Source organism: Kitasatospora sp. NPDC029367, assembly GCF_055569135.1.
Window position 1 is genome coordinate 68,391 of record NZ_JBVHYH010000016.1, and the last position, 54,947, is coordinate 123,337.

55 protein-coding genes (1 of these 55 only partly in view) are annotated in these 54,947 nt (G+C 74.3%); 32 read left to right on the forward strand and 23 right to left on the reverse strand.

Features of this window, described 5'->3' with window-relative positions:
• Positions 1-126 precede the first annotated feature (126 nt).
• The 4 genes from ACZ4W5_RS11715 to ACZ4W5_RS11730 form a co-directional block, all read right to left on the reverse strand.
• The gene (locus tag ACZ4W5_RS11715; RefSeq protein ID WP_360243132.1) at positions 127-891 is read right to left on the reverse strand and encodes an ABC transporter permease; all 765 of its coding nucleotides are present in this window, start codon (positions 889-891) and stop codon (positions 127-129) included.
• Positions 892-933: 42 nt separating this feature from the next.
• Positions 934-1,908, reverse strand: a complete 975-nt coding sequence (locus ACZ4W5_RS11720) for an ATP-binding cassette domain-containing protein (protein WP_465654027.1) — start codon at positions 1,906-1,908, stop codon at positions 934-936.
• Between the two features lie 150 nt (positions 1,909-2,058).
• The gene (locus tag ACZ4W5_RS11725; RefSeq protein WP_465654028.1) at positions 2,059-3,282 is read right to left on the reverse strand and encodes a glycosyltransferase; all 1,224 of its coding nucleotides are present in this window, start codon (positions 3,280-3,282) and stop codon (positions 2,059-2,061) included.
• A complete protein-coding gene (locus tag ACZ4W5_RS11730; protein WP_465654029.1) occupies positions 3,279-3,578 on the reverse strand; it encodes a hypothetical protein in 300 nt (99 codons plus the stop codon). Before ACZ4W5_RS11730 ends, ACZ4W5_RS11725 begins: the two co-directional genes overlap by 4 nt.
• Before the next feature lie 196 nt (positions 3,579-3,774).
• Here ACZ4W5_RS11730 and ACZ4W5_RS11735 point away from each other — a divergent pair, with 196 nt between their 5' ends.
• The 5 genes from ACZ4W5_RS11735 to ACZ4W5_RS11755 all read left to right on the forward strand — a co-directional run bounded on the left by ACZ4W5_RS11735 (position 3,775) and on the right by ACZ4W5_RS11755 (position 8,634).
• A complete protein-coding gene (locus ACZ4W5_RS11735) occupies positions 3,775-4,707 on the forward strand; it encodes a 3-oxoacyl-[acyl-carrier-protein] synthase III C-terminal domain-containing protein (protein ID WP_360243120.1) in 933 nt (310 codons plus the stop codon).
• A gap of 92 nt (positions 4,708-4,799) precedes the next feature.
• Positions 4,800-5,090 carry a phosphopantetheine-binding protein gene (locus ACZ4W5_RS11740; RefSeq protein WP_465654030.1) on the forward strand — a complete coding sequence of 97 codons (291 nt, stop codon included), beginning with the start codon at positions 4,800-4,802 and terminating at the stop codon, positions 5,088-5,090.
• A gap of 4 nt (positions 5,091-5,094) precedes the next feature.
• Positions 5,095-5,943, forward strand: a complete 849-nt coding sequence (locus tag ACZ4W5_RS11745) for a hypothetical protein (protein ID WP_465654031.1) — start codon at positions 5,095-5,097, stop codon at positions 5,941-5,943.
• A complete protein-coding gene (locus ACZ4W5_RS11750) occupies positions 5,940-6,617 on the forward strand; it encodes a 4'-phosphopantetheinyl transferase family protein (RefSeq protein WP_465654032.1) in 678 nt (225 codons plus the stop codon). The genes ACZ4W5_RS11745 and ACZ4W5_RS11750 overlap by 4 nt, the downstream gene beginning before the upstream one ends.
• Positions 6,618-6,717: 100 nt before the next feature.
• Positions 6,718-8,634 (forward strand): condensation domain-containing protein, encoded by a 1,917-nt coding sequence (locus ACZ4W5_RS11755; RefSeq protein ID WP_465654033.1) that lies wholly within the window; start codon positions 6,718-6,720, stop codon positions 8,632-8,634.
• A 30-nt stretch (positions 8,635-8,664) separates the two neighbouring features.
• On the opposite strand, the gene ACZ4W5_RS11760 is transcribed toward ACZ4W5_RS11755, so the two are convergent.
• Together ACZ4W5_RS11760 and ACZ4W5_RS11765 are read right to left on the reverse strand one after the other, a co-directional pair.
• A complete protein-coding gene (locus ACZ4W5_RS11760) occupies positions 8,665-9,342 on the reverse strand; it encodes a hypothetical protein (protein WP_360243105.1) in 678 nt (225 codons plus the stop codon).
• Positions 9,343-9,401: 59 nt separating this feature from the next.
• Positions 9,402-10,034: an RNA polymerase sigma factor gene (locus tag ACZ4W5_RS11765; protein ID WP_360243102.1), complete on the reverse strand. Its 633-nt coding sequence runs from the start codon at positions 10,032-10,034 to the stop codon at positions 9,402-9,404.
• A 236-nt stretch (positions 10,035-10,270) separates the two neighbouring features.
• On the opposite strand from ACZ4W5_RS11765, the gene ACZ4W5_RS11770 reads away from it, so the two are divergent.
• The 6 genes from ACZ4W5_RS11770 (at position 10,271) to ACZ4W5_RS11795 (ending at position 14,647) form a co-directional block, all read left to right on the forward strand.
• On the forward strand, positions 10,271-11,074 hold the full coding sequence (locus ACZ4W5_RS11770; RefSeq protein WP_465654034.1) for an SAM-dependent methyltransferase: 804 nt from the start codon (positions 10,271-10,273) through the stop codon (positions 11,072-11,074).
• A gap of 193 nt (positions 11,075-11,267) precedes the next feature.
• Positions 11,268-11,693, forward strand: coding sequence for a DUF2690 domain-containing protein (locus ACZ4W5_RS11775; protein ID WP_465654035.1), 426 nt, complete (start codon positions 11,268-11,270; stop codon positions 11,691-11,693).
• A gap of 128 nt (positions 11,694-11,821) precedes the next feature.
• Entirely contained in the window at positions 11,822-12,736 is a 915-nt protein-coding gene (locus ACZ4W5_RS11780; protein WP_360243093.1) for a hypothetical protein, read from the forward strand.
• 51 nt (positions 12,737-12,787) lie between these two features.
• Entirely contained in the window at positions 12,788-13,594 is an 807-nt protein-coding gene (locus ACZ4W5_RS11785; RefSeq protein ID WP_360243090.1) for an SDR family NAD(P)-dependent oxidoreductase, read from the forward strand.
• Positions 13,591-14,352: a polysaccharide deacetylase family protein gene (locus tag ACZ4W5_RS11790; protein ID WP_465654036.1), complete on the forward strand. Its 762-nt coding sequence runs from the start codon at positions 13,591-13,593 to the stop codon at positions 14,350-14,352. The genes ACZ4W5_RS11785 and ACZ4W5_RS11790 overlap by 4 nt, the downstream gene beginning before the upstream one ends.
• A gap of 64 nt (positions 14,353-14,416) precedes the next feature.
• A complete protein-coding gene (locus tag ACZ4W5_RS11795) occupies positions 14,417-14,647 on the forward strand; it encodes a hypothetical protein (RefSeq protein WP_465654037.1) in 231 nt (76 codons plus the stop codon).
• Positions 14,648-14,827: 180 nt separating this feature from the next.
• On the opposite strand, the gene ACZ4W5_RS11800 is transcribed toward ACZ4W5_RS11795, so the two are convergent.
• The 3 genes from ACZ4W5_RS11800 to ACZ4W5_RS11810 are packed head-to-tail and all read right to left on the reverse strand — an operon-like array spanning position 14,828 to position 18,028.
• Positions 14,828-15,907 carry a glycosyltransferase family protein gene (locus tag ACZ4W5_RS11800; RefSeq protein WP_360243082.1) on the reverse strand — a complete coding sequence of 360 codons (1,080 nt, stop codon included), beginning with the start codon at positions 15,905-15,907 and terminating at the stop codon, positions 14,828-14,830.
• A gap of 13 nt (positions 15,908-15,920) precedes the next feature.
• Positions 15,921-16,865 (reverse strand): NAD-dependent epimerase/dehydratase family protein, encoded by a 945-nt coding sequence (locus ACZ4W5_RS11805; protein WP_360243079.1) that lies wholly within the window; start codon positions 16,863-16,865, stop codon positions 15,921-15,923.
• Positions 16,866-16,903: 38 nt separating this feature from the next.
• Positions 16,904-18,028 carry a DegT/DnrJ/EryC1/StrS family aminotransferase gene (locus ACZ4W5_RS11810; RefSeq protein WP_465654038.1) on the reverse strand — a complete coding sequence of 375 codons (1,125 nt, stop codon included), beginning with the start codon at positions 18,026-18,028 and terminating at the stop codon, positions 16,904-16,906.
• Positions 18,029-18,420: 392 nt separating this feature from the next.
• On the opposite strand from ACZ4W5_RS11810, the gene ACZ4W5_RS11815 reads away from it, so the two are divergent.
• The 4 genes from ACZ4W5_RS11815 (at position 18,421) to ACZ4W5_RS11830 (ending at position 23,841) form a co-directional block, all read left to right on the forward strand.
• Positions 18,421-20,637: an MMPL family transporter gene (locus tag ACZ4W5_RS11815; protein ID WP_465654039.1), complete on the forward strand. Its 2,217-nt coding sequence runs from the start codon at positions 18,421-18,423 to the stop codon at positions 20,635-20,637.
• A gap of 303 nt (positions 20,638-20,940) precedes the next feature.
• Positions 20,941-22,404 (forward strand): sensor histidine kinase, encoded by a 1,464-nt coding sequence (locus tag ACZ4W5_RS11820; RefSeq protein ID WP_465654040.1) that lies wholly within the window; start codon positions 20,941-20,943, stop codon positions 22,402-22,404.
• Positions 22,401-23,075, forward strand: coding sequence for a response regulator transcription factor (locus tag ACZ4W5_RS11825; RefSeq protein WP_465654041.1), 675 nt, complete (start codon positions 22,401-22,403; stop codon positions 23,073-23,075). The genes ACZ4W5_RS11820 and ACZ4W5_RS11825 overlap by 4 nt, the downstream gene beginning before the upstream one ends.
• A 112-nt stretch (positions 23,076-23,187) precedes the next feature.
• Complete coding sequence (locus tag ACZ4W5_RS11830) at positions 23,188-23,841, forward strand: hypothetical protein (RefSeq protein ID WP_465654042.1); 654 nt, start codon at positions 23,188-23,190, stop codon at positions 23,839-23,841.
• Positions 23,842-23,957: 116 nt separating this feature from the next.
• Here ACZ4W5_RS11830 and ACZ4W5_RS11835 read toward each other — a convergent pair whose 3' ends face one another.
• The gene (locus ACZ4W5_RS11835; RefSeq protein ID WP_465654043.1) at positions 23,958-24,788 is read right to left on the reverse strand and encodes an SAM-dependent methyltransferase; all 831 of its coding nucleotides are present in this window, start codon (positions 24,786-24,788) and stop codon (positions 23,958-23,960) included.
• Between the two features lie 243 nt (positions 24,789-25,031).
• On the opposite strand from ACZ4W5_RS11835, the gene ACZ4W5_RS11840 reads away from it, so the two are divergent.
• The 6 genes from ACZ4W5_RS11840 to ACZ4W5_RS11865 all read left to right on the forward strand — a co-directional run bounded on the left by ACZ4W5_RS11840 (position 25,032) and on the right by ACZ4W5_RS11865 (position 30,586).
• Positions 25,032-25,379 carry a PRC-barrel domain-containing protein gene (locus ACZ4W5_RS11840; RefSeq protein ID WP_360245404.1) on the forward strand — a complete coding sequence of 116 codons (348 nt, stop codon included), beginning with the start codon at positions 25,032-25,034 and terminating at the stop codon, positions 25,377-25,379.
• 147 nt (positions 25,380-25,526) lie between these two features.
• Positions 25,527-25,793, forward strand: coding sequence for a metal-sensitive transcriptional regulator (locus ACZ4W5_RS11845; protein ID WP_360245407.1), 267 nt, complete (start codon positions 25,527-25,529; stop codon positions 25,791-25,793).
• Between the two features lie 326 nt (positions 25,794-26,119).
• Positions 26,120-27,553: an endonuclease/exonuclease/phosphatase family protein gene (locus tag ACZ4W5_RS11850; RefSeq protein ID WP_465654044.1), complete on the forward strand. Its 1,434-nt coding sequence runs from the start codon at positions 26,120-26,122 to the stop codon at positions 27,551-27,553.
• 14 nt (positions 27,554-27,567) lie between these two features.
• Positions 27,568-29,562, forward strand: coding sequence for a phosphocholine-specific phospholipase C (locus ACZ4W5_RS11855; protein WP_465654045.1), 1,995 nt, complete (start codon positions 27,568-27,570; stop codon positions 29,560-29,562).
• Between the two features lie 96 nt (positions 29,563-29,658).
• Positions 29,659-30,132 (forward strand): VOC family protein, encoded by a 474-nt coding sequence (locus ACZ4W5_RS11860; protein ID WP_465654046.1) that lies wholly within the window; start codon positions 29,659-29,661, stop codon positions 30,130-30,132.
• Positions 30,133-30,136: 4 nt separating this feature from the next.
• Positions 30,137-30,586 carry an SRPBCC family protein gene (locus tag ACZ4W5_RS11865; protein ID WP_465654047.1) on the forward strand — a complete coding sequence of 150 codons (450 nt, stop codon included), beginning with the start codon at positions 30,137-30,139 and terminating at the stop codon, positions 30,584-30,586.
• 70 nt (positions 30,587-30,656) lie between these two features.
• On the opposite strand, the gene ACZ4W5_RS11870 is transcribed toward ACZ4W5_RS11865, so the two are convergent.
• From ACZ4W5_RS11870 to ACZ4W5_RS11880, 3 genes are all read right to left on the reverse strand, one after another.
• Positions 30,657-31,904 (reverse strand): FUSC family protein, encoded by a 1,248-nt coding sequence (locus tag ACZ4W5_RS11870; RefSeq protein WP_360245418.1) that lies wholly within the window; start codon positions 31,902-31,904, stop codon positions 30,657-30,659.
• 59 nt (positions 31,905-31,963) lie between these two features.
• Positions 31,964-32,701 (reverse strand): polyprenol monophosphomannose synthase, encoded by a 738-nt coding sequence (locus tag ACZ4W5_RS11875; protein ID WP_402480161.1) that lies wholly within the window; start codon positions 32,699-32,701, stop codon positions 31,964-31,966.
• A 194-nt stretch (positions 32,702-32,895) separates the two neighbouring features.
• Positions 32,896-34,461, reverse strand: a complete 1,566-nt coding sequence (locus tag ACZ4W5_RS11880; RefSeq protein ID WP_465654048.1) for a N,N-dimethylformamidase beta subunit family domain-containing protein — start codon at positions 34,459-34,461, stop codon at positions 32,896-32,898.
• A gap of 393 nt (positions 34,462-34,854) precedes the next feature.
• On the opposite strand from ACZ4W5_RS11880, the gene ACZ4W5_RS11885 reads away from it, so the two are divergent.
• Positions 34,855-36,756: an APC family permease gene (locus tag ACZ4W5_RS11885; RefSeq protein ID WP_465654049.1), complete on the forward strand. Its 1,902-nt coding sequence runs from the start codon at positions 34,855-34,857 to the stop codon at positions 36,754-36,756.
• 19 nt (positions 36,757-36,775) lie between these two features.
• On the opposite strand, the gene ACZ4W5_RS11890 is transcribed toward ACZ4W5_RS11885, so the two are convergent.
• Both ACZ4W5_RS11890 and ACZ4W5_RS11895 read right to left on the reverse strand, forming a co-directional pair.
• Positions 36,776-37,069, reverse strand: coding sequence for a hypothetical protein (locus tag ACZ4W5_RS11890; protein WP_360245427.1), 294 nt, complete (start codon positions 37,067-37,069; stop codon positions 36,776-36,778).
• Positions 37,070-37,153: 84 nt separating this feature from the next.
• Entirely contained in the window at positions 37,154-37,423 is a 270-nt protein-coding gene (locus tag ACZ4W5_RS11895; RefSeq protein ID WP_465654050.1) for a GlsB/YeaQ/YmgE family stress response membrane protein, read from the reverse strand.
• Between the two features lie 279 nt (positions 37,424-37,702).
• Between ACZ4W5_RS11895 and ACZ4W5_RS11900 the strand changes: the two genes are divergently transcribed.
• On the forward strand, positions 37,703-38,068 hold the full coding sequence (locus ACZ4W5_RS11900) for a hypothetical protein (protein ID WP_402480150.1): 366 nt from the start codon (positions 37,703-37,705) through the stop codon (positions 38,066-38,068).
• Between the two features lie 51 nt (positions 38,069-38,119).
• On the opposite strand, the gene ACZ4W5_RS11905 is transcribed toward ACZ4W5_RS11900, so the two are convergent.
• Together ACZ4W5_RS11905 and ACZ4W5_RS11910 are read right to left on the reverse strand one after the other, a co-directional pair.
• Positions 38,120-38,938 carry a HEAT repeat domain-containing protein gene (locus ACZ4W5_RS11905; RefSeq protein ID WP_465654051.1) on the reverse strand — a complete coding sequence of 273 codons (819 nt, stop codon included), beginning with the start codon at positions 38,936-38,938 and terminating at the stop codon, positions 38,120-38,122.
• 11 nt (positions 38,939-38,949) lie between these two features.
• Entirely contained in the window at positions 38,950-39,711 is a 762-nt protein-coding gene (locus tag ACZ4W5_RS11910) for a TetR/AcrR family transcriptional regulator (RefSeq protein WP_465654052.1), read from the reverse strand.
• A 112-nt stretch (positions 39,712-39,823) separates the two neighbouring features.
• Between ACZ4W5_RS11910 and ACZ4W5_RS11915 the strand changes: the two genes are divergently transcribed.
• On the forward strand, positions 39,824-41,035 hold the full coding sequence (locus tag ACZ4W5_RS11915) for an FAD-dependent monooxygenase (RefSeq protein ID WP_465654053.1): 1,212 nt from the start codon (positions 39,824-39,826) through the stop codon (positions 41,033-41,035).
• On the opposite strand, the gene ACZ4W5_RS11920 is transcribed toward ACZ4W5_RS11915, so the two are convergent.
• On the reverse strand, positions 41,019-42,992 hold the full coding sequence (locus tag ACZ4W5_RS11920) for a hypothetical protein (protein WP_465654054.1): 1,974 nt from the start codon (positions 42,990-42,992) through the stop codon (positions 41,019-41,021). The two genes, ACZ4W5_RS11915 and ACZ4W5_RS11920, sit on opposite strands and share 17 nt — an antisense overlap.
• 374 nt (positions 42,993-43,366) lie before the next feature.
• Between ACZ4W5_RS11920 and ACZ4W5_RS11925 the strand changes: the two genes are divergently transcribed.
• Both ACZ4W5_RS11925 and ACZ4W5_RS11930 read left to right on the forward strand, forming a co-directional pair.
• Positions 43,367-43,996, forward strand: a complete 630-nt coding sequence (locus tag ACZ4W5_RS11925; protein ID WP_360245448.1) for a CBS domain-containing protein — start codon at positions 43,367-43,369, stop codon at positions 43,994-43,996.
• A gap of 138 nt (positions 43,997-44,134) precedes the next feature.
• Positions 44,135-44,785, forward strand: coding sequence for a LamG domain-containing protein (locus tag ACZ4W5_RS11930; protein ID WP_360245451.1), 651 nt, complete (start codon positions 44,135-44,137; stop codon positions 44,783-44,785).
• A gap of 152 nt (positions 44,786-44,937) precedes the next feature.
• Here the strand turns inward: ACZ4W5_RS11930 and ACZ4W5_RS11935 are convergent, their stop codons facing one another.
• Positions 44,938-45,309, reverse strand: a complete 372-nt coding sequence (locus tag ACZ4W5_RS11935) for a hypothetical protein (RefSeq protein WP_360245454.1) — start codon at positions 45,307-45,309, stop codon at positions 44,938-44,940.
• A gap of 209 nt (positions 45,310-45,518) precedes the next feature.
• Here ACZ4W5_RS11935 and ACZ4W5_RS11940 point away from each other — a divergent pair, with 209 nt between their 5' ends.
• Positions 45,519-45,893 (forward strand): SHOCT domain-containing protein, encoded by a 375-nt coding sequence (locus tag ACZ4W5_RS11940; protein ID WP_465654055.1) that lies wholly within the window; start codon positions 45,519-45,521, stop codon positions 45,891-45,893.
• A 185-nt stretch (positions 45,894-46,078) separates the two neighbouring features.
• Here the strand turns inward: ACZ4W5_RS11940 and ACZ4W5_RS11945 are convergent, their stop codons facing one another.
• Complete coding sequence (locus tag ACZ4W5_RS11945) at positions 46,079-46,489, reverse strand: organic hydroperoxide resistance protein (protein WP_360245460.1); 411 nt, start codon at positions 46,487-46,489, stop codon at positions 46,079-46,081.
• A gap of 184 nt (positions 46,490-46,673) precedes the next feature.
• On the opposite strand from ACZ4W5_RS11945, the gene ACZ4W5_RS11950 reads away from it, so the two are divergent.
• The 3 genes from ACZ4W5_RS11950 (at position 46,674) to ACZ4W5_RS11960 (ending at position 48,760) form a co-directional block, all read left to right on the forward strand.
• Entirely contained in the window at positions 46,674-47,147 is a 474-nt protein-coding gene (locus ACZ4W5_RS11950) for a MarR family winged helix-turn-helix transcriptional regulator (RefSeq protein ID WP_360245463.1), read from the forward strand.
• Positions 47,148-47,471: 324 nt separating this feature from the next.
• Positions 47,472-48,041 (forward strand): RNA polymerase sigma factor, encoded by a 570-nt coding sequence (locus ACZ4W5_RS11955; protein ID WP_402480131.1) that lies wholly within the window; start codon positions 47,472-47,474, stop codon positions 48,039-48,041.
• A complete protein-coding gene (locus ACZ4W5_RS11960; RefSeq protein ID WP_465654056.1) occupies positions 48,038-48,760 on the forward strand; it encodes a hypothetical protein in 723 nt (240 codons plus the stop codon). The genes ACZ4W5_RS11955 and ACZ4W5_RS11960 overlap by 4 nt, the downstream gene beginning before the upstream one ends.
• 230 nt (positions 48,761-48,990) lie before the next feature.
• Here the strand turns inward: ACZ4W5_RS11960 and argG are convergent, their stop codons facing one another.
• From argG to ACZ4W5_RS11975, 3 genes are all read right to left on the reverse strand, one after another.
• Positions 48,991-50,403, reverse strand: coding sequence for an argininosuccinate synthase (gene argG / locus ACZ4W5_RS11965; protein WP_402480125.1), 1,413 nt, complete (start codon positions 50,401-50,403; stop codon positions 48,991-48,993).
• Positions 50,404-50,723: 320 nt separating this feature from the next.
• The gene (locus ACZ4W5_RS11970) at positions 50,724-51,557 is read right to left on the reverse strand and encodes an SAM-dependent methyltransferase (RefSeq protein WP_360229006.1); all 834 of its coding nucleotides are present in this window, start codon (positions 51,555-51,557) and stop codon (positions 50,724-50,726) included.
• Between the two features lie 97 nt (positions 51,558-51,654).
• Positions 51,655-52,476 carry a rhomboid-like protein gene (locus ACZ4W5_RS11975; RefSeq protein ID WP_465654057.1) on the reverse strand — a complete coding sequence of 274 codons (822 nt, stop codon included), beginning with the start codon at positions 52,474-52,476 and terminating at the stop codon, positions 51,655-51,657.
• A gap of 245 nt (positions 52,477-52,721) precedes the next feature.
• Here ACZ4W5_RS11975 and ACZ4W5_RS11980 point away from each other — a divergent pair, with 245 nt between their 5' ends.
• Both ACZ4W5_RS11980 and ACZ4W5_RS11985 read left to right on the forward strand, forming a co-directional pair.
• Complete coding sequence (locus ACZ4W5_RS11980; protein WP_360229012.1) at positions 52,722-53,462, forward strand: rhomboid-like protein; 741 nt, start codon at positions 52,722-52,724, stop codon at positions 53,460-53,462.
• A 214-nt stretch (positions 53,463-53,676) separates the two neighbouring features.
• Positions 53,677-54,947, forward strand: the 5' portion of a protein-coding gene (locus ACZ4W5_RS11985; protein WP_465654058.1) for a glycosyl hydrolase. It continues 1,492 nt past the right edge of the window; only the first 1,271 of its 2,763 coding nucleotides appear in the window; the start codon lies at positions 53,677-53,679; the stop codon falls past the right edge of the window.

Genomic DNA, 54,947 nt, shown 5'->3' on the forward strand with positions numbered 1-54,947 from the left:
GTGGGGTGCGGGGGGGGGGGGGGGGTGCGGTGTGCGGGGGGGGGGGGGGGGGGGGGGGGGGAATTGGTTTGGGGGTGCGCACCCCGGCCCCCTTCCGTAACTCTTCCGTACCTCTTCCGTACCTCGTCACCGCACCCGGGTGGAGAACAGCCGGGCCGACCAGTACACCGCCAGGACGGTCATCAGCACGACCACCAGCAGCCCCTGCCAGACCGCGGCGTCCCCGGCGTGCCCGGAGAACAGCGCGCGCATGCCCTCCACCGCCCAGTAGAAGGGGTTCCACCGGGCGAGCTGCTGGAGCCAGTCCGGCGCCAGGGTGAGCGGCAGCAGCACCCCGGAGAGCAGCGCGATCGGCTGGGCGATGGTGTTCACCACCGGCGACATGGCGGCGTCGGTGGGCACCATCAGCGCGATCCCGAAGGAGATCGCGGAGGTCATCAGCGCCAGCAGGGCCAGCAGGACGTAGGCGAGCAGCAGGTTCAGCGGGCTGACCCGCAGGCCGAACGGCAGCGCGATCAGGGTGATCAGCACGGCCTGCACCAGCAGCGCCACCATCTCGCGCAGGGCCCGGCCGAGCAGCAGCGCCAGCCGGCTGACCGGGGTGACCCGGGCGCGCTCGATGATCCCGGCCCGCAGCTCGCCCAGCAGGCTGAACCCGGTGAACAGCCCGCCGAAGATGCACAGCACGGCCAGCAGGCCCGGCACGTAGACCTGGTAGGCGTCGGCGTAGCTGCCGGCGCCGTCCGGGGCGAGCACCTTCTTCAACAGCGGGGCGAACAGCAGCAGGTAGAACAGCGGCTGGATGATGCCGACGGCGATCCAGATCGGGGTGCGGATCATGAGCAGCAGCTGGCGCTGGAGGATCAGCCAGGTGTCGCGGGCGAGCTTCACGGTCTCCCCAGGGGGTCGGGCAGGCAGGGCGGTGGGGCTGGGTCAGGACTGCTGCAGCGAGCGGCCGGTGCGGGCCAGGAACACGTCGTCCAGGCTGGGCCGTTGGAGCTGCACGGTGCCGGGGGTGACGCCCGCCGCCTCCAGGGCGCGCAGCAGCCGCGGGATGGCCGCAGCGCCGTCCTCCAGGTAGAGCCGCAGTCCGTCGTCGCCGTTGGCCTCCAGCCGGTGCAGGTACGGCTGCGGGCGGAGCACCGCGGCGGCGCGCTCGGCGACGTCCTCGCCCGGAACGAGCCCGAGCAGCACGACGTCGCCGGAGATCTCCCGCTTGAGCGCCTCGGGTGTGCCCTCGGCCACCACCTGCCCGTGGTCGACGATGGCGACCCGGTCGCAGAGCGCGTCGGCCTCGTCCAGGTAGTGGGTGGTGACGACCACGGTCATGCCCTCGGTGCGCAGCCGGCGGATCTCCTCCCAGACGTACGCCCGGCTGGCCGGGTCCAGCCCGACCGTCGGCTCGTCCAGGAACAGCACCCGCGGCTGGTGGATGACCCCCAGGGCGATGTCCACCCGGCGCCGCTGGCCGCCGGAGTAGGTGGCGCACGGCCGGTCGCCGAAGTCGCCCAGGTCGAAGGCCTTGAGGGCGTCCTCGGCGGCCCGGGCGGCCTGGGCCTTGCCCGCGCCGTACAGCCGGGACTGGAGCACCAGTTCCTCGCGGGCGCTGACGGTGTCGGTGGTGCCGCCGCCCTGGGCGACGTAGCCGATCCGGCGGCGGACCCCGGCCGGGTCGGTGAACAGGTCGGCCCCGGCGATGTCGGCCTGTCCGCCGTCGGGGCGGATCAGGGTGGCCAGCATGCGCAGGGTGGTGGTCTTCCCGGCGCCGTTGGGGCCGAGGAAGCCGAAGATCTCGCCGGCGGCGACGGAGAGGTCGATGCCGCGCACGGCGTCGACGGTGGAGTCCTCGCCGCTCCGGCGGGAGGTCTTCTTGCGGTAGGACTTGCGCAGTCCCGCGGTCTCGATCAACCGGAACTCCCGTACGGGGATGGGCTGCCACGGCACCCGGGAAAGGGCGGGCACGGCGCCTGGGAAAGGCGGTGTTGCTGCGACACCCTAGGGGCGGACCGGGCCCGGAGACAATGGCCTAGACCAATGGACGTGTGATCACCTGTTCTGCTAAGGGGCGGTCGCAGTGGTGGTCACCGTTGTGGTCACCGGGGGCTGTTGTCCGGGGGGCCGTTGTCCAGGGCTCAGCGCCTCCAGCCGGTCCGCGGCGGCCGCCGCGCCGCCGCCCGCCAGCAGGTCCCGGCCGACCTGAACCGCCCGGTCCCGGTGCTCCGTCGAATCGAGTACGGCGGTGAGCGCCGCCGCCAACCGCTCGGGCGTGACCCGGGCGAACGGCACCCGGACGCCCGCCCCGGCCGCCGCCACCTGCGCGGCGACGAAGGGCTGGTCGTGCCTGATCGGCGCGGTCACCAGCGGCACCCCGTGCGCCAGCGCCTCGCCCACGGTGTTCATCCCGCCGTGGCAGAGCACCGCGTCCAGCTCGCCGCGCGCCAGCAGCTCCAGCACCGGCGCCCGGTCCACCGCCACGGTGTGCGGCGGGAGTTCGGCGGGCGGGGGCAGCAGCTCGCGCGGCGCCGCGAACACCGGCTGCACCTGCGGGCCGCACAGCTCCAGCGCCCGGACGGCCCGGGCGTGGAAGTCGGCGCCCAGCCCGCCCGCCAGCGTGCCCATGGTGACCAGCACCCGCCGCCGCCCCGGCAGCAGGCGCTGCCAGGGGAAGTCCGGGTCGTGCGGGCGCGGCGCGAGCACCGGCCCGACCAGCGCGTGGTGCGGCGGCGCGGCGCGCCCGGTCAGGGCGGGCCCGGTGGTGGCCAGCACCAGGGCGGGGGAGAAGCGCGGGTCCAGGTACTCCTCGGCGGGCAGCTTCGCCCGCTCCCAGAGGCCGCGCAGCAGCCCGGTCATCCAGGCCTCGACCTGCGGCAACGCCCGGTACGGGCGGCCCAGTTCCATCGCCCCGGGCGCGAAGGACGCCCACGGCAGGCCGTGCCGGTGCGCGACCAGCGCGCCCGCCGGGGTGTGCTGGTCGACCAGCAGCACGTCCGGCCGGTACTCCCGCACGATGGTGTCCAGCGGCTTCGCGGTGAACCGGGCGTACGGGACGATGAAGCCCTCCCAGAGCGAGCGCAGCGCCGCCAGGCCGTGCCCGCCCTGGGCCCGGAAGGCCCGGGTGCCGGTGCCGAGCACCCGCGCGTCCGGGCCGAGCAGCGGGCGCAGCACCGACTCCGTGCCGGTCCAGGCGACTTCGTGACCGCGTGCGGTCAGTTCGGCGGCGATGCCCGCAGCCGGGTTGACGTGCCCGGTGAGCGGCGGCATCACCAGCAGGAACCGGGTCATCGGCGGTCCTCCTCGGGGAGCAGGGCCTGGAGGTCGGCGACGGTCAGCGCCTCCAGGGCGGCCAGGTCCAGTCCGGCCCGCAGGACGGCCAGGTCGGCGGCGGGGCCGAAGCGTTCGGGCAGCCGGGCGGCCAGTTCGGCGAGTTCGCACTCGTCCAGCAGCAGGTCGCCGTCCAGGCGGGCGTCCGGGGTCAGCCGGTCCGCCCAGGCGGGCGGCGCGCCGGCCACCTCGGCCAGCAGGGCGGCCAACACCCGGTTCAACGGCTGGGCGGGGAGGACTGGTTCACGGTCTGACATGGGAGGTTCTCCCGTCCGGTCGACGGTGCGGAGTGGGGCGGAGTGGGGTTGCGCGGCGGTCCCCGGTGGTGCGGCCCGGCGGGCGGTGCCGGCGGCCGGGGGAGGGCGGTTCCGAGAGAGCCCGAGGGGGCGGGCGCGCAGGAGAAGGGCCCGAGATCACTTGTGCGACCAGGCGGGCGTCGGAATACTAGCCCGGGTGACCGCACTGGAGGCAGTGGCCGTTCACCTCCCCCCACACGCCGTGCCCATCGAGGCGGTGGGCGAGCGCATCGGCCTGACCCCACGTCAACTCCGTCTCTTCCGCCGCTTCCACGGCCTGGACCAGCTGCGACTGGATCCGGGCGGGACGCTGCCCGACCTGCTCGACGCAACCCTCGACGCCCTGCCGGAGCTGCGCGGACGCGAGCGGCACGTCCGCTTCGTGATCCACGCCCGCAGCATGCCGGTGGCCGTGCCCTACCCGCTCAACCCCCTGCACGAGGTGCTCGCCGGCCGTGGGCTGGCGCACGCGAGCGCCTTCACCGTGACCCACCACGCCTGTGCGGTGGGCCTGTTGGCCATCGACCTGGCGGGGCGGCTGCTGGCCGGCGATCCCGACCCGCAGGCCCTCGCCCTGGTGCTGGCGGGGGAGAAGACCTTCACCAGGGACGCCCAGGTGGTGCCGGAGACCGGCATCTTCGCCGAGGGCGCGGCCGCCTGCCTGGTCAGCGCGGACGGGCCGCAGCACCGGGTGCGCTCCTTCGCGGTGCGCCAGCGCCCGGAGTTCGACGGCCGGCTGGCCGAGGACGCGGAGCTGCTCGCGCGCTACCAGCGGGAGTACCCGAACGTCATGGTGGAGGCGATCGAGGCCGCCCTCCAGCAGGCCGGTCTGGACCTCTCCGAGCTGGCCGCGGTGCTTCCGCACAACGTCAACCAGGCGTCGTGGCGGATGATCGCGCGCCGGATCGGCTATCCGCTCGACCGGGTGGTGCTGGACAACGTGCTGTCGGTCGGGCACAGTTTCGCTGCGGACAGCCTCATCAATCTTCACACCGCCACCACGCGGGGGCTGATCCGCCGCGGCGACCACTACCTGATCGCCGCCGCCGGCATCGGGGCCACCTTCTCCGCGATGGTGATGCAGTACTGACGCTCCGTCAGTCCGCCGCCCGAACCACCGGGCGCGTTTCCCACGTTGTCAAACCAGAGCACACTTCCCACGCACGACGGGACGGGACACCCATGTCAGAACCACTGGTCCAGACCACTGACCCCGAGCTGCGCGAGCGCATCCTGCACGGCATCGGCGAACTACTGCCACGCGTCCTCAAGCGCGAACTGCCCGAGATCCCCGCGGACGCCTGCCTGTTCGACGACCTCGGCCTCACCTCGGCCGGCACCATCGAGCTCATCCTGGAGCTGGAGGAGTCGCTCGACATCCAGGTGGACGTGGAGCAGATCACCGAGGACGACCTGCGGTCGGTCACCAGACTGGCCGACTACGTCGCCGGGCACCTCATCGCCGAGGACTGACCGGGTGCCCGCCGGTCCCCCCGGTTCCCCGGCCAGTACTCCGACCGCGGCCGGACTGCGGATCACCCGGGCCCTCGCCCGGTGCTCCGACGGCCGCTCGGAGGCCTCGCTCGACCCCGACCTGCGGGTCTTCGTCTCCGACCTGGTCCGCCCGTACGGCCTGCCGTTGCGCGAGGACCTGCTGCGTGAGGGCGTCGGTCACTCCTACGAGGAACTGGCCGCCGACCTGCTGCGCGAGGCGGTGGGCGAGGACGAGCCGGTGGACCTGCTGATCCTCGCCTTCGACACCCCGGACGTGCGCCCCGGTGCACCCTCCTCGCTCGCGCTCAGCCGGTCCGTCCCCGGCGGGCCGCTGGCCTTCGCGGTCTGCGACCAGGGCAGCGCCGCGGCCTTCACCGCACTGCGGCTGGCCGCCGAGTACCACCGCACCGGAGCCTGCCGCCGCGCGGTGGTGGTGCTCGCCGAACAGACCGCGCTGCACTACGAGCCGGCCGAGCCGGTGGCGCTGCCCCGGCGGCACGCCGCGGTGGTGCTGGTCTGCGAGGAGGAGCCGGGCGCCGGGCTGGCCGTGCAGCAGCAACGCCATCCCGCCGTCCGGCCGGAGTCCGCCGTCCGGCCGGAGTCCGTCGTCCGGGCTGAGTCCGTCGTCCGGGCGCGGACGGCGGAGCTGGGCCCAGGGGCGGCGGTGCTGGACGCGACCGGCGGCGACGACGGACCAGCCGCGCAGCCATTCACTGGCCCGTGGGCGGAGCTCGCCGAGCGGCTGCCCGAGTGGCGGGCGCAGCGGCGGCCGCTGCTGGTCGCCGGGTTGGACCGCAGGCTCGGGGTGCTGAGCACCGTGGTCCAGCCGTGACCGGCCTCGAACTGCGGCTGATCGACGCCGATCAGCCGCCCGAGGTGGTCGCCCGGCTGTGGCGCACGCTGGACGCGGAGGAGCGGTCCCGCGCGGAGCGGGCGGACGCCGTGCGGCGGAACCGGTTCACCGTGGTGCGCGGCGCCGTCCGGGAGCTGGTCGCCGCGCGGCTCGGCATCCGCCCGGTCGAGGTGGTCTGGCGGCGGGGCCGGTACGGCAAGCCGGAGCCGGTGGGAGCGGGCGGGTTGCGGGTGAACTGGTCGGCCGCGGAGGGGCTGGCGGTGCTGGCCCTGGCCGAGGACCGGGCGGTCGGCGTCGACGTGGAGCCGCTGTGTGAGGCCCGGCTCGCCGAGCGGATGGCGGCGCGCTGGTTCCCCTTCGAGGAGGCGCGCTTCGTCGCGGAGGCGGCCGAACCCGCCGAGCGGGCGGCCCGGTTCACCGTGCTCTGGTGTCGCCGGGAGGCCTGCGTGAAGGCGTATGGCGGGCGGCTGGTCCAGGCGCTCGGGGTGTCCGTGGCGGGCCCCTCCCCGCTGTCGGTGGCCGATCCGGGGCCGCTCGGAGCCGGTCCGGTGGGGCTGTGCGACGTGCCCGTCCCGGAGCCGTACCGGGCTGCCGTCGCTCTGCTCGGAGACTGTCCTGATCAGATCAACTCCCTTGCCTGGTCCACGAGTTGATTGACCGTCCGCTCGCCTGGACGATCACCGGCGGCCGCTGGTAGCGTCCGCCCGTACTCCCCGCTGAGACCTTCCCGGCGAGCCGAAGGGCACGTACGACGTGACTGCGCACAACGCTGCACCGCGAGCTGCCGAACCGCACGGAACCGAACCGCGCGGAGCCGAACCGCACGGCGCGGCACCGCACGACCCGACCCGGGCGGGCCGGCGGATCACCGTCCGCTTCGCCGCGACGAGCGGCGGCTCGGGGCCGCTCACCCGGGGTCAGGACAACATGATCCGGTGCATCCGGCGCGAGGCCCCCGAGGCGATCAACAAGGAGTCGGTCTGGCCCGTGCCGCCCGGCGCCTCGCTCGCCGCCGGTCTGGACGCGCTGCGGCTGCTGGTCGAGCGGCACGAGTCGCTGCGCACCTCCTTCCCGCCCGGCCCAGGCCCGGACGCCTTCCCGGTGAGCCAGGTGGTGCACCGGGACGGCCGGTTCGCCGTCACCGCGATCGAGGCGGGCGGTCTGTCGGACCATGAACTCGATGCACTGGCGGCCGAGTTGGGGCAGGCCGACGTCGCGGTGCCGGTCCCTCTGGACATCGTGCCGAGGATCCGCTTCACCCTGCTCGCCGACGGGCAGCGGCTGCTGAGGCTGATCGCCGTGGTCTGCCACGCCGGTGCCGACGGTGCCGCCACCGCGCTGCTGATCCAGGACTGGTACGCCCTCGCGGCCGGGAAGGAACTCCCGCCCGTCACCGCCCCGACGCCGATCCAGATCGCCGCCGCCGAGCAGAGCCCGCAGGGCCGCCGCCGGGCGGCCGGGGCGCTGCGGCACTGGGCCAGGGTGCTGGGCAGCGGCCCGCAGGTGGTGTTCGCGGATTCCCGGATCACCGGCCCGCCGAGCGGCCCCGCCGCCCTGATGGTGCGCTCCCGCAGCGCGGCCGCCGACCTCGCCGCGGTCTGCCGCCGCACCGGCGCGAGCCCCTCCGTCGTCCTGCTCGCCGCCTTCTCCGCCCTGGTCGCCCACCGGGCCGGGCGCGCGGAGCTGGCCCTCTCGGCGCTCTCCGCCAACCGCCAGCGCGCCGCCCTGCTGGACCACGTCGGCACCCTCGCCCAGGACGCCCTGATCCTGCTCGACACCGGCACCGCCGACCTCGACCAGCTGATCGGGCGCACCAAGTCCGCCTCGCTGGCCGCCTATTGGCACAGCGTGCTGGACGCCGAGCAGGTCTGGCAACTGGTGGAGGACGCCGCGCACGTGCGCGGCTCCCGGTTCGCCCGCCAGGTGGTCGTCAACGACCTGAGCCTCACCATTCCGGCCGCCGTCGCCGACGCCCAGCCGGTGGCCACCGCCGACCCCGAACTCACCCCGCTGCCGGCCCCGCCGCTGCCGGTCCGGCTGATGTTCACCATCCTGCGGATCAGCGGCAGCCTCGACTTCGCCCTGATCTCCTGCCCCCAGGTGCTCGACCCCGAGGAGACCGAGCGCTTCGCCCGGGCCCTGCTCGCCCTGCTCGCGAAGGCCGCTGAGGGTCCCGTCCCGCTCGCCGACCTGCACGGGACCCCCGACCTGCACGCGGCCCCCGGGCCGCCGGCTGCCGGCGGCGACGCGAGCGGCGGCGACTGGCAGCTCGTCGACGGGGCCCGAATCGACCTGGCGGCCGTCCGCAGCCTGGTCGGTGCCGCACTCGACACCGCCCAGGACACCGGCCTGGACACCGGACCCGGCGACGGCCCCGCACTCGGCGACGGCCCCGCACTCGGCGACGGCCCCGCGCTCGGCCCGGACTCCCGCCCCGACTGCCGAGTCACCGTCGAGGACGGCAGGTTGACCGTCGACCTGGCCACCGCCGACCCCCACCTGACACCCTCCGACGTGCACCGAGCGGTGGTCGCCGCGCTCCCCGGCCGGGACACCGCGATGGCGCCGCAGCAGTACCGGATCCGCCACCTCGGCCCGGACGGCGAGCGGCTCGCCGCCGGCAGCGGCCGTGACCCGGAGGTCGTCGCCCGGTTCGCGGCACTCACCTGAACGTGGGGACGGCGGGGCCGGCGGGGGTCGTCACCCCAACGGGTCCCGCCGGTCCTCCGGTTCCTCCTCGCCGAACACCCAGGAGAGGTCCCAGGAGCACGCCGAGGTCGCTCCGGAGGTGAGTCCCCACGGGTTCGGCACCTCCTCCTCGTCCCCGTCCTGCAACGGCAGCCGGTCGATCACCGCGACCAGCGCGGGCGGCAGTTGCGGGGCCAGGCCCCGGTGCACCCGGGCGAGGATGTCCCGCCGGACGTCCTCCGGCAGCAGTGGTCGGCTCATCAGCAACGGCCGCGGCCCGGGCGGGCGTTCGGCCGTCGACAGCTGCTCGGACCAGGCCCGCCAGTAGTCGGCGTCATCGGTCTCGCCGAGCTTCAAGTGGTGCAGGTGGAGGCAGTACGCGGCCGTCCCGCTGCCCGAGCCGGCCGCGAAGCGCCACCAGAACTCGGCGCCCTCCTCCTTGCCGGTCGCGTACAGCAGGGCGCCGAACACCTCGGCCCCCTCGGGCTGGATCCGGCGGGCGTTGACCAGCAGGTCCAGTCCGCGGGAGGCGCACGGCGCGCCCAGCACCAGGGCGACCACCAGGCCGAGCTCGAAGGCGGCCTGCTCGTGCTCGGTGGGCAGGTGGGCCGGGGCGGCGGTGAGCCGGGCCTGCCGCAGGGCCGCGATCCGCTCGGCGTGGGCGCGTTCGGACCGGGGTACCTGGAACACCGCCCGCCCCCCGCCCGCCACACGCTCCCCATCGAAGGGCCGCTCCGCCCCGTTACCGGTCATACTTCACCGCCACGGTCCGGCAGTTCACCCACCCCGAGCCGACGCGCCAACCGCTCCCGGGCGTGCCGGAGGTTGGAGTGCACCGTGGCCACCGGCCGTCCCAGGTACGCGGCGATCACCTTGGTGTGCAGGCCGAGCAGGTAGCGCAGGATCACCACGTCCCGCTGCCGGTCCGGCAGTTCGAGGATCGCCGCGTACAGCCGGACCTCGTCCGCCTCGCTGTGCAGCAGTCCGTCGGCGACCTGCTTGAACGCCCCGATCACCGCCGCGAAGGTGACCGCCTCCACCTCGACCGGTTCCTCGGCCGACACCCAGTCCCCGACGTGCCGGTTCGCCAACCGCCAGGCGTACGCGGCCGGTTCCTCGAACCGCAGCACCTGGGGCCAGCAGCGGGCCAGGTCGGCCTTGACCGCCTCGACCACCAGTGCGGCGTCGGCCTGGCTGCCTATCCGGGTCAACGCGAGGGCGTGCCAGGCGGGTTCGTGGGTCTCGCAGAAGGCGCCGTAGGTGAGGTCCAGCCGCAGGCCCGGGTCCACGGCCGCCATCCGCTCCGCCCCTGCGGCACCGGCGTGCTCCACCGTCGCCCCTCCCCGGTACCCGCGCGCGGGGGCACCCCTGTCGATCGTCATCGAGCCTGCTTTCCGTGGCCGTCGGCTGCGCACCGGGCCACCCGAGGGTCGGGCTGTCCGCGCCCATCCTCATTCCATCAGGCCCGTCACTCCAGGCCGCACAGCGAATACAGATTGTCATCCCATCTGATCAGCCCAACAGATTCCCTGCGAAAACGGGCTGGTAGGAGGACGATTGCCCCCCGGAAGCGGTGGGCAGCAATCGGACGGTGTCCACGGAGCCGAGGGGAGGGGCCATGAGCCTCTACGACGGGGTCGACCTGCGGTTGAACGTGCCGCACTCGGCCCGGATGTACGACTACTACCTGGGCGGCTTCACCAACTTCGCCGCCGACCGCGAGGCCGCCGGGCACGCCCTCGCCATCGCCCCCTGGCTGCGCGAGACCGCCCGCGCCAACCGCTCCTTCATGCACCGCTCCACCCGCGCCCTCGCCCGGGCGGGCATCGACCAGTTCCTCGACATCGGCACCGGCATCCCCACCTCGCCCAACCTCCACGAGATCGCCCAGAGCGTGCGGCCCACGGCCCGGATCGTCTACGCCGACAACGACCCCATCGTCCTCACCCACGCCCAGGCCCTGCTCACCGGCACCCCCGAGGGCCGGACCGCCTACGTCGAGGCCGACGTCACCGACCCGGACGGCCTGCTCGCCGCACCCGGCCTGCGCGAGACCATCGACCTCGCCCGCCCGGTCGCGCTCTCCCTCAACGCCCTGCTCCACTTCGTCCCCGACGCCCGCGGCGCCCATGAGCTGGTCGAGCGCCTCAAGTCCGTGCTCGCCCCCGGCAGCGCCCTGGTGATGACCCACGTCACGCCCGACTTCGCCCCCGAGGAGATCCGCCGGATCACCGGCATCTACCAGGCCGCCGGCACCGCCGCCCAGGCCCGCACCCGCGCGGAGTTCGTCCGCTTCTTCGACGGCTGGACGCTCCTCGAACCCGGTGTCGTCCCCACCCCGCACTGGCGGCCGGTGTCTGACGAACCGGCCGTCTCGGCCTCCGACGCCTCCGCCTACGCGGGCGTGGCCCTGCGGCCCTGATCGCGACGCACCCGGGCGGGCCCCGCGGGGCCGTCCACGGGCGGCGGCCCGATCCCGTCGCCGTCCCGGGATGGCCGGGGATGACCCGGGGACGGCCCGGGACGACGGGGACGCCCCCTCGCGGTGCCAGGGTGTGACCGGGCGACGCCACCGGGGCGTACCGCCGCACCCTTCACCCACTCGGGGGGACCCCTTGAAGCCTTCCCTGCGTACGCTCGCGTCCGCCGCCGCCACCCTGGCGCTGGCCGCGTCCGGCACCCTGGTCGCCACCGGCACGGCCTCGGCCGCCACCTCCTGCTATGCCAGCAGCTGCACCGGCCTCGACCCGGCCACCACCATCTGCCAGAACGATGCGCGGACCGTCCGCTACACGGCCCCCGACGGCGATGCGGAGCTGCGCTACAGCCCGACCTGCCGTGCCGCATGGGCGCGCGCGACCGGCGGCGACTACGGCGGCATCCAGATCACGATCCGGGTCGAGAACAACCAGGGTGCTTCGTATTCCGCCGTGTACAACGGCAACGGCACGATCTACACCCGGATGGTCGACGACAAGGACATCCAGTCCCGGGCCTACTTCCAGTACAACAACAACTGGGGGTACTCGGACTGGTACTGATCGGCACGCCGGCCGTCGGAGCGGGCGAGCAGGCCCCGCTCCGACGGCCCCGGCCGCCCACCCGTGCACCCTCGCCGCGCCGGGCCCAGACTGAGTGGTGAACCGCTGCCGCCCCGCGAGGGAGACGCATGCTGCTGGGACTCACCACCGCGCTGGTCGCCACGGTCTGCTTCGGCTTCGGGGCGGTGTTCCAGGCGCGCGGGGCGCGGTCGGCCCCGCGCGCGGACCGGGTGCGGGCGGGGCTGCTGGCCGCGCTGCTGCGGTCCTGGCAGTTCATCCTCGGGACGCTCCTGGACATCCTCGGCTTCGTGCTGAGCATCGTCGCCCTGCGCAGCCTCCCGCTGTTCCTGGTGCAGGCCGTCACCAACGCGAGCCTCGCCGTCACCGCCCTGGCCGCCGTCTGGCTGCTGGGCGCGCGGCTGCGCCGCAGCGACGCGGCGGGCATCGCCGCCGTGGTGGTGGGCCTCAGCCTGCTGGCGCTGGGTTCCGGCAAGGAGGGCCGGGAGTACGCCCCGGCGGCCTTCCACTGGGCGCTGCTGGCGACCACCGCCGTGATGCTGCTCGCCACCCTGGTCCTGGTCCGCCGGAAGGGCACCGCGGCCGCGGCCGGCCTCGGCCTGCTGGCGGGCGTCGGCTTCGGGATCACCAGCCTGGCGGTGCGGGTCCTGGACGCCTCCACGCTGACCGCCGTGCTCACCGATCCGGCCGCGTACGCCCTGGCGGTCGGCGGGCTGGGCGGCTACCTGGCGTACGCGCTGGCGCTGCAGCGCGGCACGGTGACGGCGGCGACGGCGGCCGGGACGGTGGCCGAGACCTTCGGCCCGGCCCTGGTCGGGGTGGTGTCGCTGGGGGACTCCGCGCGCCCCGGGTTCGCCTGGTGCGCGCTGACGGGCTTCGCGGTCGCGGTGGGCGGCACGTTCCTGCTGTCCCGCTTCGGCGAACTGGAGGGCGGTGCGGCCGAACTGTCGGCCCCGCACCCGGACGCCGAGGCCCAGCCCGCGGTTCGCCCCGGTAGCCCGGACGACTCCGCCGTGCGAAGGTGACTTGCCGGACAAAAAGGACGGCAGAACGCCCACGGACCCGGCAGGTGCGCGATGACGGAGGAAGCCGTGACGTCGGAGGACGCCCAGGCCCGGCCCCGGCGCTCGGAGCAGACCGACCGCCCAGTCGCCCTGATCACCGGCGCGTCCTCCGGCATCGGCCTGGCCACCGCCACCCGACTGGCCGACGCCGGCTGGCGCACCCTGCTCTCCGGCACCGACCGCACCCGCCTCGACGCCCTCGCCGAGCGCACCGGCGGCATCGCCCTCCCCGAGGACCTGAGCAAGCCGGACGGCGCCGCCCGCCTCGCCGAGGCCGCACTCGCCGCCACCGGGCGGGTCGACGTCCTGGTCGCCAGCGCCGGCCTCGGCTGGCGCGGCCCGTTCGCCGACACCCCGTCCGACACCCTCGACCGGATGATCGAGGTCAACCTGGCCGCCCCGCTGCGCCTGATCCGGCTGCTGCTGCCCGGGATGCTGGAGCGCCGGCACGGCCGGATCGTGCTGCTCGGCTCGATGGCGGGCCAGGTCGGCGTGCGCGACGAGTCCGGTTACTCGGCCACCAAGGGCGGGCTGGCGATGTTCGCCGAGAGCCTCTGGTACGAGCTGCGCGGCACCGGGGTCGGCGTCCGCCTCGTCCTGCCCGGCGCGGTGGACACCCCGTTCTTCGACCGCCGCGGCACCCCGTACCAGCGCGAACGCCCGCGCCCGGTCTCGGCGGAGCGGGTCGCGGACACCGTGGTCGCGACCATCACCACCGAGCGGGACCGCCTCTACGTCCCGCACTGGCTCGGCTTCCCGGCCCGGATCCACGGGGTCGCGCCCGGCGTGTTCCGCCGGATGGCCGCCCGCTTCGGGTGAGCCCCCGGGCCTCCCGGGCCTCCCGGGCGGGCACGGCCCTCGCGCTCGCGGCCGGCCTGGAGTTCCTGCACCTCGCCCCGGCCGCGGTCCGCCTCCCGCCGCTGCGCCGCACCCTGGCCCGCCGCACCGCCGGGTACGGCACCGCCCCCGGCCACCTCGCCCTCACCTTCGACGACGGCCCCGACCCGCGCAGCACCCCGTACGTCCTGGACGCCCTCGACGAACTCGGCGTCCGCGCCACCTTCTTCCTGCTCGGCGGGATGCTGGAACGGGCCCCGGACCTCGGCCGCGAACTGGTGCTGCGCGGCCACGAGGTGGCCGTGCACGGCTGGCACCACCGGCAGCAGTGGTACCCGGCCCCGGCCCGCGACCTGCGCGAACTGCGCCGCGCCGCCGAGGCGGTGACGCACCTGTGCGGCGCCCGCCCGGCCTGGTACCGCCCGCCGTACGGCGTGCTGACGGCCGGTCCGGCGCTGGCCGCCCGCCGGCTGGGCCTGCGCACCGTGCTGTGGACGGCCTGGGGCCGGGACTGGACGGCCGAGGCCACCGGCGAGTCCGTCTACGCCACCGCCCGCCCCGGCCTCACCGCCGGCGCCACCCTGCTGCTGCACGACTCCGACTGCACCTCCGCCCCGGACTCCTGGCGCGCCACCCTGGCCGCCCTCCCGCTGATCGCCGCCCACTGCCGCGCCCGCGCCCTCACCCTCGGCCCGCTGCGGGACCACGCCGTCCCACCCCTTGCCCACGGCGCACGGTAGTTGGGACGATCGGCGGGACGCGTCCACCACGGGGGCGGGCGCGCCGACGACGGGGGAGGCACCCATGCCCGACTGGACAGGCGGACTGGCCCACGCGATCGCGGCAGCCGGCATCGTCACGGCGGCCCTGACCGGAGCCGCCGCGCCGGACGACACCGCCCGGGCCCAGGCCGGTCCGGACCGCTACGACACCGCCACCGCCACCGCCCCGAGCGGGGTCCTCGGCACCAGCCCGAGCTACCTCGCCGTCACCGCCGCCCAGGACACCCAGGGCCCGACCTATTTCCCGAGCTAAGGCCCGTCTCAGACTCCCGTCCTTCGCCCGGAGGGCCGGGCGGGGCGGCGCCGAACAGCGAGGACTACGACCGCTCGGTCACCCACGGCCGGTACACGGGCGCGTTCTCCTTCGACCGGGAGCACAGCCGGGCCTTCTTCCGCACGGTGAACCCCGAGACCCACGGCGGTTGAGGGCGGCTCACTCCAGCCCCACCCGTTCCAGGGCCGCCCCGAAGCCCTTGCGCCAGGCGTCCGGGGTGGCGCCGGGCGAGGGGTCGGGCTCCGGCCGGCCCAGCGCGGCCAGCGCGTTGCGGACCACCTCGGCCGGGCGCGCGGTGGCCACGTCGGCATGGCCGAGCTCCAGTTCGTGCTGGAGGTTGTCCCGCCCGTGGCCCTGGACGACGTCGAGCAGCAGCAGCCGGCGTCCGAGGGCCCGGGCCTCGCTGCAGGTGTCGCCGGAGCTGGTGACGACCAGGTCGGCGGCGGCCATCAGGGCCGGGATCCGGTCGGTGTAGCCGAAGGCGTGCAGCCGTGGCTCCCGGCGGGCGGCCGCCCGCAGCCGCAGTTCGAGCTCCTGGTTGCGCCCGGCCACGGCGAGCACGTGCGGTCCGGCGGCGGCCAGTTCGGCGGCGGTGCGGGCGATCGGCCCGAGCCCCCAGGAGCCGGACATCAGCAGCACGCACCCGGCGTCCGCCGGCACGCCGAGGTCGGCCCGGGCCTCGGCCCGGTCGGGCGGCCGGTAGAACGGCTGCCGCAGCGGCGCGGGCAGCACGGCGACCTCGGCGTCGGGCCGGTAGCGGCGCACGGCGCAGGCGGCGACCTCGGAGGTGACCAGGAACAGGTCGGTGCCGTCCTGCACCCAGAGCCGGTGCGGGGTGACGTCGGTGCAGAACACGAAGTGCCGGAACCCCCGCCCCGGCAGCCGGTTGACCGCCGAGGTGGCGGTGGCGAACACCGAGACCACCAGCTGCGGCCGCTGGGCCTCGACGAGCGCACCGAGCGCCGGGACGAGCCGGCTGCGCGCGGCCGCGTCGGCCAGCAGGGCGAGCCGGGCGCCCGGGCGCAGCGCCGAGAAGTGGAACGCGTCGTAGACCCCGGGCAGTTCGAGCAGCCGCCGGAAGACGGCTTCCCCGGCGGCGCCCGACCGCTGCCCGAGCAGCGCCATCGCGTCCACGGTGCTGGTGCTCCAGCCGCGCTCCCGCAGGGTGTCGGCGCAGGCCTGGGCCATCACGTCGTGGCCCTGGCCGAGCGAGCCGGAGACCAGCAGGGCGTGCGGCATCGGGCGGTCCCGGTCAGCCGGCGGCGGGTGCGGTGGTGCCGGCCCGGTACCAGTCGGCGTAGCGGTGCACGCCGTCGGCGAAGTTGGTCCTCGGCGACCAGCCGAGCAGCCGTTTGGCCTGGGCGGAGGAGATCCGCCGCCCGGTGTAGTCGGCCTTGCGCCCGTCGATGTGCTCGATGGTGACCGGCCCGAGCAGCCGGTCGACGGTGTCGGCGATGTCGCGCACCGAGACGGCAGTGGAGCCCTCCAACGCGAAGGTCTGGTCCTCGGCGGCGGGGGAGAGGGCGCGGACGTGGGCGTCGGCGAGGTCCTCGACGTAGACGAAGTTGCGGCTCTGCCGGCCGTCCCCGGCGATGGTGATCGGCCGCCCCTCCAGCGCGGCCTGGACGAACCGGGCGACGACCAGTTCGTCGCGCATCCGCGGACCGTACGGGATGCCGTAGCGCAGGATGGTGAAGTGCTGCCCGTAGAGCTCGCGGTAGCTGTGCACCAGCATCTCGGCGGCGAGCTTGGTGGCCACGTACAGGTGCCCGCTGTGTTCCAGCTCGATCGGCACGTGCTCGTCCAACTCCTGTTCCCCGCCGTCGAGTTGATCGTCGGTGAGGGCGGCTCCGTAGACCCAGACGGTGCTCGCCAGGACGGTGCGGCTCAGTCCGCTGCGCCGGGCGGCCTCCAGGACGGCCTCGGTGCCGTCGATGTTGGTCCGCACCGCCCGGACGGGGTCGGCGGACACCTGCTCGACGTCGGCCATCGCGGCCAGGTGGTAGACGACCTCGCTGCCGGCCAGCGCTGAGGTCAGCGCGGGCAGGTCGAGGACGTCGAGGCGGGCGTGTTCGGCGTCGGGGTTGAGGTACTTGTCGGTGGTGTCCACGGCGAGGACCTCGTGGCCGGCCGCGATCAGGTGGTCCACGACGTGTGAGCCGATGAACCCGCAGCCTCCGGTGACGGCTATCCGCACGGTCTTGCTCCTTTCGGTCCGGCTGCTCGGCCGGCCGACTAGCCGGCCATCCGCCGGTGCACGGTGGAGACGGCCTCGATGACCAGCTCCGTCTCGTCCTCGGTCATGTCGGAGTGCACCGGCAGGCAGACCTGCCGCGCGCAGACGTCCTCGGCCACCGGCAGCGGACCGCCCCGGTAGGGGGCGAGGACCGGCTGGAGGTGCAGCGGCAGGTCGTAGACCTCACCGGACATCCGCACCCCGTACTCCTCGGCGACCGCCCGCTTGAACGCGGCGCGGTCGACGCCGGGCGCCAGCAGCGCCACGTACTTGTAGTAGTTGCCGCGGCTGCCGGGCGGTTCGAGCACCGGTCGCAGCCCGTCGACGCCGGCCAGCGCCGCGTCGTAGCGGCGGGCGACGGCCCGGCGGGTCTCGATGAACTCCTTGAGCCGGCGCAGGTGCACCGCGCCGACGGCCGCGTGCAGTTCGCTCATCCGCCAGGAGTACCCGAGCCGGACGTGGTGGTTGGTGCCGAAGGAGCCCTTGCCCTGGTCGCGGTAGATCCGGGCCTCGTCGCGCAGCTCGGCGGACTCGGTGAGGATCATGCCGCCCTCGCCGCTGGTGGTGACCTTGGTCGGGTAGAAGGAGAAGGCCCCGGCCAAGCCGAAGGTCCCGGCGGCGCGGCCGCCCAGGCTGCTGCCGTGGGCGTGCGCGGCGTCCTCGATCAGCGGGATGCCGCGTCGGTCGCAGAGCTCGCGCAGGGCGTCCACGTGCGGGGTGACGAGCCCGCCGATGTGGACGAGTACGACGGCCGCGGTATCCGGGGTGAGGGCGGCGGCCAGGGTCTCGGGGGAGAGCGCCAGGGTGGCCGGGTCGACGTCCGCGAACACCGGGCGGCCGCCCGCGTGCACCACGGCGCCGGCCGTGGCGTAGAAGGTGACGGCGGGGACGACCACGTCGCGGCCGCGCACGTCGACGCCGCGCAGGACGATCTCCAGGGCCGCCGTGCCGCTGCTCACCGCGACGGCGTGCGAGGCGCCGTGCTCGGCGGCGAAGGCCTGCTCGAACCGCTCGGTCCACGGGCCGAGGGTGAGGGCACCGGTGGTGAGCATCTCGGTCACGGCGTCGGCGACGGCCGCGCGGTCGTTCTCGTCGAACACGATGCGGGCGGCGGGCACGCCCATGGGGCACCTCCGGCGGCGGGCTGGGATCAGCACCGATCGGGACGGGTCAGCCCGGACCGGGGCAAAAACGGTCGGGCCAGTGGCCCATCACGCTACTGGGCCGGGGCGGCCGCGGCCCGTCGTCACCGGCCGGCCGGGTGACCCGGGGCTGCTCCCGCCGCAGGCCAACGGGGTGCTCCCGGCTGCTCCCGGTGGAGGGCGTGCGCTCCTCCGTACGGGGGAGGGCTGTACTGCGTCCGCAGTACGCAAACGGCCTGCGCAGGGACGACGACGGAGCAGGGGCCGGCGATCAAGGATTGGTCATGCTGCGAGCGGACCGCCTCCGGGCGCCCGCTCCCGCACCCGTCCCCGTCCGCGCACCTGCTTCCGAATCCGAAGGAGCCCGTTCTCCCGTGGCAACGTTCCTGTACCGCCTTGGCCGATGGGCCTTCGTCCGGCGCCGGCTGGTGACCCTGCTCTGGGTCGCCGTGCTGGCGCTCGCCGGAGTCCTGGCGGCCAAGGCGCCCGCCGCACCCGACGACGGATTCTCGATGCCCGGCACGGAGGCGCAGAAGGCCTTCGACCTGATGAACGAGCGCTTCCCCGGCGGCCACGCCGACGGCGCCTCGGCCCGCCTGGTGTTCGTCGCGCCCTCCGGGCAGAAGATCACCGCCGGGCCGAACCAGCAGGCCGTCGAGAAGACGGTCGCCGAGCTCGCCCACGGCGAGCAGGTCACGGCCGCGGTGGACCCGTTCAAGATGCCGGGCGCGGTCTCCAAGGACGGCTCGACGGCCTACGCGACGGTCAACTACTCCGCCAAGGCGGGCGAGGTGTCCAAGGGCGCCACCGACGCCCTCCAGCAGGCCGCCCAGCACGGCCGGGACGCCGGGCTCAAGGTCGAGATCGGCGGCAACGCGCTGATGGCCAAGCCCGACGCGGGCGGCAGCAGCGAGGCGATCGGCATGGCGCTGTCCGCCGTCGTCCTGGTGATCACCTTCGGCTCGCTGGTCGCCGCCGGCCTTCCGCTGCTCACCGCCGTGATCGGCGTCGGCCTCGGCATGTCGCTGATCACCGCGTTCGGCAGTGCGCTCGGCCTCTCCTCGACCACCGGCACGCTCGCCATGATGCTCGGCCTCGCGGTCGGCATCGACTACGCCCTGTTCATCGTCTCCCGCTACCGGGCCGAGCTCGCCGAGGGCCGCACCCCGCAGGAGGCGGCCGGCCGGGCCATCGGCACGGCCGGCTCCGCGGTGGTCTTCGCCGGCCTGACCGTGGTGATCGCCCTCGCCGGGCTCTCCGTGGTGGGCATCCCGATCCTCGCCAAGATGGGCATGGCCGCCGCCGGCACGGTCGTCATCGCCGTGCTGGTCGCGCTCACCCTGGTGCCCGCGCTGCTCGGCTTCATCGGCCGCCGGGCCCTGCCCCGCAAGGTCCGCAAGGCCCAGGGCGGCGGCGACGGCGCGGCGCGGCCGGTCGGCGCCAAGGAGAACGGCGGCGCCCGCTGGGCCCGGTTCATCGTGCGCCGCCCGCTCGGGGTGCTGCTGCTCGGCGTGGTCGGCCTCGGCGTGCTCGCCGCGCCCGCGCTCGACCTGCGCCTCGGCCTGCCCGGGGACGAGGCCAAGCCCACCTCCACCACCCAGCGACGCGCCTACGACCTGCTGTCCGAGGGCTTCGGTCCCGGCTTCAACGGGCCGCTGACCGTCCTGGTGGACGTCAAGGGCACCGCGGACCCGAAGGCCGCCGCCGACTCGGTCGCCAAGGCCGTCTCCGGTGTGCCAGGAGTGGTCACCGTGACGCCGCCGATGTTCAACAAGGCGGGGGACACCGCCCTGGTCAACGCCATCCCGGCGACCGGGCCGGCCGAGGCCGCGACCAAGGACCTGGTCCACACCATCCGCGGCCAGGCGGCCGGGCTCAAGGCCTCCACCGGGGCGACCGTCCTGGTCAGCGGTACGACGGCGATGAACATCGACGTCTCGCAGAAGCTCAGCGACGCCCTGGTGCCCTACCTCGCGGTGGTCGTCGGCCTCGCCGTCCTGCTGCTGCTGGTGGTCTTCCGCTCGATCCTCGTCCCGATCAAGGCGGCGCTCGGCTTCCTGCTCTCGGTGGCCGCCGCGCTCGGCGCCGTCGTCGCGGTCTTCCAGTGGGGCTGGCTGGCCGACCTGATCGGCGTGGAGCAGACCGGTCCGGTGATGAGCATGATGCCGATCTTCATGATCGGTGTGGTCTTCGGCCTCGCCATGGACTACGAGGTGTTCCTGGTCACCCGGATCCGTGAGGCCTTCGTCCACGGCGAGGAGCCGGGCGAGGCCATCGTCACCGGCTTCCGGCACAACGCCCGGGTGGTCACCGCGGCCGCCTTCATCATGATCGCCGTCTTCGCGGGCTTCATCGGGATGAGCGAGCCGATGATCAAGATGATGGGCCTGGGCCTTGCCGCGGCCGTCGCCTTCGACGCCTTCGTGGTCCGGATGACGATCGTCCCGGCGGTCCTCGCCCTGCTCGGCCGCCGCGCCTGGTGGCTGCCTCGCTGGCTCGACCGCCTGATACCCGACGTCGACGTCGAGGGCAGCAAGCTGCACACCGCCGCCCCCGAACCGGCGCCGGTCAAGGAGTCGGTCACCGTCTAGGTCCGGCCTCGCCGGCACCGCCCGGCCTCGCCGGCACCGCCCGGCTGTGCCGGTATCGCCCGGCAGGTTCGGTACCGGCCCGGCCCGAGCACTCCTCGGGTCGGGTCGGTCCGGCGCCGACCGGCTCGGACACGGTTCGGACACCGGTTCGAGCCCCACCCGTTACCGTTGCTGTCGGGGGGAGCCCACCGCCCGCCAGCCCCCGACCCGGTACGCCGCACCCCACCGGGGGCGCGGCGCGACACCGACTGGCAGAACCCGGCGAGGGTGCCGCCAGGGCACCCCGACCCGGAGAACAGGACGATGAGCTACACCTGGCAGCGCCTGCGCCGCGACCACCCCCGGTTGCTGGACGTCGCCGGCGGCGTGGCCCTGATCGGCTTCACCGCCCTCGGCGCCACCGTCGACCAGACCAGCGGCCGCTTCGCCCCGGTCGACCCGGCCACCGGCCTGCTCGCCCTGATCGCCGCCGTCGCCGTGTTCTTCCACCGCCGCTACCCGCGCGCCGTGACCGTCGTCACGCTGGCCTGCACCATGGTGCTGACCTGGACCAGCCCCAGGCTCACCCCGATGCTCGCCACCCCGCTGCTGCTCGCCCTCTACTTCCTCGCCACCCGCACCGACCGGGCCACCGCGCTGCGCGCCTCGATCGCCACCGCCGTCCTGCTCACCGGGATGACGCTGGTCTTCGGCTCCGGCGGACCGCTCGGCGAGCGGCTCGGCGTCCTCGCCTGGGCCCTGCTGCCCGGCGCCATCGGCGACTCCATCCGCAACCGCCGCGCCCACCTCGCCGCGATCGAGGAACGCGCCGAACGCGCCGAGCGCACCCGCGAGGAGGAGGCCCGCCGCCGGGTCGCCGACGAGCGGATCCGGATCGCCCGCGACCTCCACGATGTCGTCGCCCACCACATCGCCCTCGCCAACGCCCAGGCCGGCATCGCCGTCCACCTCATGGACAGCCACCCGGTGCAGGCCCGCGAGGTGCTCAGCCACATCACCGACGCCACCGGCTCCGCCCTCCAGGAGCTGCGCGCCACCGTCGGTCTGCTGCGCCGCGCCGAGGAACCGGCACCGCTCGAACCCGCCCCCGGCCTGGACCGGCTGCCCGAACTGGTCAACACCTTCGAACGGGCCGGCCTGCCGGTCCGGCTCACCGTCGAGGGGGAGGCCCGGCCGCTGTCACCCGGCGTCGACCTCACCGCCTTCCGGATCGTCCAGGAGTCGCTGACCAACGTCGCCAAGCACGCCCACGGCGCCGACGCCGAGGTCACCCTCTCCTACAGCGGCAGCCGGGTCGCCGTCAGCGTCGCCAACGGCCGCCCGACCAGCCCCGGCCGCCCGCGCACCGCCCTGCTGCCGCCGAGCGCCCCGGGCCAGAGCGGCTTCGGACTGATCGGCATGCGCGAACGGGCCGGCGCCGTGGGCGGCCGCCTCACCGCCGACCGGAAGTCCGACGGCGGCTTCCTGGTCACCGCCGAACTCCCGCTGCGCACCGGCGTCCGGGAGGACGTCGCACCCCTGGCGGGGGGCGCCGCCCGGCCCGCGGACGCCCCCGCGCCGGGCCGGCCGGCCGGGCCCGACGCCCGGGACCGGCCCGCCCACGCCTTCTGGCGCGACTGCACCGTCCGGTCCGCCCGCCCCACCGGCTCCGTCCGCCCCGCGGACTCCGTCCACCCCAGCGGCCCCGTCGGCCCTCCCGGCCAGGCCGCCCCCGCCGAGTCGAACCGACACGATCACGCCATCCGCAAGGACAAGGACCGCGCATGACCATCCGCGTGCTGCTCGCCGACGACCAGGCCCTGCTGCGCGGCGCCTTCCGGATGCTGATCGACGCCGAGGAGGACATGGAGGTGGTCGGCGAGGCCGCCGACGGCCGGGAGGCCGTGGAACTCGCCCGGGCCACCAAGCCCGACCTCGTGCTGATGGACATCCGGATGCCCGGCGCCGACGGCCTCGGCGCCACCGCCGAGATCTGCGCCGACGAGGAGCTGTCCGGCACCAGGGTGCTCATCCTCACCACCTTCGAGATAGACGAGTACGTGGCCCAGGCGCTGCGCGCGGGCGCCGGGGGCTTCCTCGGCAAGGGCGCCGACCCGAAGGAACTGCTCGCCGCCGTGCGCACCGTCGCGGCCGGCGACGCCCTGCTCTCGCCCGCCGCGACCCGCGCCGTGATCGAGCAGTTCCTCGCCCTGCCCGATCCGACCGCCGCCGCGCCCGCCGAGCGGCTGGCCGTGCTCACCGCCCGTGAGCGCGAGGTGATGTCGATGGCCGCCACCGGGCTCACCAACGAGGAGATCGCCGAGCGGATGTTCGTCAGCCCGTTCACCGTCCGCACCCATGTGCACCGGGCGATGTCCAAGCTGGACGCCCGGGACCGGGCCCAGCTGGTGGCGATCGCCTACCAGTCCGGGCTGGTCCCGCCCGGCCGCCCGTCCTGACGCGACGTCAACCCTCCGTCCTCGGAAGCTGTTCAAGATCCGGCCCTGGCCGAAAACCGACTCCGAACTGGTGTATCAGCGAGTAGTCTGCCGATGACTCAGAATGAGGAGGATGTTCGTGGAAACCAAGGACACGGCCGGCGAGGTGCGGGTTCTCCAGCCGTTGCCCGAGCGCACGGAGGGCGGATCGCAGGCGTTCGAGCTGCGGCTCGCGCGTCTGCTCCGCGTGCTCGGGGCCGAGGTCGCGACGGGGGCGGACTACGCCGGTGCGGCCCGATGGGAGGTCCACAAGGCGCTCGCCGGTCGGTCCGAGCTGCCCGAGGAGTACTTCGAGCCGCTGTTGGAGGCGGCGGTCCACGACCCCAACCCGAGCTTCAACCGCCGCTTCGTCGAGCCCGCCCTGATCACCTTCGGCCAGCGCAGGGTCCGGCTGGCCCTGCTCGGCTACCTGCAGACCGGCACCAACCCGGAGCGGGCGGGCGCCGCCCGGGCCTGGTACTGGACGGCGCTGACGGTCGTCGGCGGCCGGCACGCGACCGCCGACGAGGGCGCCACCGTGCGCGACAGCTGGAACCGGGCCGCACTGCGGGAGTTCGTCGGCAACGAGGACCTGGACGTCCGCCGCTGCATCCTGCCCGGCCTGCCGCTGGTGCCGCGCGCCTACCCGGTCGAGCTGCACGCCCTGGTGGAGACGGCGGTCGCCATTGCCCGCTCCCACCCCGACGAGTACATCCGGCACCGCGCCGAGGTGCAGACCGGCCTCTGACCCTCGACGATCCTCGACGGCACGTCCGCTCCGGGTGCGCCCGCCGACGCGCGCACCCGGAGCGGCCGTTCCCCGCCGGCCACGCCGTGGGGACGCCCCCCGAACTTGACGCCGGGTCAGGGCTTGCGCGCCACCGCGCCGTACATGCTCACCCGCTCCGCGCCCGGGGCCGGCTCCTCCTCCGGCCGCCAGAGCGGGACGGTGACCACCCCGGGCTCCAGCAGCTCCAGCCCGTCGAAGAACTCCCGCACCTGCTCCCGGCTCCGCCCGACCAGCGGCGCGGTGGCCCTGTCGTACACGCCGGTGACCCGGTCCCGGACCGAGGCGGGGATGAAGTCGGCCGTGCCGTGCGAGAGCACCAGGTGACTGCCGGACGGCAGGGCGGCGAGCAGCGTGGCCACCGCCCGGTACGGCTCGTCCTCGTCGCGCAGGAAGTGCAGCACGGCGGCGAGCACCAGCCCGACCGGCCGGGAGAAGTCCAGCAGCCCCTCGGCCCGGACGGCCTCCAGCACCGCGGTCGGCTCCCGCAGGTCGGCCTGGAGCACAGTGGTGCGTCCGGGCCCGGCGCCCGCCATCAGGGCGCGGGCGTGGCTGAGCACGATCGGGTCGTTGTCGACGTAGACGACCCGGGCGGCCGGGGCCACGGCCTGGGCGATCTGGTGGGTGTTGCCGGCGGTCGGGATGCCGGTGCCGACGTCGAGGAACTGGTCGACGCCCAGCCCGGCGACGCAGCGCACCGCCCGGGTCAGGAAGCCCCGGTTGGCCCGGGCGGTGGAACGGAACTCCGGGTTGGCGGCGAGCGCCTTCTCGGCGGCGGCGCGGTCGGCGGGAAAGTTGTCCTTGCCGCCCAGGTAGTAGTCGTACATCCGGGCCGGGTGGGGCGTGTCGGGCCGCAGGTCGGCCGCGATCCGGGGGCCGCCGGACTCCCACATGCTCTGGTACCCCATGCCTGCCGCCCCTCTGGCCGTCCCGGCCGGGGCGCTCCCCGAGCGGGCTGTTCCGAACGTCGGCGGACAGCCTAAAGCCCAGGTCAGTGCCCTGGTGGCGGTTGGCCGGCTCGCCCCCGTATGTCCCTTTCGTGGTGCCCCGGCGCCCGTCCCGGCGCAGGATGGGAACTCCGGGGCCCGAAAGCAGGGGCCGAGGGCAGTGGCAGCGCGTGACACGGGAGGTCCGGGCCCATGGGAATCGCTATGGCAGACATCCGCGAGTGGCGGGGCCAGGACGTGGTCGACGAGAACGGGAAGCGGATCGGCACACTGGAGTCGGTCTACGTCGAGACGTCCACCGACGAGCCGTTCTTCGCCACCGTCACGATGGGCATGATGACCAAGCGCCGGCTGGCCTTCGTCCCGCTGGAGGGGGCGGTGGTCGGCCCGGCCTACCTGCGGGTGGCGTACCCGCGGAGCAAGGTCAAGGACGCCCCGGCGATCGGCACCGACGACATCCTGCCCGCCACCGACGAGCCCGAGGTGTTCGCGTACTACGAGCTGCCGTACGCGACGGGCGCCGCGGGCGAACGCCGCCTGGCCCGGCGCTGACCCTGGCTCGGCGCTGACGCTTGCCCGCAGCCGCCCGCAGCCGCCCGCCGCCGTCGCCCGCCTCGCGACGATCTTCGTCCGGCCGGGAATGAATACCCCGCCGGGTACACTTGTCCATCGAGAGTCGAGGCGAAAGGCGGCCCGCACATGCAGGTGGACGAGGAGGCGGTCGGCGCGGTCCTGAACCGACTGCGCCGGGCCCAGGGCCAGTTGGCCGGGGTGATCGCGATGATCGAGGCGGGGCGGGACTGCAAGGACGTGGTCACCCAACTCGCCGCCGTCTCGCGCGCCCTGGACCGGGCCGGGTTCAAGATCGTGGCGAGCGGGATGCGCCAGTGCATGGCCGCCGCCGACGACGATGCCGCGCCGATGAGCGAGGCCGAGCTGGAGAAGCTCTTCCTCGCCCTGGCCTGACCGCCCCGGCAAGGCCGCGCAGCACGACCACACCACAGGACGACACAGCACGGCACGCAGCAAGGCCGCCCGGAGGGCCGCGACGGATCGCCCGTCGCGCCCCTCCGCGCATCCCCGGAGCCGGTCGCGCCACGGAGTTCCCGAACCGCCCGATGCCCCGTCACGCGCCGTTCACGCCCCGGTCGCTGGCCTTCGGATGAATGAGCCCGCCCCTAGTTGTACAGCCAACTGCGGGCTTCCTCCCTCCCAGCCTCCGTGACCAGCCGCGTGCGGCCCCGACACCGTCCCCCGGCGGACCGGGCCCGCCGGCGGCGGACAGGACAACCGTGGCCGCAGGCAGCGCCCTGACCCCGACCTCATCCAGCAGCCCCGCCGAAGGCGACCGGCTCACCTTCCACTGGACCACCGACGCCCCCGACGCCAAGAACTGGGTCGGCATCTACGACGGCAGCCGCCAGCCCGGCACCGGCTCCTCGCTGCTCTGGAAGTACACCCCCGGCACCTCCGGCGACGTCCAGCTCGACACCTCCGCGCTGACCGGCGGCCCGTACACCGCCTACCTGCTGGCCAAGGACGGCTACGGCATCCTGGCCCGGACCGCCCCGTTCAGCTTCCGCCCCAAGCCCCCGGTGGTCCGCCCGCACGCCGTCGTCGACTCCTTCACCGCCACCCCGGTCGCGCCCGGCGCGGCCGTGCGGATCCGGCTCGGCGGCCTCTGGTCCCGCCCGGCGGGCAACGCCCCCGGCTCGGCCGCCTACCGCAAGCTCGGCGGCGCGGCCTGGGCCTCGGTCGCCGCCGACGGCACGATCACCGGCACCGCCCCCGCCGCCGTCCGCAACCCCGAGCTGGTCGTGGTCGGCGTCAAGGACAGCACCGGCGCCACCGACACCGTCACCGTGCTCGTCCCCGTCGTGGACCAGGCCGCCCCGCCCCGGCTCAAGGCCGCCAGCTGGAACCTGCACGACGCCGGCAAGGGCTACACCGACGCGCTGGAGAAGCAGCTGCGCGTCGTCCTCGCCCAGGGCCTGGATGTGCTCGCCCTCCAGGAGACGGCCGGCGAGCGGGCGAAGACCCTGGCCGACGCCCTCGGCTGGTACGCCCTCCAGAGCCCGGGCAGCGTCGGCATCCTCAGCCGCTACCCGCTCACCGAACCGACCGCGGCCACCGCCGAGTTGCCCGCCGTCGCGGCCACCGTCCAGCTGCCCGGCGGCCGCGGCGTCCGGTTCTGGGCCGCGCACCTCGACGAGGCGGGCTACGGCCCGTACGCCGTGCAGGACGGCGGCACCGCCGCCCAGGTGCTGGCCGCCGAGAACGCCTCGCTGCGGCTCAAGCAGGCCGAGGCGCTGGCCGCCGCCGTGCGCGCGGACGCCGCCCGAGGACTCCCGGTGGTGCTGGCCGGTGCCCTCTCCTCGCCCTCCCACCTGGACTGGACGGCCGCCACCGCCGCCGCCCACCAGGGCGTGGGCGCGCTCGCCTGGCCGGTCACCACCGTGCTCCAGGCCGCCGGGCTGACCGACACCTTCCGCGAGGAGAACCGCGACCCGGCCAAGGCCCCGGGCGCCACCTGGTCGCCCACCCGCAAGCGCCGCGGCGACCGCCCCGAACCGCAGGACCGGATCGACGTCGTCCAGTACACCGGCGCGCTGAAACTGGTCGAGGCGCACACGCTGGTCGCCGACTGGCCCCAGCCGGAGCCGAACGCCGCCGACAACGAGTGGCCCTCCGACACCGCCGCCGCCGTCGCCACCTTCCAGCTCTGAGAGGCCAGTTCGTGATGTCCGAGCTCTCCCGCCGCACCTTCGTCGGCGCCTCCGCGGCCGTCGGCGCCACCGCCCTGACCGGCCTGGCCGCCACCCGGGCCGACGCCGCCCCGGCCACCCCCGCCGCCGCGCCCGCCACCGCCCTGACCGGCACCGTCAAGGACGTCAAGCACGTCGTCGTCCTGATGCAGGAGAACCGCAGCTTCGACCACTACTTCGGCACCCTGAGCGGTGTCCGCGGCTTCGGCGACAAGCAGGCGCTCCAGTTCCCGGACGGCACCGACGTGTTCCGCCAGCCCGACGCCCGCCGCAGCGACGGCGGGGTGATGCTGCCGTACCGGATGGACACCTCCAAGTACAACGCGCAGAACGCCGGCGGCCTCGCCCACGACTGGGCGACCGGCCACCAGGCCATCAACAACGGCGCGATGAACAAGTGGATCGCCGCCAAGGGCGAGCGCACCATGGGCTACTTCACCCGGGAGGACATCCCCTTCCAGTACGCCCTGGCCGACGCGTTCACCCTCTGCGACGCCTACTTCACCTCGCTGGCCGGCCCCACCGACCCCAACCGGCTCTACCTGTGGACCGGCACCGCCGGCCCTGGCCGCGACGGCACCACCGGCCCCTGGATCGACAACACCCCGGTCACCGACAACCCGGTCGCCGACTGGACCACCTACGCCGAGCGCCTCCAGGCGGCCGGCGTCAGCTGGCGGGTCTACCACAACCCCAGCAAGGACGACCGCACCGGCGACTACGACGACAACGCCCTCTCCTACTTCAAGCAGTTCCACGACTTCCCGCACGACGACCCGCGTTACCTCAACGCGATGACCAAGTTCGACCCCACCGACTTCGACCGCCACTGCAAGGACGGCACCCTGCCGACCATCTCCTGGCTGGTCGCCCCCTACCTGTTCTCCGAGCACCCGGAGGCCGGCCCGGCGTACGGCGCGCACTGGGTCAACCAGGCGCTGCAGTCGCTGATGTCCAACCCCGCGGTCTGGCAGCACACCGTCTTCCTGGTCATGTACGACGAGAACGACGGCTACTTCGACCACGTCGTCCCGCCCACCCCCGAGCCCGGCACCCCCGAGGAGTTCACCCAGGGGCGCGCCATCGGCCTCGGCAACCGGGTCCCGCTCTGGGTGGCGTCCCCCTGGTCGCGCGGCGGCTGGGTCAACTCCCAGGTGTTCGACCACACTTCGGTGCTGCGCTTCATGGAGGTGGTGACCGGCGTGGCCGAGCCCAACATCTCCGCCTGGCGCCGGGCCGTCTGCGGCGACCTCACCAGCTGCTTCGACTTCGCCGCCCCGGACACCTCGATCCCGAAGCTGCCGGACACCAACGCCCTGATGGCCAAGGCCGACGCGGGCACCAAGCTGCCCGGCGTCGCCCTCCCGGCCACCGGCGCCCAGGCGATGCCCGTCCAGGAGCGCGGCGAGCGCCCGCACCGCCCGCTGCCGTACCAGCCCTGGGCCGACGTCGCGGTGGACCGCACGACCGGCAAGGTCACCTGCACCATGAGCAACGACGGTTCGGTGGCCTTCCCGTACACCGTCTACCCGAACATCCTGCTCCCGTTCGCGGGCACCCCGTACACCGTCGCCCCCGGCGCGAACGCCACCTACGTCTGGGACGCGGCCGCCACCGGCGGCCGCTACGACTTCACCGTCCACGGCCCGGACGGCTTCGTGCGCCGCTTCGCCGGGACGGTCGTCCGGGACGGGCAGGACGGCCAGAACGACATCGGCGTGCCGATCGTCACCGCCGACCTGCACGGCAGCCTCAAGCTCACCCTCCAGGTGGCCAACGACGGTCTGACGGACGTGGCGTTCACCGCCGCGCCCAACGACTTCGCGGGCAGCCCGCAGACCGTCTGGGTCAAGCCCGGCAAGCAGGTGGACCTGTCCTGGCCGCTGGACAAGCAGGGCCGTTACGACGTCGTGGTCACCGCCCACACCGGCCAGCGCTTCGTCCAGCGCTACGCGGGCTGGGTGCACTGACCCCGGGGCGTGTCCCGTGCGGCCGGGGGCGCCGATCCGGTGACCCCCGGCCGTGGCTCGGCCGCACTGTCAGAGCCCGCCGCTACCGTCGGGCCCATGCAGAAAATCACCACCTTCCTCTGGTACGACGACCAGGCCGAGGCGGCCGCCGCCCTCTACACCTCGCTGTTCCCCGACTCCCGGATCACCAAGGTCACGCGCTACGGCGAGGGCGCCCCGATGCCGGCCGGCACGGTGATGACCGTGGAGTTCGAACTCGCCGGCCGGCCCTACGCGGCGCTCAACGGCGGCCCCCAGTTCCACTTCACCGAGGCGATCTCGCTCCAGGTCGAGTGCGAGGACCAGCGGGAGGTCGACGAGCTCTGGACGAAGCTCACCGCCGACGGCGGCCAGGAGGGCCCGTGCGGCTGGCTCAAGGACCGCTTCGGCCTCTCCTGGCAGATCACCCCGCGCGTCCTGCTGGACCTGGTCAGCGACCAGGACCGGGCCAAGGCGGACCGGGTGATGGCGGCCATGATGCGGATGGGGAAGATCGAGATCCAGCCACTGCTCGACGCGGCCAGGGGCTGAGGCCGTGACCGCCTTCCGCCACCGCAGCACCGTCTACCTGCGCGCCACCCCGGAACGGGTCTGGCACGCGCTCACCAACGCCGACGAGTCCGGCCTCTACTGGGGCCACCGCAACGTCTCCACCTGGCTGCCCGGCGCGCCCTGGGAGCACCAGCGCACCGACGACTCCGGGATCGCCGACGTGATCGGCATCGTCGACGTGGCGGACCGCCCGCACCGGCTGGTCACCACCTGGGCCGGACCGGAGGGCGACCGCCCCGGCGGGCCCTCCCGGGTCACCTTCGAGCTGCGGCACTGGCAGGACCTCACCCGGCTCACCGTCACCCACGAGGACCTCGCCGACGAGCCCGAGCGCGCGGACGCCGAACGGGGCTGGTCGGCGGTGCTGTCCAACCTCAAGACCTACCTGGAGACCGGCCACCCGCTGCCGCAGCAGCCCTGGCTGATGCCCTGACCTCCGCCGCCCCCCAGGCTCAGCCCCGCCCCGCCCCGCCCCTCGCCCGATCGGCCCCCGTCGCCCCCCGTCAGCGCCCGGCCCCCGCGGCCGGGCGCTCCCGTTCCCCCCGCCGTCGGCCGCCGACGGCGCGGCGCAGCCCGGCGAGGCGGGAGAACCGCTCCCGGCCGGCCAGCGAGGCCCGGTCCAGCTCCTCCATCAGCCGCCGACTGCGGTGCTCCAGGTCCAGTTCGTCCAGGATCCGGTCGACCTCGGCCAGCATCGCGCCGTGCAGCTGCCAAGCCTCCGGGTGCTGCTGGACCTTGCGCAGCAGCACCTGGGCGACGTTCTCCCGGCAGGTCCAAGCCGCCGCCAGTTCGGCGGTCAGCCGCTCCTCGGCCTCCTCGGCGTTGCGGCTCACCTGGGTGGTGACCAGCACCGCGAAGCTGACCAGTGCCCCGCCGACGTGCGCCAGCAGCTCCTCCAGCCCGACCGCGACCTCCGGCGGGAACAGCTGCTCCGACGGCTCGCGCCGCTTGGCCAGGTCGGTCACCGAGCGGGCCAGCACCCGGATCACCACCACGCAGATCTCCAGGGTGTCCAGCCCGGTGCGCAGCACCAGCCGGGAGAGCAGGCCCTCGCTGATCCGGGGGTTGAGGCGCAGGCTGTCCTCGGCCTGGCGCAGCGCCGCGTCCACGTCCGCGATCGCCTGGTCGAGCCGCCGGGCCTCGTGCAGCCGCTCGGCGGCCCGGGCCACCGGGGTGGGGCGGCCCAGCTGCTCGGAGATGTCGACCAGCAGCTGACGGGCCCGCCGGGCGAGGTCCTCGATCGACTCCCCGGCGGTGTCCACCCAGACCGGCGGGGCGAACAGCAGGTTGAACAGCAGGCCGACGGCCGCGCCGATCAGGGTCTCCAGCACCCGGTCCCAGGCCTGGGAGGTCAGCTTGGTGACGCCCAGGATCAGCATCGCGCTGATCGCGACCTCCTGGACGAACTCCTCGACCCGGACGAACCGCCCGATCACCAGGGAGGCCAGGATGATCAGCCCGAGGCTCCACCAGGAGAGCCCGACCACGGTGCTGAACCCGATCGCGATCAGCACCCCGACCACCACCGAGACCACCCGGCGGACGCTGGTCTTGAGCGTCGAGTAGACGGTGACCTGGACCACCAGCAGCGCGGTGAGCGGTGCCGTCAGCGGAGCGGGCTCGCTGCTGAGCTGGGTGGCCACCGCGAACGACAGGGTGGCGGCCACGGTGGCCCGCAGCGTCTGGACGGCGAACGGGTCCCGGGCGGCGCGGCGGACCAGGGGCGTCAGGGACTCCGGCAGAAGGGCCATGTCGGCCTTGTTCCCCGTACCCGCCGCCCGCACCGCCCGTCGCGGCCGGGACTACTCGTCTAGCCCTCGCGGTTGAAGCGCAGCTTCCAGGGCGCCAGCGCGGACTCGACCTGCACCCCGATGCTCATCTTGGAGGCGCCCTCGATCCGCTCCTCGAAGCGGATCGGCACCTCGCGGATAGTCAGCCCCTGCTGGACCGCCCGGTAGTTCATCTCGACCTGGAACGAGTACCCGTTGCTCCGCACGGTCGGCAGGTCGATGGCCCGCAGGGCGCTCGCCCGCCAGGCCTTGAAGCCCGCGGTGGCGTCCCGGACGCCGAGGCCGAGGATGGCGTTGACGTAGAAGTTGGCCCAGGCGGAGAGGGCCTTGCGGTGCCAGGGCCACTCCGCGGCGGTCGAACCGCCGGGCACGTAGCGGGAGCCGAGCACCACGGCGGTGCCTTCGTCGGCGAGCAGGGTGCTGACCATCGCGGGTATCGCGGAGGCCGGGTGCGAGAGGTCGGCGTCCATCTGGACCACGACGTCGGCGCCCTCGTCCAGCGCCCGGGCCATCCCGGCCAGGTAGGCGCGGCCGAGGCCGTCCTTCTCGGTGCGGTGCAGCACGCCGACGGTGCCCGCGGAGTCGGCGGCGAGCTTGTCGGCGATCTCGCCGGTGCCGTCGGGGGAGTTGTCGTCGACCACCAGCAGGTGCAGGTTGGGCACCGCGAGGTCCGTGAGGAGCCCGGCGAGGACCGGAAGGTTCTCCCGCTCGTTGTACGTGGGGACGACGACAACGACCTTCGGGGAGGCCTCGACCATGTTCTGTTTCCCTCGTACCCTCGCCGGCCGGCACCCCGTGCCGCACCGGTCGGTTGTCCTGGACGACCTTCGCTGCTGTCAGATCGTGCGAGTCTAGCCGGGGCAACGGCCCCTTCCCGCCCCAGGGGAGCAGGGCGGATCCCCGCGGCCGGGGCCGTGGGCCGGTTCGATCACGATGGACCGCGGGACGCCGGCTACGCCTGGCCGTAGACGGACGCGAGGTTGTCGCGGGCGGGGTGGGTGCGGCCGGCCGGGCCGGTGGCGAAGAGGCGCAGCACGTTCTCGGTGACCTTGCGGACCACGTCCCCGGCGTGGGCGTCGATGCCGTGCACGCCGCTGCCGTGGGCGTCCAGGGCCTCCACCCAGCGCATCGTGCCGGTGGCGAAGACGCCCGCGCCGCTGGGCACGGTGTAGTAGGCGGTGTCGGAGTGGGAGCGCCGGCCCTCGCAGACCACGGGGGAGTGGGCGATCACCTCGATCGGGCGCGGGGTGGGGAAGGCGGTGTCGACCCGGTCGTACTCGACGCCGACCAGGTGCGGGAAGGACGCCCCGGCCGTCACGCCCGTCCCCTCGAAGGCCCAGTGCTCCGGCGAGGTGACCACGTACGGGGCGTCCACCGGGTAGCCGTCGTAGATCACGCCGAGCATCGAGCTCTCCGGGTCGGCGCCCGGGCCGGTGCGGAAGTCGGTGGTCGCCGGGGCGCCCGCCTGGTGGCCCGGGTCCTGCGCCCAGGCGTCCTTGTAGCAGACCACGGTGCGGTCCGGCCCGAGCTCGCTGGGTTCGAAGCGGACCCGGCGGAAGCAGCAGTTGGCGCCGAGGATCACCAGGTTGGTCCCGGCGTCGCGGGCCGTCGTCACGTTGGCGCGCTGCTCCGGGGACCAGTACTCGTCGTGGCCCAGCGAGAGCAGGGCGCTCGCCCCGTGCAGCAGGCCCGGTTCGCGGGCCACGTCGATCCCGGTGGTGTACGCCAGTGGCAGCCCGAGCCGCTCGGCCAGGGCGATCAGCGGCGCCTCGTAGACCAGGAAGCGCCCGGCGCCGTGGTCGTAGTCGTGCGGCCGGTCGAGGACGACCCGCAGCGAGCGGGTGGCCAGGGTGCCGGTCGGGCCGTTGTAGAGGCTGTAGCCGCCCCATTCGTTGTAGGCCTGCCAGGTCGCCGGGGCGCTCATCACCACGGTCCTTCCGGCGGTGCGCGCGGAGCGGACGGTGAGCGGGACGTAGCTGCGGCCGGAGTCGTCCTCGGCGTCCAGCCGCAGCAGGTAGGCGCCCTCGGGCCAGCCGGTGGTGTCCACGGCGAGGGTGCGCCGCCAGCCGGTCAGCACGGTGCGGGTGGTCGGGTCGACGTGCGGGGCGGCCTGCTTGCCGCCGGGCACGTGCTCACGGCGCCAGACCAGCCGGCCCCGGGCGCCGCCGTACCAGCCCATCCGGTACGCGGAGACGGTGAAGGCGGCGGCCGCGGTGGAGACGTGCAGGCCGAAGGTCTCGCCGGGCAGCACGCTGACCCGGTCGGCGAAGCCCTCGACGGCGCCGGGCGTACCGGGGTCGGTGATCTGCCAGTCGGCGTTGCCGGGCAGCGACTGCTCGTTCGGGGCGGCGTCCGCGGGCCCGGCGTGCCGGGTGCCGGAGGGGTCCGAGGGGCCGGGGGTGCCCGGGGCGTCGGGCGTGGGGAGCGGGGCGGCGTCGGAGTGCCGGGTGCCGCAGGAGGTGACGGCGGCCGCCATCAGGCCCAGGCCGAGGATCCTCCGCCGAGTCGGTTCCGTCACCGTTGTCTCCCTGCCGTCCGTCGCCGTACCCGAGGGCGCGTCAACCCGGTGGGTCAACCTCATGGGTCAATACGGTGAGTCAACGCGCGCGGACATGTCTACCCCGTTCGAGGGGGCCTCCGGTTACCGCCGCGCCGCGGTTTCGAGCACGGCCGGGGGCCGGCCGCACGCCGGCAGGGCCGTCCGGGCGCACCTCGGCGTGTCCGCCCGCGCGGCTGCCCGGCCGCTCCGGCCCCGTCCCCTAGCCTGGCCGGGCCCGCCGTCCGGCGGCCTTGGGGGTCCGGAACCGTGCGGCGGCCGGCCGAGTCGTGGACAGGGGTGTACGTGGTCTCCTCGGGTTCGGTCGAACCGGGAACGGCGCCGTCGACGCGGGGCACGAGGTTCCGGGCGTGGATGCTCGAAGGCCTCTCGGACATGGCCAAGCAGCACCCCGGCCCGCACGTGGAGGCGCCCGCCGAGAAGGGCACGCGCTGGTGGCGGGTGATGTGCCTGACCGGCCTGGACTACTTCTCCACCCTCGGCTACCAGCCCGGCATCGCCGCCCTGGCGGCCGGCCTGCTGTCACCGATCGCCACCGTCGTCCTGGTGCTGGTCACCCTGTTCGGCGCCCTGCCGGTCTACCGGCGGGTCGCCGCCGAGAGCCCGCACGGCCAGGGCTCGATCGCGATGCTGGAACGGCTGCTGTCGTTCTGGCAGGGCAAGCTCTTCGTGCTCACCCTGCTCGGCTTCGCCGCCACCGACTTCATGATCACCATCACCCTCTCGGCCGCCGACGCGACCGCCCACCTCATCGAGAACCCGCACCTGCACAGCGCCCTGTCGGGCAAACAGGTGATGCTCACCCTGATCCTGGTGGCCCTGCTCGGCGCGGTCTTCCTCAAGGGGTTCAGCGAGGCCATCGGCCTGGCCGTCGTCCTGGTCGGCGTCTACCTCGCGCTCAACGTCGTCGTGGTGGCCAACGGCCTCTGGCACGTGTTCAAGGAACCGCACCTGTTCGGCGACTGGACCGACGGACTCACCGCCGAGCACGGCAACGGGTTCGCGATGATCGGCGTCGCCCTCATCGTCTTCCCCAAGCTGGCCCTGGGCCTGTCCGGCTTCGAGACCGGCGTCGCCGTGATGCCGCTCATCGAGGGCGACCCGGACGACACCGAGGAGAAGCCCACCGGCCGCATCCGCGGCGCCCGGCACCTGCTCACCACCGCCGCCGTGATCATGAGCGCCTTCCTGATCTCCACCAGCATCATCACCACCCTGCTCATCCCCAAGGAGGCGTTCAAGGCCGGCGGCGCGGCCAACGGCCGGGCCCTCGCCTTCCTCGCCCACGAGAACCTGGGCAGCACCTTCGGCAGCGTCTACGACCTGTCCACCATCGCCATCCTCTGGTTCGCCGGCGCCTCCGCCATGGCCGGACTGCTCAACCTGATGCCCCGCTACCTGCCCCGCTACGGCATGGCCCCGCACTGGGCCCGGGCGGTGCGGCCGACGGTCATCGTGCTGACCCTGATCGCCTTCCTGGTCACCTGGATCTTCGACGCCGACGTCGACGCCCAGGGCGGCGCCTACGCGACCGGCGTCCTGGTGCTGATCAGCTCCGCCGCGGTCGCCGTCACCATCGCCGCCCGCAAGGCCGGGGAGCGGCACTGGACCGTCACCTTCGCGGTGATCGCCGCCGTGTTCCTCTACACCACGGCCGTGAACATCGCCGAGCGGCCGGACGGCGTCAAGATCGGCGCCTGCTTCATCGCCGGCATCGTGCTGGTGTCCTTCCTCTCCCGGCTCAAGCGCGCCTTCGAACTGCGCGTCACCGCCGTGGTCCTGGACGAGGTCGCCGAGCGGTTCCTCCGGGACTACACGTACCGCCCGCTGCGCCTGATCGCCAACGAGCCGAACAGCCGGGACCTCGCCGAGTACCGCGACAAGGTCCACCAGATCCGCCGGGACAACGACATCCCGCCGGAGGACGACCTGGTCTTCGTCGAGGTCACCGTGCTCGACCCGTCCGACTTCGAGGCCGAACTGACCGTCCGCGGCGAGGTGCTGCACGACCGCTACCGGGTGCTGACGCTGCAGAGCTCCAGCGTCCCCAACGCGCTGGCCGCGCTGCTGCTCCAGGTGCGCGACATGACCGGGCAGCTGCCGCACATCTACTTCGAGTGGACCGAGGGCAACCCCTTCGCCCAGTTCCTGCGGTTCTTCCTGTTCGGCCAGGGCGAGATCGCCCCGGTCACCCGCGAGGTCCTCCGCGAGGCCGAGCCCGACCGCGCCCGCCGGCCCGCCGTGCACGTGGGCTGAGCGGGGTCAGACGCCGTCGTCAGCAACGGAACCAAGCCTGATCGCCCTTGATGTGCAGCAGGAAGCCGTCCACCGGACCGTCGGGGCCGACCATGCCCAGCGACTCCTCGATGGGTTCGTAGGCACGGTCGAAGCCGTCGTAGTCCTCGGCCTCCACCAGGGCGGTGGACTCGTCGAACCAGGGCTTCACTTCGGAGAAGCCCGGCCGGGGTATGAAGCTGCCGTACAGCCACGGCCAGTCCATGTCGTCCACGACGATCTCGCCGAGCACCTCCCAGCCGCGCAGCAGTTGCCAGCGATCTCCGATGGGCATCGGCGAACCCTCCCGTCCGGGCCCGTTCGGTGAGCCCTGCCGGGAGTCTTGCACCTGCCACTGACACTTCCGGCCGGTGCCCGGTCAGCGGGAGGTGCGGTTCTTGCTCCAGGCCGGGGCGACGAGGGCCACCAGGACCACGGCGAAGCCGAGTTGGAGGAGGTGACGGATCCAGTCGATGCCGGAGGTGTGGCGGACGCCGATCCAGCCGGAGACGGCGTTGCCGAGCCAGGCCCCGGCGGCGCCGAGGAGCATGGTCAGCCACCAGGGGATCGACTGCGGCCCGCGCAGGATCAGCTTGGCGAGCACGCCGAGCACGAAGCCGATGAGCAGAATCCAGAGGAGCTGGAACATCGCGGTCCACCTTCCGGGCGCCGCCGGAGTGGGCCGGCACGCCGTATCGCCGAAGACGCGGTTCGTCCCATGATCACCCGGTTCCGCCGAACGGGCACGTCGGCGGGAGACCTCGCAGGTGGCGGGCCCGGCGCGGCCCGGCGCGGGGCGGCGCGGGGTGCGGGACGGGCGATTATCCGCCGTCGGCGGGGCCGGAAACGCACTGTTCGGACGGAGTTTCGTACCGGTAGGAATGGCTCCTGACGCGGACCGCCCGCGTCACCCGAAGGGAGCCGCCCCGTGACCCGACTTCGTGCCGCCGTCCTCACCCTCGGCTGTACCGCCGCCGCCTTCACCCTCGCCCTGGGCACCGCCCAGGCCGCGCCCGGCAGCACCAGCACCAGCTGCGCCTCCTCGCTGACCCCGGCCGGCTTCGTGGACGTCCAGTGGTGGAACAGCGCGGGCTGCGGTTCCGGGTTCACCCCGAACACCAAGAAGATCATGGACCTCACCGGCTACCCGGTCGGCACCACGGTCAACGCCTGCGCCTCGACCTGGCCGCCGGCCGGGTGGACGATCGTCAGCAGCTTCTACAGCTCCGGCTGCCAGTACTCGGCCGTGCCGAGCTTCGACAAGAACTCCTGGCAGCTCAAGCGCGTCTCCTGACCCGGAGCCGTGCCGAGGCCCCCGGACCCACGGGCAGCCGGCCCAGGGGCCTCAGGACTCCTGCTCGTCCATGAGCTCCCGGACGTCCGCGACGGCTTCGCGGACGTCCGGGTGCGGGTCCTCGGCGAGCGGGTCCAGCAGTTCGGCGACGCCGGGCGTGGACCAGCCCTGGACCGCCCACACCAGTTCGCGGCGGACGGCCGGGTCCGGGTGGGCGGCCAGCCGGGCGAGGCGGTCCACCGGGCCGCGGCGGCGCAGGCCGAACCAGTGCAGGGCGTCCAGCAGGGCGGCCGGATCGCCGGGGTCGCCCGCGGCCTCGATCCGGGCGAGCAGGACGGGGACGGGCGGCGGCGGCCCGTCCAGCGGGTGCGGGTGGCGTTCGCGCAGCCGACGGCCGCCGTACTCGCCGCGGACCCGGCAGCCGACGCAGGTGCAGGGGCGGGTGCCGTGGGCACCGGGGAGGTAGCGCCAGCCGGCCACCTGCGGTACGGCGCGGATCCGGTGCACCTCACGCGCGCCGATCGCCCGCGGCACCACCACCTCCCAGCCGCGCGGGTCCGGCTGGGCGGCGACCCGGGCGACCGCCTCGGCGGCGGTCAGCCACTGCTGGGCGTCCTTGGCGCGGTCGCGGTAGTGCCCGACCAGCACCTCCTGCGCGTCGTCCAGCCGGACGTGCACCGCGGACAGCGCGCCCTTCGGCCCGAACCGGGCGAGTTCGCGCAGCCACTGGTGGGTGAGGGTGTAGGAGGGCAGCACGGGGAAGCAGTACACCCCGCGCACCCCGCCCTGGCCCCGACTGTCGGCCCGGATCCCGGCGCGGCGGATGCGCGGCGCGTTCGCCGCGGCCGTCAGGTGCACGAACATCGCCATGGGAGCGGATGTTAGTTGTCCGCGCGGCCCCGGCTCGACGGGTTTTCGGTCGGCGACGCGGTTCGTCGTGGCCCGGTGCGGCGGTCGATCAGGGCGGCCAGGCCGTCCAGGATGCGGGCCAGGCCGAAGTCCAGGGCCTGGTCGCGGCCGTCCGGGTCGGCCATCGCGGCGGCCACGGCGGGGTAGCGGTCGGCGTGCCGGTGGACCACCGTGCCGAGGGCGGCGAGGAGTTCGGCCTCGGGGGAGCCGTCCGGGCCCACCGCGCGGGCCTGTTCGGCGATGGTGCGCACGTGTCCGGCGAGCAGGACGGCGGCGTCCATCCGCTCGGCGCCGGTCAGTCCGTGGCCGTCGAGGGCGGCCACCACCCGTTCCAGCCAGGCGAGTTCCCGCGGGCCGAGCACCCGGGGGCCGAGGGTGGCGTCCAGCAGCCACGGGTGCCGGGCGATGGCCTCGGACAAGTGGTGTGCCCAGGCGGTGAGTTGATCCCGCCAGTCGGACCGCTCCGCAGATGCGGGCGGCTCGCCGAAGGCCGACTCGACCATCAGCGCGACGAGTTCGGCCTTGCCGGGGACGTACCGGTAGAGCGACATCTTGGTGAAGTCCAGCAGCCCGGCCACCTTCTGCATGGAGACGGCGCCCAGCCCTTCGGCGTCCGCGACCTCGACGCCCGCGGCGGCGATCCGCTCCAGGCTGAGGGCCGGCTTCGGCCCGCGGGTCGGTCGTGGGGGCTGTTCCCAGAGCAGCCGCACCGTGTCGTTCGCCGCCTCGCCCATCGCCTGCTCCCGTCCCGGGGGTTGCCCGTCCGCGCTAATTGCGTCTACCGTACACAGCAATGAACTGTGTCCCACGGACACAGTTACCTGACCCTCGAACGGAGTGGTTCCCATGAGTGCCTCCGCGCGCACCAGCGTGCTGATCTCGGGCGCGAGCATCGCCGGCCCCGCCCTGGCCCACTGGCTGAGCCGGTACGGCTTCGACGTCACCGTGGTGGAACTCGCCCCGGCGCTGCGCGGCGGCGGGCAGAACGTCGACTTCCGCGGGCGCACCCACCTCACCGTGCTGGAGCGGATGGGCGTGCTGGAGGAACTGCGCGCCCTGGGCACCGGCGGCAGCCCGATCACCTTCGTCGACCAGGACGGGCGCCGACTGCTGCACCTGCCCGCCGAGTTCGCGGGCGGCGAGCTGGAGATCCCGCGCGGAGAACTGGCCCAGGTGCTGTACCGGCACAGCGCAGCCCGCGCCGAGTACGTCTTCGGCGACTCCGTCGAGGCCCTGGAGGAGACGGCGACCGGGGTGCGGGTCGCCTTCCGGCGGGCCGCGCCGCGCGAGTTCGACCTGGTGATCGGTGCCGACGGGCTGCACTCCACCGTGCGGCGGCTCGCCTTCGGGCCCGAGCAGCGGTTCGTCCGCCACCTCGGCTACTACGCGGCCACCTGGCAGCTGCCCGCCGGCGGTGCGCTGCCGCCCGGCGGAACGGCCCTGAACGTCCCCGGCCGGATGATGTCCGTCGGCGCCGACCCGCGCGACCCGGGCCGGGCGGGCGCCTTCTGCCTCTTCGCCTCGCCCGAACTGCGCTACGACCGCCACGACACCCGGCAGCAAAAGGAACTGGTCCGCGCCGCCTTCGCCGGCCTCGGGTGGAAGGTCCCGGAACTGCTGCGCAGCCTGGACGACGCGCCCGAGCCGTACTTCGACTCGATCAGCCGCGCCGACGTCCCCGCCTGGTCCACCGGCCGGATCGCCCTGGTCGGCGACGCCGCCTGCGGGGCCACCATCGGCGGGATGGGCACCGGCACGGCGGTGGTGGCCGCGTACGTCCTGGCGGGCGAGCTGGCGCTGGCCCGCGGCGACCACCGGGCCGCCTTCGCCCGGTACGAGGGGCTGCTGCGCGACTATGCCCAGGGCTGCCAGAAGGGCGGGGACCGGACCGGCCCGTTCCTGGCGCCGCGCACCGCGGCCGGGCTGCGGCTGCGCAACGGGCTGCTCAACCGCCGGTGGGTGCTGAACCGGATGCTGGAGCTGGGGAAGCAGGTGTCGAGCGTCGAACTGCCGGACTACGGGGCGCTGTTGGCGGGGCGGTTCAGTGCGGCGGGCTGATCCGGTTGCCGTTGTCGAGCAGCGCCTCGACCTGGACGGCGCCCCGGGCGGGCCGTTCGACCGCGAGGGTGTGGTCCGGGGCCGGCCGGTCGGCCGACCAGTCCGGGCCCTTGACGGTCAGCCGGGTGACCCGCCGGCTGCCTGCCGCGAGCAGGTAGTCCGCGCCCTGCGGGGAGTGCCACCACGCCCAGGCGACGGTGTCCTGCTCGTACCGGCTGCACCCGCGGCCCGGTCCGCCGCCGGTGCGCTGCGGGCCCCGGGCGGCCGGCAGCAGCACGGCGGTGGTGGCGCTGCCCTCGCCGGTCCAGCGGTCGGCGCGCAGGCAGTACCAGGCGGCCGAGCCGGCGTTCTGCGGCAGCGGCTGCACCGCGAAGGCCCACAGGTTGAGCTGCTTGACGCCCGGTGTGCCGTCCGGCACCGCGCAGCCGGCCCGCGCCCAGGCCAGCAGGGCGTCCTGGCCGGTGGACTCGCCCGGCGAGCGGGCGGGCTGGGTGCGGTCCGGCGGCGGGGTGTAGGTGAGGTGGGCCGGGACGAGGCCGCCGAGATCGGCCAGCAGGAAGGTGTGCTTCTCGGCGATCACCGAGGAGGAGCGCAGCTGGAGCACGGTGGCGCCCCGGCAGTCCGCGAGCCCGCCGCCCGGCGCGGCCGGGGTGACCCCGTCGGGGTGGTCCAGCGGGCGGGCGGCGGTGTCGGGCTGGTCGATCCGGCGGGTCTCGGCGGTGTCCACCCAGGGTGCCAGCAGGTAGCGCAGGGCGGCGCCCCGGCGGCTCAGCACCACCGCGCCCGCCGTGGTCGGGTCCGAGTCGTCGGCCCGGGCGAGGTCCAGCCCGCCGCCGCTCCCGTCGCTCCCGTCATGCCCGCCGCTCCCGTCGGTCCAGCGGGCGATCCGGCGGCCGTCGTACAGCACGGCCACGCCGGTGCCGTCGACCGTCCCGGCGTACAGCAGCTGTGGTGGGGTGTCGGGCGGGGCGGTGTCCGTACCCGGCTCGGCCCGGGTCCGTGGGCCCGGCTGGGCCCAGGCGGCCAGGGCCCGGCCGAGCAGGGCCGCGTCCTCGCGCCGGTCGCCGCGGGCGGGCCAGGCGGTGAAGTCGATCCGCGCGGTGTGCTGCCAGGCGTCCGGCGCGACCCGGACCAGCCGGGCCGGGTCGGTGACGGCGCCCGGGGGCCGGACGGCCGACCGCGGGGCGCTGCTCGCCGGGGCGGAACCGCCGCCCAGTACCGCGGCCGTCGTGGTCAGCCCGAGCACCCCGACCGCCAGCGCGGCGGTCAGCGTACGGCGGCGGCGCAGCAGGTCGGTGGGCTGGACCCGGACGGCGCACGGGTCGAAGGCGAGCGGCTCCTCCTCGGGCCCGGCAGGGAGCTCGGCGGCCGCCGCGAGCGCCTCGGTGGGCCGCTCCACTCCGGCGGCGCGCAGCACCTCCAGCGCCTCCGGGCCGTCCAGCCCCTCGACCACGCGCAGCGCGAAGGCGGCCCGGGCCGGGGCGTCCAGGGCGGCGAGCGCGCGGTCCAGTGCCGCGTCCTGCTCGCCGCCGTGCGGGGTGAACAGCCGCAGGCCCCAGACCCGGGGCGCCAGCAGTCGCGCGGCCGGGCGCGGCCGCAGGGCGGCGCGCAGCACCCGTAGGCGCAGCGCTCCGTACACCTGGTCCGGGTCGGTGCCGGGGGTCGTCGGCGCGCTGTCGGCAGGCTCGGCGGAGGCAGGGGTGGCGCCGGAAGTGGTGCCGGGGGCGGGGGCAGGGGCAGGGGCGGTGTGGCGGGTCCAGCGGAACGGCAGGGCGCGCTGGACGGCCGCGTGCGCGGCGAGCACCCGGCTGTGCCGGTCCCGGTCGGCGGGCAGGGCGAGGTAGGCGAGCCGGACCAGCCTGCGGTAGTGGTGCACCAGCGCGGCCTCGGCCACCGCCACCGGGCGTGCCCGGCCGCCCCGGGCCGCCGGTTCCGCGCCCACCGTCCGTGCTGCCAACGGGCCCTCCCGGTGCCGATCGTGCTGTCGTGGTGGACGGTCCAACGACTCGATCATGTGATGGTTGCGCCGTTCGGGGTGTGCGGCGGGTTGCCGCGCGCCGTCCGACCCGTTCGACCCGTCTGACCGTCCGACCCGTCGGACCGGGCCTGCCGGTCGGCTCCGGTGCTCCGGGGTGGCCGGGCAGTTTCCCGTGTTGGAGGCGTGTTCGCAGGTCAGGGCCCTTGGTCCCACCCGTTCGGCCCCTTGGCCCCTGGCGCTCCGCGCGGCCTGGGGCCATGCTGCCGGTACCGGCCGGGACGATCCGCGCCCGATCGGACCAGCATTGTTGGACGAGGTGAACCGGCGTGCGGCATGCCACCGTCGAATCTGTGATGACCAGCCCCGTGGTCCGGATCGCGCCCGAGACCGGCTTCCGGGAGATCGTCGCGCTGCTGACCGACTACGACATCACCGGGGTTCCGGTGGTGGACCCGGACGGGCGGCCGCTGGGTCTGGTGTCGGAGGCCGACCTGCTGCGCACGCTGGCGGCGCAGGAGGACCCGGGCAGCCTGCTGCCCGCGCCCGAGTCGGCGAAGGCCGGGCCGGGCGGCGAGCTCACGGCGGCGGAGCTGATGACCGCGCAGCCGGTCTGCACCACGCCCGGCACCAGCGTGGTCGCGGCGGCCCGGCAGATGAGCCGGCACGGGCTCAAGCGGCTGCCGGTGCTGGACGAGGAGGGGCGGGTCATCGGGATGGTGAGCCGCGGCGACCTGCTGCGGGTGTTCCTGCGCGAGGACCGGGTGATCCGGCGGGAGATCGTCGAGGAGGTGCTCGGGCGGATCGACGGGGTGAGCCCGGCGGAGATCGGGGTGGAGGTCGACCAGGGGCGGGTGGTGCTCAGCGGCACCGTGCCCGAGGCGCACCTGGTGCCGATCGTGCTGAACCTGTGCCGCTCGGTGGACGGGGTGGTCTCGGTGACCGACCGGCTCCGGGCCGGGGGCGCCACCGCGTCGGTCGGCTGACCGGCTGCCTCATCCGGAGCGGTGACCCGGTGCAACACCCGACGATTTGCTTCGCATACTGCGGAGCGTATCGGGTAACTCACTCTGTGTGCCCGGCGGTTCGGACTGCCGGGGCGACGGAGCACTGGGGAGGCGGCCGTGGCGGTCGTGTTCGACGCGGACTTCACTTCGACCGGGCAGTGGGTCGCCGGGCGCAGCAGCGCATACCCCCGGATGGGGCCGACCAACCGGAGCGACCACAAGCTCGACTACCTGAGCCACGACTACTGCCCCGGTGGGCGGTTCACCGCCGTGCGGCGGCGCACCGGCGGGCTGTGGACGTGCAACCTGCTGACCACCGAGGGCAGTCCGGAGGGCTTCCAGGTCCGCACCGGGGACGTCCTGTCGGCGCAGGTGACGCTGCCCGTCCAGCTGGGCGCCTGGCCGGCGATCTGGACCTGGCGGGACGGCGGCAACGAGGTCGACCTCTTCGAGTACCACCCGGACAACCCGGACCTGCTGGAGATCTCCAACCACGTGCGGGGCGGCTTCCGTTACTGGCACGGCGGCGGCGTCGGGGTCGGCCCGGGGGCGAGCATCGGCCTGCGGGTGGTGCTCGGCGCGCACTCGGTGGACTGGTACGTCGAGGAGGAGCTGGTCTACGCGGACCTGCACGGGGTCGGGTCCGGCTGGCACGCCTACCTGATCGTCAACATGTCGGTGGCGGACGGGACGTACCACGCCCGGCCGCCGTTCGACGGGCCGGACCGGCTGAGCTGGGTCTGCGAGAGCCTGACGGTGGAACGCTGAGCGGTCCGGGGCGTTCGGGCGGGCGGGAGCGCTCGGGCCCTCGGGAGCGTTCGGGCCGGCGGGAGCGCGCAGGCCGTCCGGGGCGCTCGGGCTCTTCGGTGCGCCGGTGCCGCGCCACCGCGCCACCGCGCCACCGCGCCACCGCGCCGCCGCTACGGTGCGAAGCCGGCGGTGATCGGGCCGCCCGGTCCGGAGCGCTGGAACCAGACCGCGCGGCGGCGGGTGCCGATGTGCGCGGGGTCGGTGACGTAGAGGTCGTCACGCGGCGCGCGTTCGTTGCCGGGGGCCAGGGCGGCGTCCACGGCCCGGTCGGCGAGGGCGCGGAGCAGGGCGGCGGCGGTGGCCTCGGTGGCGGTGGGCGCGATCGCCAGGGCGGCGAGCTCGGCCCAGAGCGCGGTGGCGACGTAGGTGATCGGCGAGTGGTTGAGCGCCGGGTGGGGGTGCCCGTCGGTGTTGCGGCGGAGCAGCCCGGCCGCGACCAGCTGCTCGGGAGAGCGGTGGTCGTCGGGCGGATGGTGGTTCATGGACGGAAACGCTACCCCCGTGCGCGGGGCCGGTTCCGCAGGAACGTTTTCTCAGGCTTTCTTCACGACGCTTTGACCCGTCGCGGGCGCACGATGGTGGTAAGGCGCTGGTCACCCCGGGCAGCGCGGCAGCTCAGGCCGTACGACGCCCCGGTGGTCACGGCGTCGATCACCTCGACGGGCCCGCAGGGTCGGAGGAGGAGGACCTGATGAGGCACTGGCATTGGCACGGCTACGGGCCCGGCCACGGACCGGGCGGCTGGGGCATCGCCCTGATGGCGATCGTCTCGCTGCTCGTCCTGGCGGTGCTGGTGCTGCTGGCCGTCGCCCTGTTCCGCTACATCTCCCGCTCGCGGCAGCCGCTCCCGCACGGACCGGGCGGGACAGGGGTCGCGGGCCCCGGTTCCGGTGGACCGTACGGCTGGGGGCACGGCCCGACCCCGGAGCAGGTGCTCGCGGAGCGCTTCGCACGGGGTGAGATCGACGCGGAGGAGTACCGGCACCGCTTGGACACGCTGCGCTCGCCGGGTGGCCCCGGCGGGCCGGGCGGCACGAACGGCCCGGTCGGGCCTCCCGGGAGCTGACCGGGTGCCGGACTGACCGGGTGCCGGATCGGGGCACGGGACCGGGGGTGTCCGGGGGCAGGGGGCGGGGGGAGCGGCTGAGGCCCGCCGCACGTGAGGTGCGGCGGGCCTCGTCGCCGGGCGGGGCGGGCAGGCTCCGGGCGGATCGTTGGGCCCCGTCCGGAGCCTGCCAGGGGGAGCGGGTGTTACTCGACGACCAGCTCGACCGGGATGTTGCCCCGGGTGGCGCGGGAGTACGGGCAGACCTCGTGCGCCTGCTTGACCAGCAGCTCGCCGCCCTCGCCCGCGAGCGCCTCGGGCAGCTCGACGCGCAGCACGACGGCCAGCCCGAAGCCCGCGCCGTCCTTGCCGATGGACACCTCGGCGGTCACCGAGACCTCGCTGGTGTCCACCCGGGCCTGCCGGCCGACCAGGCCGAGGGCGCTGGCGAAGCAGGCGGCGTAGCCGGCGGCGAACAGCTGCTCGGGGTTGGTGCCCTGGCCGCTGCCGCCGAGCGCGGGCGGCATCGCGAGGGCGAGGTCCAGCTGGCCGTCCGAGCTGACGGCGCGGCCCTCGCGGCCGTTGGCGGTGGCGGCGGCGGTGTAGAGCGCGTCCATGGTTGGTCCCTTCGTGGTGCGCGGTCCGTGGTGTGTCGCGGTGCGCGGGGGCGGGCGGAGTCGTCCTGTTCCGGCGGCCGGCCGGTCCTCCGTGGAGGTCCGGCTGCCGACTGCTCCATAAGTAGAGCACGCAATTCAGTTGTGCACAACTAGATGGCGCGACGGCGATCGGTACCATGGGGTCATGACCACGCTCCCCGGCATGGCGGACGAGGAACTGCTCCGCCTCGACCAGCAGATCTGCTTCTCGCTCAACGCCGCCTCCCGCGCCTTCGGCGGCGTCTACCGGGTCCTGCTCCGGGACCTCGGGCTCACCTACCCGCAGTACCTGGTCATGCTGGTGCTCTGGGAGGACGGCGACCTGCCCGTCAAGCGGATCGGCGAGCGCCTGCGGCTCGACTCCGGCACCCTCTCCCCGCTGCTCAAGCGCCTGGAAGCGGCCGGACTGGTGCGCCGTGAGCGCAGCCCGGAGGACGAGCGGTCGGTGACCGTCAGCCTCACCGCCGAGGGGTCGGCGCTGCGCGAGCGGGCCGGGCAGGTGCCGCGCCGGCTGCTCACGGCGACCGGGCTGCCGGTCGAGGACCTGGCCGCGCTGCGGATGCTGCTGGAGCGGGTGACCGTGGCGCTGGACTCGGCGGACGTACAGCCGGCGCCGTAGGGCGGGGCCGTCGGGGCGGGTTCGTCGGGGCGGGGCTGTTGGGTCGGGGTGGTCGCCCTCGGCGGCGGGGTGGTTGCGGGGCTTGTCAAGCCGCTGTCCGAGCGAGTGTGATCTGGGTCACTCGGGGATGCGTGGGCGCCCGTTCGCGCCCGTGAACGGGCAGGTCAGCGGCCTTGTTCGAAAGTGAACAGAATTGTTCCCAATTGTCCGCCCGATCCGGTCGACAACCCGCCCCTCCCGGACGGTTACACCACGAGCCCCGAAACGGGCCGTCGGCGTGCCAACCGGTGGGCCGGCCAGCTGACCCAGGAGAAGGGGGCGCGTGTGAACACTCCCGGGCCGGGGGAGGAGCGGGGCCTTCGGGCGGACCCGCTCGACGACCTGCCGAACGACTTCGAGGCGTTCTTCACCCGCGAGAACACCGGCTACCTCCGCTACGCCCAGCAGCGCCTGCGCCACCGCGAGGACGCCCAGGACGCCGTGCAGAACGCCGGCACCACGCTCTACCGGAACTGGCGCCGGGCCCTGGCCAGCGCCGACCCGCAGGCCTTCGCCTTCAAGATCGTCAAGGACGCGGTGGTCGACGTCCTGCGCGAACGCGGCCGGGCCGAGCGCAAGCGGCTCCGGGTGATCGCCCAGCGCCGCCCCGACACCAGCCAGGACGAACTGGAGGAGCTCGCCGAACTGGACGCGCTGGACTGGGCGATGGACGCCCTCGCGCGCGCCGCGCCCGTCCAGGCCGACGTGGTCCGGCTGCGCCAGGCGGGCACCTCCTACCACGACATCGGCCGGGCGCTCGGCATCGCCCACACCACCGCCCGCACCTACTACAGCCTCGGGCGGCGCCACCTGGAGTACCTGCTGGAACACCCGGACGACGGGCAGGCGACATGAGGGTCATCGAGCTGCTGCGCGCACACGCCGCCGAGCTGGACGAGGAGTTCCGCGACCACGACCCGGTGGCCTTCACCCGCCGGCTGGCCGAACGGCTGGCCGCCGCCCGCCGGCCCACCCCGACCGGTCGCGAGCGCCCCGCCCGGCCCCCCGCCGTCGCCCGGCCGCCGCACGCCGGGGCCGCCGGGGACCACCTCCGCTCCGGTGGGCGGGCCGAACTGCGGCGGGACCTGCGCCACCTGTGCGCGGGGGTGGCGGGCGCGGTCGAGCCCGGTGAACTGGCCCTGGACCTCGAACTCGCCGAGAAGGCCGCCTTCCGCACCCTCGGCTGCCTGCTCTACGGCATGGGCCGCACGGCGGACGGGGTCTTCTGGTGGCGGATCGCCGCCCAGTACCGCGACCAACTGGCCGTCCACTGCCTGGCCGTCCACTACGCCGCCGAGGGCGAGTGGGGCGACGCGGCGCGCTGGGCCGCCGAGGCCGAGGACCTCAGCGACCCGGGGCGGCTGCCGGAACTCGCCCCGGCGGTACGGCCGGGCTGCGCCGCCGAGCTCACCCGGCTGTTGGCGGAGCGGTACGACGGGGAGATCCTGCTGACCCTGCGGGACACCGTGGCGGCGTCGCCGACGGCGCCCGGGGCGGCGACCGGGGCGGTGACCGGGGCAGGTCCGCTGGGCGCCCACCCGGTGCGCGGGCGGGGGGCGGTGCGGATCCGCTGAGGGGTGTCGGTCTCGGGGGCAGTGGGGGAGGTGCGGGAACGGGCGGGGGGGGGGGGGGGGGGGGGGGGGGGGGGGGGGGGGGGGGTTGGGTGTTGGGGGGGGGGGGGGGGGGGGTGTGGACGCGTTCGCTTCTCCTGCTGTGTTTTTCTGCCCCCCCCCCGGCCGTTTTTCGGCGCGTTGCCGGTCCGGCGCGTTGCCGTTCCGGTACCCGTCGGTCGAGTGCCCGTAGGTCAGTCGGTGCCGGACTCGATCGCCGCGTGGTCCAGCGCGGTGGACTCGGCCTCGTCGCCGGTGCCCGCCGCGATCGGCGCCGCACCGCCCGGGGTGAGCTCGCCGATCAGGCCGGTCCACGGCGCCAGCTGGCCGTGACCCGCGTACTGCTCCAGCTTGCTGCGGGAGTCGGCGATGTCCAGGTTGCGCATGGTCAGCTGGCCGATCCGGTCGTCCGGGACGAAGGCGGCGTCGACGCTGCGCTCCATCGACAGCTTCTCCGGGTGGTAGCTGAAGTTCGGGCCCTGGGTGTCGATCACCGAGTAGTCCTGGCCCCGCCGCAGCCGCAGCGTGACGCTGCCGCTGACGGCCTGGCCGACCCACTTCTGCAGGCTGTCCCGCAGCATCAGCGACTGCGGGTCGAACCAGCGGCCCTCGTACATCAGCCGGCCGAGGCGCCGGCCCTGGCTGTGGTAGGTGGCGAGGGTGTCCTCGTTGTGGATCGCGTTCAGGAGGCGCTCGTAGGCGATGTGCAGCAGCGCCATGCCGGGGGCCTCGTAGATGCCGCGGCTCTTGGCCTCGATGATCCGGTTCTCGATCTGGTCCGACATGCCGAGACCGTGCCGGCCGCCGATCAGGTTGGCCTCGTGCACCAGCGCGACGGCGGAGTCGAACTCACGGCCGTTGATCCGGACCGGCCGGCCGAACTCGAACTCGACCGTGACGTCCTCGGTCCGGATCTCGACGGCCGGGTCCCAGAAAGCGACGCCCATGATCGGGGCGACGATCTCCATCGAGGTGTCCAGGTACTCCAGCCGCTTGGCCTCGTGGGTGGCGCCCCAGATGTTGGCGTCGGTGGAGTAGGCCTTCTCGGCGGAGTCCCGGTACGGGAGGTCACGCTCGGCCAGCCACTCGGACATCTCCTTGCGGCCGCCGAGCTGGTCGACGAAGTCCTGGTCCAGCCACGGCTTGTAGATCCGCAGGTTGGGGTTGGCGAGCAGGCCGTAGCGGTAGAACCGCTCGATGTCGTTGCCCTTGTAGGTGGAACCGTCGCCCCAGATCGAGACGCCGTCCTCCTGCATGGCCCGGACCAGCAGGGTGCCGGTCACGGCGCGGCCGAGCGGAGTGGTGTTGAAGTAGGTCTGCCCGGCGGAGCGGATGTGGAAGGCGCCGCAGGCCAGGGCGGCCAGACCCTCCTCGACCAGCGGGGCCCGGCAGTCGATCAGGCGGGCCTGCTCGGCGCCGTAGGCGCGGCCACGGGCCGGGACGTCGGCGAGGTTCGGCTCGTCGTACTGGCCGATGTCGGCCGTGTAGGCGTAGGGGACGGCACCGTGCTCGCGCATCCACGCGACCGCGACGGAGGTGTCCAACCCACCCGAGAATGCGATGCCGATCCGTTCACCGACCGGCAGCTTGCTCAAGACCTTCGACATGCATGCACCCTTGACCCACCCGCGGTGCGGGCTCCTGATTTAGCGACGTGTGAGGGGATTCGGCCTGATTGATCCGATGCCCGCACTCTGGCATAGATTTGCAGAGTACCGCAAGAGCATACGGACGCGTCGACCGGGGCGGCAGCTCCGGAGGGCGACTCCAGACGGTCGGGGCCGACCACAACTCCCTTGGGCGGAGCGGGGTTTGGCGGGTGCGGCGGGAGGCGCGGCGTCGGGGTGCGGCGGGGAGGACGACGGGACGGCGCAGGGCCGGACTCCCGGGGGAGTCCGGCCCTGCGGTGGTCCGGGGGAGGCGGGGGTCAGGCCTTGCGGCCCACGCCCGCGTACATCCAGCGGGTCGAGTCCGCCGTCGGCCCGTCCGGGCGCCAGAGCGGGACGAAGTCCACGCCCGGTTCCAGCGCCTCCCAGCCGGTGAGGAAGGCCTCCACCTCGGCCCGGCCCCGGAGCCGGATGCGCGAATCGGTGTCGTCCCAGGTCTTCACGACCTCGGCGGCCCGCTGCGGATTGCCCTCGGCGGTGCTGTGCGAGAGCAGCAGGAAGCTCCCCGGGGCGACGCGGTCGTGGACGGCCTTGACCGCCGCGGCGGCCTGGTCGTCGTCGACGAAGTGCAGGACGGCCATCAGCAGGACGGCGACCGGTTGGGAGAGGTCGATCAGCTCGCGCAGCGCGGGCCGGTCGAGCAGCTCGTCGAGGTCGCGCAGATCGCCGGTGAGCACGGTGGTGGAGTGGTTGCTGGCGAGCAGCGCCCGGCCGTGGGCGAGCACGATCGGGTCGTTGTCGATGTAGACCACCCGGGACTCCGGGGCCAGCTCCTGCGCGACCTCGTGCACATTGCCCTGGGCGGGCAGACCGGAGCCGATGTCGATGAACTGGCGGACACCGGCCTCGACGCAGAGCCGGACGGCGCGGCGCAGGAAGGCGCGGTTCTCCCGGGCGGCCTGCGGGACGTCGGGCGCGGCGGCTATCGCGTGCTCGGCGGCGGCCCGGTCGGGCGGGAAGTTGTCCTTGCCGCCCAGCCAGTAGTCGTAGATCCGGGCCGGGTGGGGCCGGTGGGTCTGGAGCATCACCGGGTCGACGAAGCCCGCCGGATCGGTCACGTCCGCAGGGCTCGTGGCGTTGTCGAACTCGGGCATCGGGTCCCCTCCGTTTGGCCTGATCAACGGTCACCAGAAGCTGGCAGCCAGCCGGTTGATCGGTTCTGCATCGTACCCGGCCCACTGGGAAGGACGATCAGGGGCCCTGGTCCGGTTCACCGGGAGACTGGGCGGAGCTGCGGGCACGGGCAGTGGGTCGGTTGCCGGCCCGGGCGCGGGTGCGGAGCCAGGGGGTGCGGGCGGCGAGGATGCCGAGGGCCAGGGCCACCAGGTGGCCCGCGTCGGCCAGTTGCTGGTCCGCCGCCCAGGCGACGGCCAGTACCAGGGCGAGGAGCGGCAGGCCGTACCGGCGCAGCGCGCGCGGGCCCAGGGCGAGCAGGCAGCCGATGGTGGCGACCAGCCCGTAGCTGATCCCGACGTCCCGCGCGCGGGAGAGCGCCCCCGGGATCCGGGCGGTCAGCATCACCCACATGGCGCCCTCGGTGAGCAGGGTGGCGCCCAGGTGCCCGAAGACGAACACCGCGCCCGCGCGGGCCGGGCCCCAGCGCCACTCGGCCAGGCCCAGGGCGATCGCGACGGCGGCGATGCCGGCCCAGGCCGGGACCCCGTCGACCACCAGGCCGCTGGTGAACATCGTCCACCACTTGCCCACCTCCATGTGGTGGACGTTGCTGCTGTTGTGCCGGATGAACCGGGCCCGCTCGGCGTGGCCCTGGGTGGCGAGCCAGGCGGCGGTGACGGTCAGCAGGACGACGTAGACGGAGGTGAGGCGCAGCCGGAGGGCGGCGGTGCGGGCGGTCGCCGCGAGCGAGGCCCGGCCGCCGGTGGCCGTTCTGTCGGTGGCCGTCGCGCTGGTGGCCGTCCCGACGGTGTGTGTTCTGTCGGTGGCTGTTCTGGGGGCAGACGTCCGGGAGGTGGCGGTGTCGGTCGGCTTCGTCGTTCCGAGGCGGTCCCTCATCGTGCCTGGCGCCCTTTGCGTGCGGTGTCCGGTGTCCGGTGCCCGGCGGCCCCGTGGGCGGCCGGAGAGCCAGCCTACGGCAGTCGGGCGGGGCCGCCCCGTCGACGGTTTCCCGGGCGGAGGCCGGGCGCGGATGGTGTCGGGCCGGTCACCCGAACGGGCCGTCGCGGCGGCGGGCGGCGGCCGGGGCGGGCCAGGGTGAGGAGGGGGCCGTCGAGGAGGAGGGGGCCGTCGAGGAGGCGCCGATGACCGGCAGCACCACCGGCGTGCCGCAGGTGCACCAGGGGCCCTGGTGGGCGCGCGCGGCCCGGGCGGCGTTGCGCTACGTCCGGCGCGCCCCCGGCACCTACATCTGGCTGGCGATCCTGCTGGTCACCACCGAGGTGATCCGGCACGTCGACCCGGTGACCGCCGACCGGATCCTGCAGCGGCGTTCGACCAATCTGCACCACCTCCAGGTTTCACCCGGTCGGGTGCTGCTGACCAGCGCGATGTGGATCGCGGGCGGCGGCTGGCTGAGCTACTTCGCGCTGTACAACCTCTTCCACGTGCCCGCCGAGCGCTGGCTGGGCACGCTGCGCTGGCTGTCGGTGGCGGTGCTGGCGCACGTCGGGGCGACCTACCTCAGCGAGGGGGTGCTCGGCTGGGCGATCCACCGCGGCCTGGCGGCGCCGAAGGCCGTCTACACGCTCGACTACGGCGTGAGCTACGCGCTGGCCGGGGTGGTCGGGGTGCTCAGCTACCTGATCGTGCGGCCCTGGCGGTACCTCTACGTGGTGGGCGTACTCGCCGTGTACGTCTACGGCGTCCACCAGAGCCGGGACTACACCAGCATCGGCCACCTCAGTGCGGCGCTGATCGGACTCGCCTGCTATCCGATCACCCGGGACCGGCCTGGGTCTTTCGATCCGGCCGCCGTGGTGCGGGAGTCGTGGCGGCGGGCGCGGGGGTGGCGGCTGTGTGGGTGGCGGGTGCGCGGGCGGTGAGGGGGGCCGTCGGACCCGAGGCGCTCGGGCAGTCGGGCATCCCGGCAGTCGGGCATCCCGGCATTCGGTGAATGCCAACTGTTCGAAACGGTAAGGGTCTTAACCATCTCTTACCGTTCGGGTCTTCCCCCGGGCGGGTGCACCGGACAGGCTTACCCCCTGTTCAGCCGGGGTCGCGCGACCGCGCGGCCGGCCACAGGGGAGGACCGCACTCGTGCCCATCAGGCAACGCCGTCGGCTGCTGCTCAGCGCCGTCACGCTCACCGCTCTCGGACTGACCACCAGTCAGGCGCTCGCCGCGCCTTCGCCGTCCGCATCGCAGCCCTGGCAGGTGCGCCACCAGGCGGACGTCGGGAAGCAGCACGCGAAGAAGGTCCGGGGCGCCACCACCGCCTCGACCGCCCCCCGCTCGACCGCCGCCCCCGAGGCCGACTCGCCCGGGGACGGCGGAGACGAGGTGGAGAACTCCGCCGAGGGCGTCGCCCAGTACACCGAGGCGCGCACCGCGCCGGGTGTCGTGGCGCCGGGCGCCTACGGCGCGGCCTGGGCGCAGTTGAAGTCGATGCCGCACACCGGCGGCACCTGGGACCACGTCACCGACAAGCCGTACAACTCCGACGACCCGCGCTACCGGGACGTCAACTCCAACTCCAGCGGCGGCGCCGGACTGGTGACCGGCCGGATCACCGGCATCGCGGCCGACAGCGACGGCTACGTGTACGCCGGCGGTGCCAATGGCGGGGTGTTCCGCTCCCGTACCGGCGGCGGCCGGTGGGAGCCGATCGCCGACAAGCTGCCCACGCTCTCCACCGGCACCCTGAACCTCGACGGCGGCGGCCGGCTCTGGTACGCCACCGGCGAGTCCAACACCGGGGCCACCTCGTACGTCGGCACCGGTGTGTACGTGCTGTCCGACCCGCAGCGCGGCACGTTCCAGCCCCGCAACCGGGTGGGCGGGCCGGAGCTGGAGTCGACCATCATCCACGCGCTGCGCTTCGGCGGCGGCAAGGTGTGGGCGGCGACCAGCCGCGGTGTGTGGAGCCACTCGACCTCCGACCTGTCGGGGCCGTGGACGCTGGAGTTCGCGCCCAACCCGGACTACCTGCCGGGCGGTTCGCTGGCCAAGGACCCGAGCGCGCCGTACAAGAACATCGCCAACGACATCGCGATCGACCCCAAGGACCCGTCCAAGGTGGTCCTGGCGGTCGGCTGGCGCGGCGGCGACACCTACAACGGCTTCTACAGCAAGGCGGCGGACGGGAGTTGGCAGCGCGTCGGCGCGCTGGGTGACCTGCCGTCGGACGCCGCGAACGTCGGCAACGTGACCTTCGCGCGGTCGGCGGACGGCTCGCGCTACTACGCGATCGACCAGTCGCCCGATGTCGCCGCGCACAACCCGGACACCGGGCTCAAGGGCATCTACGTCTCCAAGTCCGGTTCGCCGTACGGTCCGTGGACGCTGGTCGCGGACAAGGACAAGCTCAA

Excerpts from the sequence above, each read along its gene's own strand:
- ACZ4W5_RS11725 (WP_465654028.1), bottom strand. The coding sequence starts at position 3,282 with ATGACCCGGTTCCTGCTGGTGATGCCGCCGCTCACCGGGCACGTCAAC.
- ACZ4W5_RS11730 (WP_465654029.1), bottom strand. The coding sequence starts at position 3,578 with ATGTCAGACCGTGAACCAGTCCTCCCCGCCCAGCCGTTGAACCGGGTG.
- ACZ4W5_RS11740 (WP_465654030.1), top strand. The coding sequence starts at position 4,800 with ATGTCAGAACCACTGGTCCAGACCACTGACCCCGAGCTGCGCGAGCGC.
- ACZ4W5_RS11765 (WP_360243102.1), bottom strand. The coding sequence starts at position 10,034 with ATGACGATCGACAGGGGTGCCCCCGCGCGCGGGTACCGGGGAGGGGCG.
- ACZ4W5_RS11770 (WP_465654034.1), top strand. The coding sequence starts at position 10,271 with ATGAGCCTCTACGACGGGGTCGACCTGCGGTTGAACGTGCCGCACTCG.
- ACZ4W5_RS11780 (WP_360243093.1), top strand. The coding sequence starts at position 11,822 with ATGCTGCTGGGACTCACCACCGCGCTGGTCGCCACGGTCTGCTTCGGC.
- ACZ4W5_RS11785 (WP_360243090.1), top strand. The coding sequence starts at position 12,788 with ATGACGGAGGAAGCCGTGACGTCGGAGGACGCCCAGGCCCGGCCCCGG.
- ACZ4W5_RS11795 (WP_465654037.1), top strand. The coding sequence starts at position 14,417 with ATGCCCGACTGGACAGGCGGACTGGCCCACGCGATCGCGGCAGCCGGC.
- ACZ4W5_RS11800 (WP_360243082.1), bottom strand. The coding sequence starts at position 15,907 with ATGCCGCACGCCCTGCTGGTCTCCGGCTCGCTCGGCCAGGGCCACGAC.
- ACZ4W5_RS11810 (WP_465654038.1), bottom strand. The coding sequence starts at position 18,028 with ATGGGCGTGCCCGCCGCCCGCATCGTGTTCGACGAGAACGACCGCGCG.
- ACZ4W5_RS11820 (WP_465654040.1), top strand. The coding sequence starts at position 20,941 with ATGAGCTACACCTGGCAGCGCCTGCGCCGCGACCACCCCCGGTTGCTG.
- ACZ4W5_RS11825 (WP_465654041.1), top strand. The coding sequence starts at position 22,401 with ATGACCATCCGCGTGCTGCTCGCCGACGACCAGGCCCTGCTGCGCGGC.
- ACZ4W5_RS11830 (WP_465654042.1), top strand. The coding sequence starts at position 23,188 with ATGTTCGTGGAAACCAAGGACACGGCCGGCGAGGTGCGGGTTCTCCAG.
- ACZ4W5_RS11835 (WP_465654043.1), bottom strand. The coding sequence starts at position 24,788 with ATGGGGTACCAGAGCATGTGGGAGTCCGGCGGCCCCCGGATCGCGGCC.
- ACZ4W5_RS11840 (WP_360245404.1), top strand. The coding sequence starts at position 25,032 with ATGGCAGACATCCGCGAGTGGCGGGGCCAGGACGTGGTCGACGAGAAC.
- ACZ4W5_RS11845 (WP_360245407.1), top strand. The coding sequence starts at position 25,527 with ATGCAGGTGGACGAGGAGGCGGTCGGCGCGGTCCTGAACCGACTGCGC.
- ACZ4W5_RS11855 (WP_465654045.1), top strand. The coding sequence starts at position 27,568 with ATGTCCGAGCTCTCCCGCCGCACCTTCGTCGGCGCCTCCGCGGCCGTC.
- ACZ4W5_RS11860 (WP_465654046.1), top strand. The coding sequence starts at position 29,659 with ATGCAGAAAATCACCACCTTCCTCTGGTACGACGACCAGGCCGAGGCG.
- ACZ4W5_RS11870 (WP_360245418.1), bottom strand. The coding sequence starts at position 31,904 with ATGGCCCTTCTGCCGGAGTCCCTGACGCCCCTGGTCCGCCGCGCCGCC.
- ACZ4W5_RS11875 (WP_402480161.1), bottom strand. The coding sequence starts at position 32,701 with ATGGTCGAGGCCTCCCCGAAGGTCGTTGTCGTCGTCCCCACGTACAAC.
- ACZ4W5_RS11885 (WP_465654049.1), top strand. The coding sequence starts at position 34,855 with ATGCTCGAAGGCCTCTCGGACATGGCCAAGCAGCACCCCGGCCCGCAC.
- ACZ4W5_RS11890 (WP_360245427.1), bottom strand. The coding sequence starts at position 37,069 with ATGCCCATCGGAGATCGCTGGCAACTGCTGCGCGGCTGGGAGGTGCTC.
- ACZ4W5_RS11895 (WP_465654050.1), bottom strand. The coding sequence starts at position 37,423 with ATGTTCCAGCTCCTCTGGATTCTGCTCATCGGCTTCGTGCTCGGCGTG.
- ACZ4W5_RS11905 (WP_465654051.1), bottom strand. The coding sequence starts at position 38,938 with ATGGCGATGTTCGTGCACCTGACGGCCGCGGCGAACGCGCCGCGCATC.
- ACZ4W5_RS11910 (WP_465654052.1), bottom strand. The coding sequence starts at position 39,711 with ATGGGCGAGGCGGCGAACGACACGGTGCGGCTGCTCTGGGAACAGCCC.
- ACZ4W5_RS11915 (WP_465654053.1), top strand. The coding sequence starts at position 39,824 with ATGAGTGCCTCCGCGCGCACCAGCGTGCTGATCTCGGGCGCGAGCATC.
- ACZ4W5_RS11925 (WP_360245448.1), top strand. The coding sequence starts at position 43,367 with ATGACCAGCCCCGTGGTCCGGATCGCGCCCGAGACCGGCTTCCGGGAG.
- ACZ4W5_RS11935 (WP_360245454.1), bottom strand. The coding sequence starts at position 45,309 with ATGAACCACCATCCGCCCGACGACCACCGCTCTCCCGAGCAGCTGGTC.
- ACZ4W5_RS11940 (WP_465654055.1), top strand. The coding sequence starts at position 45,519 with ATGAGGCACTGGCATTGGCACGGCTACGGGCCCGGCCACGGACCGGGC.
- ACZ4W5_RS11945 (WP_360245460.1), bottom strand. The coding sequence starts at position 46,489 with ATGGACGCGCTCTACACCGCCGCCGCCACCGCCAACGGCCGCGAGGGC.
- ACZ4W5_RS11950 (WP_360245463.1), top strand. The coding sequence starts at position 46,674 with ATGACCACGCTCCCCGGCATGGCGGACGAGGAACTGCTCCGCCTCGAC.
- ACZ4W5_RS11960 (WP_465654056.1), top strand. The coding sequence starts at position 48,038 with ATGAGGGTCATCGAGCTGCTGCGCGCACACGCCGCCGAGCTGGACGAG.
- argG (WP_402480125.1), bottom strand. The coding sequence starts at position 50,403 with ATGTCGAAGGTCTTGAGCAAGCTGCCGGTCGGTGAACGGATCGGCATC.
- ACZ4W5_RS11970 (WP_360229006.1), bottom strand. The coding sequence starts at position 51,557 with ATGCCCGAGTTCGACAACGCCACGAGCCCTGCGGACGTGACCGATCCG.
- ACZ4W5_RS11975 (WP_465654057.1), bottom strand. The coding sequence starts at position 52,476 with ATGAGGGACCGCCTCGGAACGACGAAGCCGACCGACACCGCCACCTCC.
- ACZ4W5_RS11980 (WP_360229012.1), top strand. The coding sequence starts at position 52,722 with ATGACCGGCAGCACCACCGGCGTGCCGCAGGTGCACCAGGGGCCCTGG.